41 protein-coding genes and 1 pseudogene (1 of these 42 running past the window's edge) are annotated in these 57,671 nt (G+C 42.3%); 23 read left to right on the forward strand and 19 right to left on the reverse strand.

The features are described from left to right. Positions 1–231: 231 nt before the first annotated feature. On the reverse strand, positions 232–1,308 hold the full coding sequence (locus tag RRG12_RS20350; RefSeq protein ID WP_069072181.1) for a PIN/TRAM domain-containing protein: 1,077 nt from the start codon (positions 1,306–1,308) through the stop codon (positions 232–234). A 405-nt stretch (positions 1,309–1,713) separates the two neighbouring features. Between RRG12_RS20350 and hemW the strand changes: the two genes are divergently transcribed. From hemW to RRG12_RS20370, 4 genes are all read left to right on the forward strand, one after another. Next, a complete protein-coding gene (gene hemW / locus RRG12_RS20355; protein ID WP_069072182.1) occupies positions 1,714–2,895 on the forward strand; it encodes a radical SAM family heme chaperone HemW in 1,182 nt (393 codons plus the stop codon). Between the two features lie 10 nt (positions 2,896–2,905). Beyond that, positions 2,906–3,793 (forward strand): sugar phosphate nucleotidyltransferase, encoded by an 888-nt coding sequence (locus tag RRG12_RS20360; protein WP_420760511.1) that lies wholly within the window; start codon positions 2,906–2,908, stop codon positions 3,791–3,793. 89 nt (positions 3,794–3,882) lie between these two features. Next, entirely contained in the window at positions 3,883–5,004 is a 1,122-nt protein-coding gene (locus RRG12_RS20365; RefSeq protein ID WP_069072184.1) for a THUMP domain-containing class I SAM-dependent RNA methyltransferase, read from the forward strand. 194 nt (positions 5,005–5,198) lie between these two features. Beyond that, positions 5,199–5,465, forward strand: a complete 267-nt coding sequence (locus tag RRG12_RS20370; protein ID WP_069072185.1) for a hypothetical protein — start codon at positions 5,199–5,201, stop codon at positions 5,463–5,465. A 140-nt stretch (positions 5,466–5,605) separates the two neighbouring features. On the opposite strand, the gene RRG12_RS20375 is transcribed toward RRG12_RS20370, so the two are convergent. Both RRG12_RS20375 and RRG12_RS20380 read right to left on the reverse strand, forming a co-directional pair. Beyond that, a complete protein-coding gene (locus RRG12_RS20375) occupies positions 5,606–6,949 on the reverse strand; it encodes a TMEM143 family protein (RefSeq protein WP_420760512.1) in 1,344 nt (447 codons plus the stop codon). Positions 6,950–7,477: 528 nt separating this feature from the next. Beyond that, positions 7,478–9,100, reverse strand: a complete 1,623-nt coding sequence (locus RRG12_RS20380) for an NAD(P)/FAD-dependent oxidoreductase (protein ID WP_420760513.1) — start codon at positions 9,098–9,100, stop codon at positions 7,478–7,480. Between the two features lie 287 nt (positions 9,101–9,387). Between RRG12_RS20380 and RRG12_RS20385 the strand changes: the two genes are divergently transcribed. Then, positions 9,388–10,611, forward strand: coding sequence for a hypothetical protein (locus RRG12_RS20385; RefSeq protein ID WP_420760514.1), 1,224 nt, complete (start codon positions 9,388–9,390; stop codon positions 10,609–10,611). 41 nt (positions 10,612–10,652) lie between these two features. Here RRG12_RS20385 and RRG12_RS20390 read toward each other — a convergent pair. The 6 genes and pseudogenes from RRG12_RS20390 to RRG12_RS20415 form a co-directional block, all read right to left on the reverse strand. After that, positions 10,653–10,787 (reverse strand): annotated as a pseudogene (locus RRG12_RS20390) (IS701 family transposase); the annotation flags it as partial. Between the two features lie 160 nt (positions 10,788–10,947). Continuing rightward, positions 10,948–11,973, reverse strand: a complete 1,026-nt coding sequence (locus tag RRG12_RS20395) for a S66 peptidase family protein (RefSeq protein WP_420760515.1) — start codon at positions 11,971–11,973, stop codon at positions 10,948–10,950. Positions 11,974–12,088: 115 nt separating this feature from the next. After that, positions 12,089–14,530: a dynamin family protein gene (locus tag RRG12_RS20400; protein WP_420760516.1), complete on the reverse strand. Its 2,442-nt coding sequence runs from the start codon at positions 14,528–14,530 to the stop codon at positions 12,089–12,091. Positions 14,531–15,261: 731 nt separating this feature from the next. Next, positions 15,262–16,245, reverse strand: a complete 984-nt coding sequence (locus RRG12_RS20405) for a polysaccharide deacetylase family protein (protein ID WP_069072192.1) — start codon at positions 16,243–16,245, stop codon at positions 15,262–15,264. Between the two features lie 494 nt (positions 16,246–16,739). Then, a complete protein-coding gene (locus RRG12_RS20410; RefSeq protein ID WP_420760517.1) occupies positions 16,740–17,624 on the reverse strand; it encodes an aspartoacylase in 885 nt (294 codons plus the stop codon). Positions 17,625–17,827: 203 nt separating this feature from the next. Then, on the reverse strand, positions 17,828–18,883 hold the full coding sequence (locus tag RRG12_RS20415; protein ID WP_420760518.1) for a glutathione S-transferase family protein: 1,056 nt from the start codon (positions 18,881–18,883) through the stop codon (positions 17,828–17,830). 527 nt (positions 18,884–19,410) lie between these two features. Here RRG12_RS20415 and RRG12_RS20420 point away from each other — a divergent pair. Beyond that, positions 19,411–21,513, forward strand: a complete 2,103-nt coding sequence (locus tag RRG12_RS20420) for a YfbK domain-containing protein (protein WP_420760519.1) — start codon at positions 19,411–19,413, stop codon at positions 21,511–21,513. 208 nt (positions 21,514–21,721) lie between these two features. Here RRG12_RS20420 and RRG12_RS20425 read toward each other — a convergent pair whose 3' ends face one another. Continuing rightward, positions 21,722–24,226: a VIT domain-containing protein gene (locus RRG12_RS20425; RefSeq protein WP_420760520.1), complete on the reverse strand. Its 2,505-nt coding sequence runs from the start codon at positions 24,224–24,226 to the stop codon at positions 21,722–21,724. 71 nt (positions 24,227–24,297) lie between these two features. Here RRG12_RS20425 and RRG12_RS20430 point away from each other — a divergent pair, with 71 nt between their 5' ends. The 5 genes from RRG12_RS20430 (at position 24,298) to RRG12_RS20450 (ending at position 27,315) form a co-directional block, all read left to right on the forward strand. Then, positions 24,298–24,435 (forward strand): hypothetical protein, encoded by a 138-nt coding sequence (locus RRG12_RS20430; RefSeq protein ID WP_420760521.1) that lies wholly within the window; start codon positions 24,298–24,300, stop codon positions 24,433–24,435. A gap of 310 nt (positions 24,436–24,745) precedes the next feature. Further along, entirely contained in the window at positions 24,746–24,988 is a 243-nt protein-coding gene (locus RRG12_RS20435) for a hypothetical protein (protein WP_420760522.1), read from the forward strand. After that, positions 24,985–25,377, forward strand: a complete 393-nt coding sequence (locus RRG12_RS20440; RefSeq protein WP_420760523.1) for a type II toxin-antitoxin system VapC family toxin — start codon at positions 24,985–24,987, stop codon at positions 25,375–25,377. The genes RRG12_RS20435 and RRG12_RS20440 overlap by 4 nt, the downstream gene beginning before the upstream one ends. An 83-nt stretch (positions 25,378–25,460) precedes the next feature. Further along, positions 25,461–25,805 carry a hypothetical protein gene (locus RRG12_RS20445; RefSeq protein WP_420760524.1) on the forward strand — a complete coding sequence of 115 codons (345 nt, stop codon included), beginning with the start codon at positions 25,461–25,463 and terminating at the stop codon, positions 25,803–25,805. Between the two features lie 4 nt (positions 25,806–25,809). Beyond that, complete coding sequence (locus tag RRG12_RS20450) at positions 25,810–27,315, forward strand: NB-ARC domain-containing protein (protein WP_420760525.1); 1,506 nt, start codon at positions 25,810–25,812, stop codon at positions 27,313–27,315. A gap of 124 nt (positions 27,316–27,439) precedes the next feature. On the opposite strand, the gene RRG12_RS20455 is transcribed toward RRG12_RS20450, so the two are convergent. After that, on the reverse strand, positions 27,440–29,674 hold the full coding sequence (locus tag RRG12_RS20455; protein ID WP_420760526.1) for a glycoside hydrolase: 2,235 nt from the start codon (positions 29,672–29,674) through the stop codon (positions 27,440–27,442). Between the two features lie 123 nt (positions 29,675–29,797). Next, entirely contained in the window at positions 29,798–30,028 is a 231-nt protein-coding gene (locus tag RRG12_RS20460) for a NifU family protein (protein ID WP_069069965.1), read from the reverse strand. 508 nt (positions 30,029–30,536) lie between these two features. On the opposite strand from RRG12_RS20460, the gene RRG12_RS20465 reads away from it, so the two are divergent. Beyond that, complete coding sequence (locus tag RRG12_RS20465; protein ID WP_420760527.1) at positions 30,537–30,965, forward strand: hypothetical protein; 429 nt, start codon at positions 30,537–30,539, stop codon at positions 30,963–30,965. 393 nt (positions 30,966–31,358) lie between these two features. Here the strand turns inward: RRG12_RS20465 and RRG12_RS20470 are convergent, their stop codons facing one another. Further along, entirely contained in the window at positions 31,359–33,125 is a 1,767-nt protein-coding gene (locus RRG12_RS20470; protein WP_420760528.1) for an ATP-binding protein, read from the reverse strand. A 172-nt stretch (positions 33,126–33,297) separates the two neighbouring features. Beyond that, positions 33,298–33,534 (reverse strand): hypothetical protein, encoded by a 237-nt coding sequence (locus tag RRG12_RS20475; protein WP_181928319.1) that lies wholly within the window; start codon positions 33,532–33,534, stop codon positions 33,298–33,300. Between the two features lie 634 nt (positions 33,535–34,168). Here RRG12_RS20475 and lepA point away from each other — a divergent pair. The 8 genes from lepA (at position 34,169) to RRG12_RS20515 (ending at position 48,592) form a co-directional block, all read left to right on the forward strand. Further along, complete coding sequence (gene lepA, locus RRG12_RS20480; RefSeq protein WP_069069962.1) at positions 34,169–35,980, forward strand: translation elongation factor 4; 1,812 nt, start codon at positions 34,169–34,171, stop codon at positions 35,978–35,980. 378 nt (positions 35,981–36,358) lie between these two features. Then, positions 36,359–39,025, forward strand: a complete 2,667-nt coding sequence (locus tag RRG12_RS20485) for a PAS domain S-box protein (protein WP_420760529.1) — start codon at positions 36,359–36,361, stop codon at positions 39,023–39,025. Between the two features lie 174 nt (positions 39,026–39,199). Further along, entirely contained in the window at positions 39,200–40,387 is a 1,188-nt protein-coding gene (locus RRG12_RS20490; RefSeq protein ID WP_420760530.1) for a glycosyltransferase family 4 protein, read from the forward strand. A 969-nt stretch (positions 40,388–41,356) separates the two neighbouring features. Further along, entirely contained in the window at positions 41,357–43,894 is a 2,538-nt protein-coding gene (locus tag RRG12_RS20495; RefSeq protein ID WP_420760531.1) for a family 16 glycoside hydrolase, read from the forward strand. A 41-nt stretch (positions 43,895–43,935) separates the two neighbouring features. After that, a complete protein-coding gene (locus RRG12_RS20500) occupies positions 43,936–44,220 on the forward strand; it encodes a hypothetical protein (protein WP_420760532.1) in 285 nt (94 codons plus the stop codon). A 56-nt stretch (positions 44,221–44,276) separates the two neighbouring features. Then, positions 44,277–46,229, forward strand: coding sequence for a LysM peptidoglycan-binding domain-containing protein (locus RRG12_RS20505; protein WP_420760533.1), 1,953 nt, complete (start codon positions 44,277–44,279; stop codon positions 46,227–46,229). Positions 46,230–46,496: 267 nt separating this feature from the next. Then, positions 46,497–46,958, forward strand: a complete 462-nt coding sequence (locus tag RRG12_RS20510) for a hypothetical protein (protein ID WP_420760534.1) — start codon at positions 46,497–46,499, stop codon at positions 46,956–46,958. Between the two features lie 578 nt (positions 46,959–47,536). Next, positions 47,537–48,592, forward strand: a complete 1,056-nt coding sequence (locus tag RRG12_RS20515) for a cyanophycinase (protein WP_176726980.1) — start codon at positions 47,537–47,539, stop codon at positions 48,590–48,592. 229 nt (positions 48,593–48,821) lie between these two features. On the opposite strand, the gene RRG12_RS20520 is transcribed toward RRG12_RS20515, so the two are convergent. After that, entirely contained in the window at positions 48,822–49,562 is a 741-nt protein-coding gene (locus tag RRG12_RS20520) for an SDR family oxidoreductase (RefSeq protein ID WP_069069953.1), read from the reverse strand. A 201-nt stretch (positions 49,563–49,763) separates the two neighbouring features. Between RRG12_RS20520 and RRG12_RS20525 the strand changes: the two genes are divergently transcribed. Further along, positions 49,764–50,720 (forward strand): aldo/keto reductase, encoded by a 957-nt coding sequence (locus RRG12_RS20525; RefSeq protein ID WP_069069952.1) that lies wholly within the window; start codon positions 49,764–49,766, stop codon positions 50,718–50,720. Between the two features lie 116 nt (positions 50,721–50,836). Here RRG12_RS20525 and RRG12_RS20530 read toward each other — a convergent pair whose 3' ends face one another. Next, a complete protein-coding gene (locus RRG12_RS20530) occupies positions 50,837–51,493 on the reverse strand; it encodes a class I SAM-dependent methyltransferase (protein WP_420760535.1) in 657 nt (218 codons plus the stop codon). A 710-nt stretch (positions 51,494–52,203) separates the two neighbouring features. Beyond that, on the reverse strand, positions 52,204–52,464 hold the full coding sequence (locus RRG12_RS20535) for a hypothetical protein (protein WP_069069950.1): 261 nt from the start codon (positions 52,462–52,464) through the stop codon (positions 52,204–52,206). Positions 52,465–52,722: 258 nt separating this feature from the next. Here RRG12_RS20535 and RRG12_RS20540 point away from each other — a divergent pair, with 258 nt between their 5' ends. Next, positions 52,723–53,130: a PEP-CTERM sorting domain-containing protein gene (locus RRG12_RS20540; RefSeq protein ID WP_420760536.1), complete on the forward strand. Its 408-nt coding sequence runs from the start codon at positions 52,723–52,725 to the stop codon at positions 53,128–53,130. A 270-nt stretch (positions 53,131–53,400) separates the two neighbouring features. Then, positions 53,401–55,452 (forward strand): tetratricopeptide repeat protein, encoded by a 2,052-nt coding sequence (locus RRG12_RS20545; RefSeq protein WP_420760537.1) that lies wholly within the window; start codon positions 53,401–53,403, stop codon positions 55,450–55,452. Positions 55,453–55,573: 121 nt separating this feature from the next. Here RRG12_RS20545 and RRG12_RS20550 read toward each other — a convergent pair whose 3' ends face one another. Beyond that, positions 55,574–56,335, reverse strand: coding sequence for a hypothetical protein (locus tag RRG12_RS20550; protein ID WP_069069947.1), 762 nt, complete (start codon positions 56,333–56,335; stop codon positions 55,574–55,576). Between the two features lie 128 nt (positions 56,336–56,463). Further along, positions 56,464–57,671 carry the 3' portion of a DUF1565 domain-containing protein gene (locus tag RRG12_RS20555; RefSeq protein WP_420760544.1) on the reverse strand. The gene runs 325 nt beyond the window's last position, so 1,208 of the gene's 1,533 nt are visible here — the last part of the coding sequence; the start codon falls outside the window, past its right edge — the gene reads right to left on this strand; it ends in the stop codon at positions 56,464–56,466.

A 57,671-nucleotide genomic window follows, 5' to 3' on the forward strand; every position in this document is an offset into this window, starting at 1 on the left:
GGCAGGGGGCAGGAGGAAGATTTTGATAAGTGTAGGTTGTTTATTTGGGCATGAGTGGGCACTCTCAAACAGAGTTCTAAACGTGGTTCAAATAACGAAATTTTGTTCTTGGGTGGGAAATCAGAAATGTGATGCCTCAATAGTGAGGTTTATGAGTCTAATCAATAAATAATCGGTGCAGTCAACCTGCACCGATTACCAAGTTTCATTTGAATTAAACCTCCCATTGTTTCACGCCAATGCTGAAGCTTGGGGTTTGGCAAAAATCATTCTTCCTGCTGTAGTTTGCAAAGCACTTGTGACTACTACTCGCAGTTCACCACCCACATAATTGCTGCCTTCTTCAACAACAACCATTGTGCCGTCGTCTAGATAGCCAATGCCTTGACTGGGTTCTTTGCCTTCCTTGAGAATTTTCAAATCCAGGTTGTCGCCAGGTAAATAACTTGGACGGACGGCGTTCACTAAATCATTTACATTCAAAACAGGTACTTTCTGAACGCTAGCGACTTTAGACAAGTTGTAGTCGTTGGTTAGTAGCGTACCGCTGATTTCTTGGGCGAAGCGCACTAACTTCGCGTCTACTGTGGGAATATCTTCGTAGTCAACTGCATTAATCAGGATGCGATCGGGATAATCTTCCTTAATGCGGTTGAGAATTTCTAGCCCCCGCCTTCCCCGCACTCGTTTTTGGTCTTTGCTAGCATCTGCTACTTGTTGGAGTTCTTGCAAGACAAACTGGGGTACAAGAATTTGCCCTTCTAAAAACCCTGTTTCTAGTAAGGCTTCAATACGACCATCAATAATACAGCTAGTGTCTAAAACTTTGGTATTTGCGGGTTTTAGTGTTCCTTCCACTACCATCGATTCGACGGTGTTGGGATTAATGAACCGCAATAAGCCTCGCCCGTGAGTATCTGCCAAATTCATGCCAGTGACGGAAAGTATAATACTGCCGACAACTGCCACCAGTGGCTTAATAAATCCAAAATCTGCCGGGATGGGTAGCAAAAATAGTGGGGCTAGCATGAGGTTAGCTAGCAATAGCCCAATCACTAAGCCGATCGCACGAGTTAAGATCACTTCTAGAGGCATTTCCTTGACTTGTGATTCTAGGCGACGATATGTCGTCTGGAAACTCAGCCCGATCGCACCACCAATAATGGCGGCAAAGACGGCAACAACTAAGCGTAAAGCTTCTAGATTCGTTACTTGATCTAGCGCCCCATTGGGTAGTAGTTCAATGCTGTAGAACCCTATTCCCGACGCTGCTAGGATAAATGAGAAAATGATAATTGCGTCAAGCATGATTGTCTTGTTTTCCTGAAAATGTGTTCACCGATAAAGTTAAGTATTTTTTATTTCATCGGTAAGATAAACTCATCAATATTGACTTACACTAAGGGTTTAGTAGGACAATATCTGCAATTATTATAACCAAAGGCTTTTATCTTAATATTTTTCATTGTTTCTTTGTAAAATGACAAAATTTTGTAAATAAACTACTCATTTTGTAAGAATTCAGAATCCAGAATCCAGAAGTCAGAATTAAGAAGACTTTGATACCCAAACTTAATGATTTTAATAAAATCAAGAAGTTATTGCACGCTTGATTTTACAATTATTCTGGCTCCTGACTCCTGACTCCTGAATTCTTACCTCATTTTTATTATCTCCAATTCGCAGTTGGGCTAACTTAAAACTTTTCTCAAAATGAGTCAAAAATTTGGTATTTCGGGAATTGCAAGTTCTGCTTATGTGCATATTCCCTTTTGTAGACGGCGGTGTTTTTATTGTGATTTCCCGGTGTCTGTTGTTGGCGATCGCTTGCGGGGCGAAACATCTGGTACTATCTCCCAATATGTTGAGGTGTTATGTCAAGAAATTGCTATGACACCAGCATTTGGTCAACCCTTAAAGACAATTTTCTTCGGTGGTGGTACTCCTTCGCTGCTATCAACTGAGCAGTTACAACGGATAGTAACAGAGTTAGAGAACCATTTTGGCATTGCGTCTGGGGTAGAAATTTCTATGGAAATTGACCCAGCCACCTTTGATTTAGCACATATAGCAGGATATCGCAGTGCAGGTGTGAACCGGGTAAGTTTGGGTGTACAAGCCTTTCAATCAGAATTATTGCAAAGGGCGGGGCGATCGCACTCAGTTGAAGATATTTTTGCAGCTGTGGAACTAATTCATCAAGTCGAGATTCCCGAATTTAGCTTAGACTTAATCTCCGGGTTGCCGCATCAGTCTTTAGATCAATGGCAAGATTCTCTCACCAAAGCGGTAGCGCTTCTACCTACTCACATATCTATTTATGATCTGACCATCGAACCAGGTACAGCCTTCGGTCGTTACTACAAACCTGGCGATACTCCTTTGCCCACGGATGAAGCCACAGTCAAAATGTACCAGATGGGGCAGCAGATTTTGACTGGTGCAGGTTATGAGCATTATGAAATTTCCAATTATGCCCAACCTGGTCATCAGTGCCGACATAATCGAGTGTATTGGGAAAATCGCCCTTACTACGGCTTTGGGATGGGTGCGGCGAGTTATGTTGAGGGTAAACGCTTCACTCGTCCGCGTAAAACTAAGGAGTATTACCAGTGGGTGGAAGCTGGCGGTGTAATTGATTGTGATTTGACTCCCCCAAAGGAAGTATTGTTAGAAACGTTAATGTTAGGGTTGCGTTTAGCGGAAGGTGTGAGTTTGGCGGCGTTGGCGGAAGCTTATGGGGAAGAGAAGGTGGAGGAAATTTGCAGATGTTTGCAAGAGTATTTTGAGAAAGGTTGGGTAGAAGTTGTAGAGGGAAGGTTGCGTTTGATTGATCCCCAAGGGTTTTTGTTTTCTAATGTCGTGTTGGCGGAGTTGTTTGAAAAGTTGGGGTGACGATCCATTTATGCAGAAAAATCAAGTTAGAAAAGCTGTGATTCCGGTAGCTGGTTTCGGCACTCGGTTGTTTCCAGCTACGAAAGTTGTGAAAAAAGAACTTTTTCCGATTATTGATCGAGATGGTAGGGCAAAACCTGTGATTCTCGCAATTATTGAAGAGGCAATTAGTGCTGGAATTGCAGAAGTGGGGATCGTGGTGCAGCCCGATGACAAAGAAGTATTTGAAGATTTATTGAAAAACCCACCTAAAAAAGAACTTTTAGATAAACTTTCACCACAAAATAAAGAATATAGCCAATATCTCGAAGATTTAGGTAGCAGAATTACCATCTTATTGCAAGAGGAGCAATTAGGCTATGGTCACGCGGTATTTTGTGCTAAAGATTGGGTGCAAAATGAGCCATTTTTGCTAATGTTGGGCGACCACATTTATGCATCTGACCTTGAAAAATCTTGTGCTAGTCAAGTTTTAGATGTTTACGAACAAGTGAATCAAAATGTTGTTGGTTTAACTACAATGCCAGCAGAAATTATTCATAAGGCTGGCTGTATAACGGGAGTTTGGCAAGAGTTAAATTCGATTTTGTCAGTTACCCAACTCTATGAAAAGCCGACTATCGAGTATGCACGAGAAAATCTGAGTGTAGAGGGAATGGCAGAAAATGTTTTTTTAGGTATATTTGGCTTATATTTACTTACGCCGAAGATTTTTGACTTTCTAGCGGAACATATAAATCAAAATTTCCGAGAACGAGGTGAATTTCAGTTAACATCCTGTCTGGAAAAATTACGTCAGGAAGAGGGAATGACAGGATATGTTGTTAAAGGCAAGTGTTTTGATACAGGTTTGCCAGATGCTTATCGTCAGACAATGATTGATTTTAGAAATTTCTAGATTAATCTGAGTTAAAAAAGTCGCTTCTCTGAAAAACCAATAAATTGAGTTACTAATAGCCATTAATTACGAATTACGAATTACGAATTATGAATTATTTTGCAACAGTTGCTCGCGGATTAGAAACCCTGGCGGCTCAGGAGTTAGAGCAACTGGGTGCCCATTCTGTGGAGCCAGGATTTTGCGGTGTCGCTTTTGAGGGCGATCGCACTTTGCTTTATCGCGTCAACCTCTGGGCTAGGCTGCCGTTCCGAATCTTGGTGAATATTGATGAGTTTCCATGCCAAAATGCCGATGATCTCTATCGCGGTATCCAGAGTATCGATTGGGTAAACTATTTAACGCCAGACATGACCCTGGCGGTGAATGTCACGGGCAAAAACCAGCACCTCAACCACAGCCACTTCACATCTCTCCAAGTCAAAAATGCGATCGTTGACCAGCAGAAAGAAAATCTGGGCGAACGTTCAAATGTAGAGCTTCATGAACCAGATGTGCGGGTTAATGTTCATATTGAACGCGATTTTTGTACCGTTAAACTCGACAGTTCTGGAAATAGTCTGCATCGCCGAGGCTACCGCCCTGCGGTGGGAGCCGCCCCTCTCAAGGAATCTCTCGCTGCTGCGCTCATTCAGCTTTCGGGTTGGGAGCCAAACCAGATGTTCTACGATCCTCTCTGTGGATCTGGCACTTTACCTTTGGAAGCTAGCTTAAAGGCACTGAATATCGCACCAGGACTGTTTCGTGAGTCCTTTGGATTTGAAACTTGGCTCGATTTTGATTTGTCCCTTTTAGAAAAGTTGCTCCAAGAAGCTAAGGACAGCCAACTAGATACCCTTCCCGCACCTATTTGGGGAAGCGATCGCGATGAAAATATAATTGAGCAAGCGATTAACAATGCTCAAAACTGCGGCGTTGATAACCATGTATGGTTTTCTCAAATGGAGTTAGCCGATGTTGTCGCCCCCGCAGACAGTGGGATTTTATTCTGCAATCCACCTTATGGCGAACGGCTGGGGCAAGATAGCGATTTAGGGGCATTTTACAAACTTTTGGGCGATGTCTTAAAACAACGCTTCAAAGGCTGGACTGCATTTGTACTCAGTGGGAACAAGGAACTGTCTCAATCAATTGGACTAAAATCATCGCGGCGGATTGCAGTGTATAACGGAGCGCTGCCTTGTCAGTTAATGAAATATGAGTTGTATTAAGACAAAGACGCGATTCATCGCGTCTTATCTATGATATTTTTAATACTCTTTAACAAATTTAAATTTAGTCAAAAAAGGCTTGAAACCACTTCTGAGTATATATTCTGGCAGTTATGATGACAACGGTTAAAAAAAGGTGGCAGTATAATCGGTGACTGACAACCTGCAATTTATTTATAGCTAAGGGGCTATTTATGTCAGACCAATTCACGTTTACCGTTACCAATGATACCGAACAAGCAATTACAGAGTTATGGGTATCTCTCGATGATGAAGATTGGGCTTCATTTACCTTGAGTGATTCAGGGATTCCATCGGGTGAAACAGTAACAATTGCTTGGGCTGAATATACGAATGATTCGCCCTGTGAATGGTACATATCTGCTGTATTTGAAGATGAATCAGAAAGTGAGTCAGCCCTATTTAACTTCTGTGAAGAACCAGCTTTAACGTTCGGCTAAATTCCCCAGTGCGATCGCCTACGGGGGCGTGTACGCTATCGCGCTTAGTGCATGATTGCATATCGACTCCAGCCATAAAAACCAAAGCCCTGCCTCGAAAGCATCTAGGTAGGGCTTGATATTAAAATTGATATGTTCGCCTACAAAATTATCCCGTTATATTGAAAGGCATTATCCCAAACATAATCAATCACTGCTTTAGCATCATCCAAGGGGAGAACTTGACACTCTCCCTGCTGATTATATGTTAGTAAAGCGATTTCTGATACATTGTCTGTTGTTTCGCTATTTGGAATTACTTGGCCACGAATATCTTCTAGATTGCTCAGAGGCCCTTGAATATCAAAATTAATCTTTGTGCCTAGTTTATTCTCCATCCAAGTTTCAATGCGAGAATCTAATTGTTCAGGGCTTAAGGGTGTAGGACTGGTAAGTAAGTGATAGTATGCCAGAATAATTTCCTTACATTCTTCTTCCTCTGCCAATTCAATAAACATTTGAAAGACACTGATATTATTAGCTAAATTCTGGAAAAATAATGTATCTGTAACTTTTTTTTGGAATTTAATTTTTTTATTTTTATAATTAGTGTATTGCTTAAAAGCAAATCCACCCAAAGAGAGCGCTAATGATAAAGTTGCCACCAAAACAGGCATAAAATTTCTAACTTGAGCCAACTCTACATTTAATGATTCAATTAGAAATGATACATTTAGTACTAGTAAAATCGCACCAACCAGCAATAATAAATTTGGCAAAGTCTTTAATACCAAAGGAATTGCCGCCCCAATAGCAGGGATTCCAAATAGTAAGCGATCTTTCCAGGTCATACTCGTTTCTACATTGGGAAAGAGTAAGTCAATATCTAGTTTAGGAATATTTTTGTAGCAGTAAACATACATTTTACCGGGAATGAATTTCAAATCTTGGATCTTGGCATTCTTTGCACGAAAGTAAGCAACTTCTTTGAACTTGACTAATAAAACAATCCGTTCCAAGATATCAATAGTCTTTTCTTTTTGCCAAAAGAAGAACTTTTTTACTAAGATTTTTTGGTAACTATCACCCCGGTAGTAACAAAGAAAGCGGTCAAAATCCTCAAAATCCACTTGAGTTTTCAAATCAATTAGAGATTTGGTTGTCACTGATCGTTTGACAATCGATTCAGGCAAAGGAATATAATTTGCTCTTTCGACAATATGCTCAAAGGCATCAATTACTTGGCGCTCCATTTCATCATATTGCTCGAATGTTGGTGGAGTTATTGGTTGAACATCTTCATTAGGGTTAAAGGGTACATAGTTATCTTTGATAATTTCTAAGGTTTTGTGGAAGCGAAAGTGATAGTATGCAGTGAGTATTTGGCAGAAATCTTGAAATTTTTTGGCATCATCCCAATTTAGCTGACCGTCTTGCAGGCAAAGTTTGATAATATCGCTGCGAGTATAAGGAATAAACGCTTCTCGATTTTCGTCAACAATCATGTTTAAAGATTAATCGGAATCTAACTAATGGGTTTGCCAAGCCCCACGAAAACGGCTAATATCAGACATTATGTTTTCATTGATAATTAAATTTTAGTATCTTGCGTGGTAAGTCTGAAAATTTTTCCTGAACAGAGAGGCTTTATTTGGTATACCAGGAGGCAGAAGGCAGGAGGCAGGAGGCAGGAGGCAAGAGGCAGGAGGCAGGAGGCAGGAGGCAGGAGGCAGAAGGTAAAACTATTACTATTCCTAGTATTCACGTTTTCAAAATGTCCTAACCTATGTGACTACGGCTATATCAATGTAGTTCAGGATAAATAGGTAAATAATAAGTCCGTAGTAAGGACTTTAGTCCTGGATTTTGAAGCACTAAAGTGCTTACTACAAACTCACCACATATTTGGGTCTGTTCGCGAAGCGTCTCGTAGAGAAGCCCCGTGCTTCACGCAATGCTTTAAAGTAATGAGTAGATGAAAAATGGGTATTTACTCATTACTTATTACTCATTACTCCTTCTTAAGAGCGCCTTTAGGTCGGTGAGGATGTCAAATTTCTCAAAATACTTAAAGCCACCGCCTCCGCTACCTTGATACCATCGATACCCGCCGAGAGAATTCCCCCTGCATATCCTGCGCCTTCCCCAGCCGGATAAAGACCGACTGTATTTAAACTCTGATAATCCTCTTTGCGTTTAATCCGAATCGGTGATGAGGTACGGGTTTCCACTCCAGTCAACACGGCATCATCCATCGCAAATCCTTTAATTTGTTTGTCAAAAGCGGGAAGGGCTTCGCGGATGGCTGCGATCGCATAATCTGGTAAACTATCGCTCAAATCGCCCAAGTGTACCCCAGGTGTATAAGACGGTTTAACAGTGCCCAATGCTGTCGAGGGGCGATGGTTGAGAAAGTCTCCCACCAACTGCCCTGGCGCTTCATAAGTCCCACCGCCTAATTCAAAAGCCCGTTCTTCTAAGCGCCGTTGAAAGTCAATTCCCGCCAAGGCATTGCCCGGATAATCTTCGGGTGTGATACCCACAACGATCGCACTGTTGGCATTGCGCTCATTGCGAGAGTATTGGCTCATCCCATTGGTGACAAGTCGCCCCGGTTCTGATGCGGCTGCAACTACCAAGCCCCCCGGACACATACAAAAACTATAGACGGAACGACCATTTTGGCAATGGTGAACCAGTTTGTAATCGGCAGCACCTAAAAGCTTATGACCAGCTTGAGCGCCAAAACGACATTTATCGATGAGAGTCTGGGGATGTTCGACCCGAAAGCCGATGGAAAAAGGTTTCGGCTCTATGTAAACTCCACGATCAAATAGCATTTGGAAGGTATCGCGGGCGCTGTGACCTACCGCCAGAACTACATAATCGCTGGCGATATATTCGCCACTGGCGAGGGTGACTCCCCGCACCTGTCCATTTTCGATGTTGATATCTTCCACCCGACTTTCAAAGCGAATTTCACCACCGAGGGATTCGATTTTAGCCCGCATACTTTGGACGATTCCGACTAGTTTAAAAGTGCCGATGTGCGGTTTGTTGATATAGAGAATTTCTGGTGAGGCTCCCGCATTGACGAGTTCGGTTAGTACCTTGCGCCCATAATGCTGAGGATCTTTGACTTGACTGTAGAGTTTGCCATCAGAAAATGTACCCGCACCACCTTCACCAAACTGGGCATTAGATTCTGGGTTGAAGTCTGATTTTTTCTTCCAAAAGCCAAAAGTATCAGCAGTGCGATCGCGAACTTTTTTCCCACGTTCTAAAATGATGGGACGGAACCCCATTTGCGCCAGCATCAAACCCGCAAACAAGCCACAAGGCCCAGTACCAATCACGATGGGGCGAATCGCTAAATTGCTCGGTGCTTGTGCTACTGGGCGATAACTCATGTCTGGCGTGGACATGATATGGGGATCTTTTTTCAGGCGCTTGAGTAGATGAGTTTCCTGAGTCGTTTCTACATCCAGAATATAGACAAGGGTGATATCTCCTTTCTTACGCGCATCGTAGCTACGCTTGAAGATGGAATAGCTGATCAAATCTTCGTCCGTGATTTGCAGCTTTTTGAGGATGGCAGACTTGATCTCATCTTCAGGATGATCAAGCGGGAGCTTTACTTCTGTTAGTCGTAACATGGCGAGGAGAAATGCATACTGTCTATCAAAATCTTAATCAAAATCACTCTGGCGCGTTAGAGGATGTTTGAAAAGTATTTTTGGTAACATCTAAGTCTCGGAAACCTAACCCCCCTAGCCCCATTCCCTTCCTTGTGGGGAAGGGGGGTTTTAAAGCCTCTTTCCGTTTCGGCGCTCTAATCATTAAGTTTATTTTTTAGTATCAGGAGATATTTACTCTTACTTTATAATACTACGTACTACTATGTAATGCGCTTTGTAAGAGTGGCTTTTGGATATTTGATAATATGGCTCTAAGTATCTCCAATGTGTTTGACCCCGGTTTCTATCGTGCTGCCAATCAAGACTTAGCTGGTTTTAATGATGCTCAAGCTTTGTCACACTTCCAAAGCTATGGTCTAAATGAAGGTCGTTCATTCTCACCACTGATCAATTTGAATTTCTACCGGGCTAGTAGTTCTGACTTGGCAAACTTCAACAACAGTGAACTATTAAATCATCTAGTGAATCACGGAGTAGCTGAGGGACGTAGTTTTTCGCCCAACGTTAGTCTTAACTACTATCGCGCTAATAATAGTGATCTCACAAGCTTTAACAATGAACAATTATTTAATCATCTCAAAGACTCTGGTGTTTCCGAAGGGCGTTCTTTTTCTTTATTTTTTAGCACAATCTCATACAACAAAAACTATAATTCTGACCTATCTTCCTTAAATAACTCTCAACTGCTGAATCATTTTGAAATCAATGGAATAAACGAAGGACGTCAGTTTTCACCATTTTTTGATTTCAACTATTATCGTGCTAACAACCAAGACTTGACTAATTTAACTAATAGCCAGTTGTTACAGCATTTTCAAATCAATGGAATAAATGAGGGACGTAAATCTTCGCCCTCTTTTGATGCTGGATACTATAAAGCCAACAATCCAGATTTAGCTTTTTTGCAAGGTGTTAACTTAGTAGAACACTTTAATTTTAGGGGGCTATTTGAAGGACGCAAAGCTGCTAATGACTATGCCGGAAATACATTCAGCACTTTTCGCCAACTTCCCATACGTTCAAATTATACTCGTGTACTTGAAAACGTCGGTTCATCCGATCCTTTTGACTACTATCGTTTCGATTTAAATAAAACTAGCACTCTTAGAATATTTAACTATAGCTATTCTAGAAGTGTACTTGAGCAAGTAATTGATAGTAGTGGAAATGTTTTAAGTTCTAGAAATACTGCTGTATTGAATTCTGATAATAATATTGGGCCGATACCGGTTAAAGACCTTCGATTGTCTCCAGGTACTTACTATGTACGCATCCAACCAACAGCAGGTAATACTAATTACTTTTTATCGCTTTCTGATGGCACGAATAACAGTAATAATTCTGGTAATGCGGCAATCTTAAACAAACTAGATATGGAGTTATTTCTACTTAACCTAGCAATAGAAACTCAACAAATTGGCTTGTCTAATCTTTTAGATATATCAAGAAATATGAGCAATTTAGTCTAGACAATGCCATCACCGCTAAGGTTTGTAAAAATATGTTCACGTTAGTTGTACGTGAACATATTCTGTTGTATTTCGTGCCAATTCCTAATTATTTTTTCAGACCGCATAAACTCCAATCTAACAAAAGCTTGAAGTGAACAAAATATGTGAGTCTTGATTGCATAGGTATCTTTAACCCTTGCGGGTTCGCCAGTCGCTACAATGGGGGGGGAGGAACCCCCGCAACGCGCTGGTTCACCATGAACCGACAAATTCCACATACTTGTTTTATGGCTCAATGAAAGGTTTCAAATCGCGTAAGTCCTATTTTAATAATCTTGACCCGTCGAACTTGCATTAAACCAGACTAACAGCCGCTTCTAACATTCGTATAGTGCCAAGTTCAGCATCTATTTCTACTTCTACACCAATTGGCAAGGTAAATTTATCTTTAATATGACCAATCATTGAACCATACCAAGCAGGAATCCCTAAAGGAAGTATGTGTTGTTGCAATACTTGCATTAATGTAAATGATGGTTCATCTCCAAGTTTACAATTAGTGCATTGCCCAAAGATAAAGCCAGTAATTTGATTCAGTATCCCAGCAGTTTTTAACTGCGTCAACATCCTATCTATCCGGTAAACATCCTCGCCAATTTCTTCTACAAATAGGATACTTTTTTTCCAAGAAGGTAGGTAAGGTGAACCTACCATCGCTGATAGAACTGATAAGTTTCCACCTACAAGTTTACCTCTCGCCTTTCCCGATGCTATTGTCTCCACCCGCACTTCGCTAGGGTTGAGATTTTGCATAGTCACAGCTTCAGCATTCAATAGGATGCGCTTGAAGTAATCCACTGTAAATTGATTCCAGGTAGACGTAGCAACTGGCCCGTGAAAAGTAATCATTTGACTACGGGCATTAATTGCCAACAACAGGGTAGTAATATCGCTGTACCCGATGAGAATTTTTGGATTGGAGCGGATCAGCGAGTAGTTGAGTAAAGGTAAAATCCGATTGCAGCCCCAACCACCACGCATCGGAATAATTGCTTTTATGGTGCGATCGCTAAACATCAAGTTTACATCATCAGCGCGATCGCTATCTTTACCCGCTAAATAGCCGTAACGATCTAAAATATGCTTACCCAGCTTGACTTTTAACCCTAACTGCGAAATTGACTTCTGCGCTGCTTCGATGTCTTTAGCGTCAACAATACCCGCAGGGGCGATTAATCCCACAGTATCGCCCACTTGCAGACGAGGCGGCTTGCGGATGGTGTTTGTGGGTAGTTTACCTTGGGCGGTAAGTGGTGATACTTGGGTGGCTAAGGTAGCGAGTCCACAGGTTGTAAGAAATTGTCGGCGCTTGATAAGCATAAGCATTAAGTTGGGGATTGGGATTATAAAAAGTTAGATCCCCGACTTCTTAAAGAAGTCGGGGATCTAAATACCGCTAGTTTTCACAAATCAAATCGGATTGTGATATGTAAAATTAAACCTCTTGTACCACATCTGAAATCACAAATCCATTATTAGCAAACTTCCCATCCGTGTCAAAGGAATCACCAATTACAGGCAAAAGATGATCATATAATTGCATCGCCTGCAAACAACTATTAATACTAGAAGCGGCTGAATTATATGTTGCAATATTTTCTTCAACAACATTCAATAATCGGCGATTATTCGCAATTTTTTCTTCAGCCTCTTGTTGCAATGTTTGCTCTAAATAAGCACGCGCCTGTGGATATTGCTGCAAAATTTCATCGGCTTGCTGATTTGCCATTGGGATCAATTGAGTTTTGAGAGTTTGGTTGATGGTTTGACGGAAAGATTTACGAATAGTTTGGGAAACTTTGGGTTCAAAATCTAACTTCAATAACTGCCTAATTGCTGGCTCTGCTTCTATGATACTTTCAGCGTCGTAACCTTGGGAAGTTTGTAATAAAGTTTGGCGAAATTGATATATAGAAAAAGTGCCTTCATCATAAAATCTTGGACTTTCTCGCACGAAGCGATCGCACTCTACACTAGCTGCACTAACTAATGCTTGAGTAACCTGCTTTTCTATATTTCTAATCTCTTGTTCAATGCCGCCATCATGATCTAATAAACGATACAACTGGCGATAATATTCGGACTTGCGAATCTTTTCAACCAACCGCTGAAAATAATTTGCAACTACTTGCTGAGAAGATTCAACCAAAATATCTTCTAATTGATTTGCTAAGTAATAAAATGCCTCGACTAAAATAGCAATCAAAGGTGCGGTAGCGTTGCGAGGATGGCTGATGGTTGCACGTCGATAAGCATAAGCTACAGAAAAAGTATCTAGCAATTCATCTAAACGGCGAATCATGCGTGATTGCAATTGCTTAAAATCTGCTTCAAAAGCATCACAAGAATTATTGATTACATGGTTAACTTCTTCTTTGATATGCTCACTAAATTCTCTCCCAACTTGCTGGAGTTGCTGATTTAATTGTTGCAATTCTTGCGCCTTCATCATCTCAATTTCTTGAGGCTGACTATCTAACTCGCGTTGTACACTTTGATAATGTTTTTTCAGCTTAATACAAATATCTTCCAAATCATCAGCAAGATTTTTAAATAATTGTGGACGCTTTTCTTCTGTAAGATAGCGAGTAATAGCTGTGCGAAATTCATTAGTGGCACTATCTTGAATTAGCTTTTCTATCAGTTCATTTCCCCAATCTCCCAGAATCCGTACATAATTTTGATTTGGGGTTTCAATAGCGTTAACAGAGACATTGAATTTAGTAGAAGACAGCTTTCCTGAATTTACACAGTAGTTGTTAAATGCATAGACAAATTGCGGTGTTTCTTCATTACCATCTAAACCTTTAATACTTTCTGCGAAAACAGAATCTAAACCAAATCTATCTTGTTGGCTTGTCTGTTTAATTTGACTGCCGTAAAATCCTAATAATCCACTGGTTTTATAAACCTTGTTTGAATTGCTAAATTGCCCACTAATTAAGTTATCTAATCTTTGCCGTAGTTCTGTATTATACCAAGTTTCATCAATTCGGTTAAAGACATAGAAAACGCGATCGCGTACTCCCCCATTCTTCCGCATTAATTCCAAAAGTTCTGTTTCTTCTTTTGTCATATCACCCGCCGAAGCAGGTTTTAGCACACACACCACCGCCGAAGTATCAGGATGTTGAATTTTGGCATAAGTTAGCTGTGCATCTTTTTCTACTGGTGCATCGATGCCAGGTGTGTCAATAATTACATTTCCATCTCGTAGCAAAGGATGATTACAGTAATATTCTATCCGCTTCAATACTGCACTATTGCTACCACGACGGGCATATCCAGCCGCTTCCTTGAGGTTGGAAAAGTTAAATTGCTCCATTGAGTATGTAGCATTATTAACAGTGTTGATGCGATCGCTATTTGCTATATATCCCTCTACCAATAACATTAACGCCTTCGCCTGTTTTGCACGTTCTGATTTACTCTCACCACCCTCTTGTCGAATAATTGCTTCAGAATATTGACGTAGCAAGCTAATTACATCAGCTTGGTTAATATTAGGTACTGTCTTAAATCCTAGCTGCTGGCACAAATAAACTGCTTGTTCTCGAATTTCTGCTTCACTTAAAAACGTTAAAACAACACGTTCTTTATCTACTTCTGCATACTCGACTTTGCATTCTGTACCTGTAGCGTGTCCCTCCGCACTGTAGAGTAACTCTCTCTCCAATAGTGCATTGATTAGCATTGATTTACCAGCACTAAACGCACCCGCAAACACAATCTCAAACTTGGGAGAAATCGCCTTACTTAAGGAAGTTTGTACAGGTGTAATATCTTGGGAACGTAGCGTTGGCTCTTGTTGCAAAAGTTGTAATATAGACTCAACTTGTTCTTTCAAATTTTTGCACTGAAGCGGTAAATCTGACATACTTAGCATCCTGACAATATTTATCTATATATTAGTAATATTTATTGTCTTGATGGTTCAGTAAAATTCCTGAGAAATTTTTATGTGGTTTAATTGCTGAATATTACTTAAACAAGTAATTAATGATTATTAACTAAGAGGATGTTTTAAAAGTGGTTGGCTGTAATTTTAGGCACTTGCTGATCCCCTTAAAAAAGGGGTCAAAGTCTCTAAAAGTCCCCCTTCTTAAGGGGGATTTAGGGGGATCTAAAACGTTTTGCTACCGACCAGAGGACTTTTCAAACAATCTTATCTACACAACTGCTGAAATAGTTATCGGTGCGACTGAAGAGTTTACTTTTAATAGAACTTTTGACCAACAAACAGGTTATTAAGAATTAGAAATTATCCCTGACTATTCCCTGACTATTTATAATCGGATTTCTATATAGGACTCGTATTTGATTTCTGAAAAAACTCAGTACAACTAAGAAGCCTTCTTGACTATTGCCTATTGCCTATTCGAAATCAAAGCGGATTTCTATATAACATTAATCGCATCTAAAAAAATAACCTCTAGGGAAGGGATATCACCAGAGGTTTTTAATAAAGACATTGGAATAGTGAACTATTATAAAAATAAATCTATCTTTTTGCCAACCCTATTACCTCCTTCTCAAGGACAGGTCAAAGTTAATTTTGCCTGTAATCAAGGATACAAATTGGACTGAGAAATCGCATAGATGATATTTTTACCTCTTTTGAGGCACTAATACAGGTAGTTGACGCGCACCGGCTACGAATCTGGCGTGTTGTCCAACAGTCAAAACATTAAACTGACTGGATATAAGTTCTAAACTTTTGTTAACTATTGCTAGCTTTTTGTAGGTAGGGACGCTCATTCCAGGGAAAAATGATAGTTCTGGCACATCCTCTTGACTTACAAAGTCTGTGGGGTGGAGTAGCAAAGAAGGTTGAACGCGTGTAAGTTTACACAACCAGAGGGCAATTCGCAGGTAGAGTAAAGCCACTTCCGAAGAAAATGTACTTAGATACATGATGTAACTGAAGTGAATTGGCACTTTGAAAATTGGCATAGTGGTAACGGGAATCTCAGTCAGTTTATCTTTACCCATGTGCCACTGGTAAGGTTTCAAAGGCTGCAAACCCTCTTTGAAACCACCAAACAAGGCTTCCCGTTTCTTGCGTTCTTCCTTGCTCAATTTACAGGTCATTAAATAATAAGCTCGTGCTATTGGCCCCAAAAATGTGGGGAAAGTCGAAGCATCATATTCATATCCCCGTCGTGCTAGGACTTTTAATACCGCAGGAGAAAAGCTGTATCCCGGCCCCCGGAACCCAATCGGATGTTGATGAGTGACGCGCTTGATATGTTCTTCGGCAAGTGCCACCTCTTCTTCAATCTCATCCTCTGAATACAGATGTAGCCAAGGATCGTGATAGAATGAATGATTGCCAATTTCGTGGCCGGCATTAGCGATCGCTTGTATTGCTTTAGAGTTCTTTTCCAGCGCTGCATCCTGCCCCACAATAAATACTGTGATTGTCAAATTCCATTGCTGGAGAATATCTAAAAAACGAGGTACTGCGATATCCAGGTAAGAGGGGAAAGTCTCCCAACCCGGAGCGCCCTGATTTTTTAAATAAGACCAAATATTATCCAAGTCTAAAGAAAGACTGGCTATTGGTCTGTTTCCTTGTTGCTTGGTTTTCATTAGAAATTCAAGTATTTGGACAATTTTAAGCGTAAATTATAGTGTTAGATTTGGGCTTTATCGGTCAAGCTTCGTACTTCGACTCAAGCCTAGTTTTAGGGTAAAATTCAAGCCAGAAGGTTTAAAACTCCTCATTTTGAAGATAAGGAGTGACTTTAATAGCAGAATTTCGTAGGCGTAGCCAGTTGTAGACATCGCCCAGATTAGTGTCCCATATTTGTAAACAAATTCTGCTTCTCTAAAAAATATTTTTGATGAATTAGATAATGGGCTTTTAGCATTTTTTGAATATCGACTTTATCAGCCCTGCGGACAAATTTTTACCCTGGTATTTAATTCCTGGTAATCAATATATCATAATCAAGAGACATTTACACTTACATACAAGTAGGTTTTAGCAATCTCGCTATATATAGAAGTTATTAATGATTTGGATGCTCAATTTCTATCATTAGTTCCAATAAAAAGCAATTATACAAAAAATTTTCCATATTCTAGATATTGATTTGCTGCCTTTGAGTCAAACACATTGCAATTCCCTTTTCGTAGTAAGCTGCCTCATTAATAAAAATCGGCCAAACGGTAGATGTACCCTCATAAAAAATTGTTTTATCATCAAAAGTTATAAAAATTGGATCTCCTGGGTTCAATGCTTGATAATCCTTATCTTGCAACTCTGGATGAATCATCCCAAAGATTGTTCCATCCGATTTTTTTGGATAGTCTACAACAGATAAGTGGTCGTAGATAATCAGTGTTTCATTAGTTGATGGAATTTTACCCTGGTTAAATTGTTCCAAATAGTCTAGAACTGCATGAACAAGTTCTTCTGTTTGTTGAAACAGCGTCGCTTTTAAAATACCTTGGGCAATCGGGCCAACCTCAATTGCAAAGCCTAATTCGCACAGAGAATTTACAAATGGGTTTTCTTCAATTGATTTAAAAGAGCAGCGATAAACCTTCACCAAAGGGCTGACATGGCTTAGATAAGCAGCCAATTTCAAGTTTAAGGGATGACTATTTACCAAAATAATTGTCAGACCCATATTAGCTGTACTGCTGTGCAAGTCTAAGATGAAGTCTGCTTGTTTATCCCCGTTTGATGCTAGGGTGTCCTGGATTGATTTCGCTTGTAATTCTTCGTAACTGTTCAGAGTGGGATTTTGTAAATCTTGCTTGAGAAAACAGCGATTTAAATCCTTCTCTACATATCGCCTCCCTGCTGCAAAAGCATGAGGATTTGCTAACAAGGTGACTGTCTCAAAACTTGGTCTAGTAATTAAATTGGGAAACTGGGCAAATTTTTGGCTCAGGTAGGCCCCTGTAAACTCATTGCCATGAGTTCCGCCGACAATTGCAACTCGATTAATCTGGTTCACGATTTCACCAACTCTAGAATGCAGTCATCGAGGTATCAAGGAGAAGAAGGCAGAAGACAGAAGGCAGGAGGCAGGAGGCTATATTTTCTCGTGCTGTGCATCTCGAAAAAATGTTTCTAACTTTTTGCCCACAATTCGGCTTGGTTTGTACCTTTCTTCCTCCAGCAAAAACAGCCTTTCTCCTTATCAATTCTCAATGTACCTTATGAAGCATTCACTTTGCCGATGCGATCGCGATCGTGTGGTTGATTAAGATATGACATATCAGGCCCATCGGGAATAATCCCGCCAGGATTGAGTGGAAATAGGTTTCCGTAGTAGTCGCGCTTCACAGTTTCTACGTCGCAGGTGTCAGCAACACCTGGAAGCTGATATAAATCACTTAGGTAAACTCCCAAGTTCTGATAGTCTTTAATTCGCCGCCGATTACATTTAAATAAACCGTAGTAGGCACTATCAAACCGAAATAACGTCGTGAATAAACGCACATCTGCGAGTGTGAGATTGTCTCCGCACAGATATCGATTAGTCTGCAATGCTATGTCAATCTCATCAAGAGTTGTGAACAATTCATTACAAGCTTGATTATATGCTTCTTGAGTCTGGGCAAAGCCGCAGCGATATACACCGTTATTTACGGCGTGATAAATCTTCTCATTCCACCAGTCAATTTTCTCTTTGAGCGCTTCTGGGTAAAGATCGAGTGTGGGATTGTTGGCGAACTCGTTAAACTGAGAGTTCAGCATCACGATAATCTCTGAACTCTCATTGTTGACAATGGTTTTGGTTTGGTTATCCCATAAAATTGGAACTGTAAAGCGTCCGCTGTAGCCTGGTTCTGCCCGCTGATAAAATTCCACTAGTGTGCGACAACCTTCTTCTTCTTCGTCGAATATCCAACCGCCTTCAATGGGAGAAGGAGAGACAATACATACTGATATTACCGCTTCGAGTTTTTTAAGCGATCGCACAACCAAAGTTCGGTGCGCCCAAGGACAGCCCAGCCCAACATAGAGTTTGTAGCGCCCAACTGTTGGTGGGTGTGGATTCCCTGACTCTGTACCAATGAACTTCCGAAACTGACTATTAGGACGAATATATGCTCCCGACTTATTGCTAGGAGCAAGCTGGGACATCATTATTTGCCACATAGTCGTCCAGACAAACTTTCCCAGCCAAATGATCAGCTTTGGAGGAAGTGTCCTGCCCTTCTTCTTGGGGAGATTTTTATCGTCATCCATTGGAGTTGAGTTAGTCATGGCGACACTCTTGCTTTAGGAGCGATCGACGTTACCACCGTATGTGATGTTCAATTTATGCTTGGTAGGTTTCCATGCCTACACGCACCTTGAGATTTCTTACTTTACTCTACTACGCTTTGCCTGAACTATTAGACCTCTTGCAAAAAGCACTTTTGCAAGAGGGGGAAAAGGTTAAAGGGGAAAGGGGAAAGAAAAAACCTTTAACCTTTACCCTTTAACCTTTTCCCCAAACCCAATTCCCAGTTCAAAATGCTTTACCCAAGCAGTATTGCCTCCTGCCCCTGCCTCCTTCAACAGATCCCACTTTGGAACGTAGTCATATCCCCTGATGGTAGACCGGAATGTTTAGTGTTGTATCCGCTACAGTTACCAAAACTGCAACGGTTATAAAATCCCAGGCTGCTCAAGACTATTCTAAGTAAGTGGAAACTTGAAATATCAGCAACCCTGTCCAAAAAGACAGGGCTTCCACACATCCCACAAGGTTTTGAACTGATACACAAATTTAGTGTGAGGATTTAGCTATGTCTTACCCGATTCCGTCCAAAATGTGGCAGCGAGTCAGTATTGTGACACTGTTATTATTGATACCGTCAGTAGGAATTGCAATCTTACGTCAGTCTGCTACGGTTGCGGTTCCAGCTAATCAGACTCCTCCCAGTTCTACCCCAACAAGCTCCATTCTACTCAATCACCCTGACTACCAAGCACTCCAGGCATTGGTACAAAAGTATAGTTGTGTAGTCCCCGTCCAAAACTTTGGTACTCTTCCCCTAACCCGGACTGAGTTTGCCACCGTCTTGAATGCCTGTGTGAATCGGAGCAATGAGCTAATAGCGACTGACCCCAAGATTGTTACCCAAGGGGATATGAAAACCCTACAACGCTTGCAGTCAGAATTCGCACCGGAGTTAGCAATCCTCAGAAATCAGATAGATGAATTGGAAGCTCGTAGTCCTATCACTCCAACTCAGGCTCCCAGAGAACGTACTCAAGCCGAGTCTACCCGAAAAACTCAACCAGTACCCACCGCCCCACCCCTTAGCATTCCCTCTGGCTCATCTGTGCAGGATCAAGTTTCTAACCGCCCTGTAAGCCCTACACGCCAAACTCGTAGCACTATTGGAAGGGTTGCCCCGGAACCACAAACAGGTAGCAGATTCAATACAGAAAACTACAATCGGATTGACGATAATCCCTTTCATCGCGTTGGTAATGAACCCCTTTCCACCTTTTCGATTGATGTAGATACAGCATCCTACAGCAACGTGCGACGGTTTATTACTCAAGGGGAATTACCGCCCAAGGATGCAGTGCGAATTGAGGAATTGATCAACTATTTTACCTACAATTATCCCCAACCAAAAGGCGATGCCGACGCTAGGCAGAGCCAACGCCCTTTTTCCGTCACCACTGAAGTGGCTGCTGCTCCCTGGAATCCTCAACACAAGCTGGTACAGGTGGGTTTGCAAGGTAAACGCCTAGAGAGTGAAACCTTACCACCCAGCAACCTAGTATTTCTGATTGATGTCTCCGGTTCTATGGATGACCCCAACAAATTACCCTTGGTGCAACAGTCTCTAAAATTGCTGGTGAATAAACTGCGTCCTGAAGATCGGGTAAGTTTGGTAGTTTACGCTGGGAATGCTGGATTGGTATTACCTGCTACTCCTGGTAGTCAGAAATCAAAGATTCTGGCGGCGATTGACCGCTTGGAGGCTGGAGGCTCCACTGCCGGCGGTCAGGGCATTGAACTTGCCTACAAAATAGCTAAACAAAGCTTCCTCAAGTCTGGTAATAATAGAGTAATTTTAGCTACCGATGGAGATTTTAACGTCGGGGTTTCCAGTGATGCCGACCTGACGCGATTAATTGAACAAAAGCGAGATCAGGGAATTTTCCTGACGGTGTTGGGATTTGGCACGGGCAATTATAAGGATGGGAAAATGGAGCAACTGGCTGATAAGGGTAATGGCAACTACGCTTACATCGATACCCTATTGGAAGCCAAAAAGGTTTTAGTTAACGATCTGAGGGGAACTCTGTTTACCATTGCCAAGGATGTGAAAATTCAGGTGGAATTTAATCCAGCGAAAGTTCAGGCATATCGCTTGATTGGCTACGAAAACCGTCTGCTGCAAAACCAGGATTTCAATGACGATAAGAAAGATGCAGGGGATATTGGGGCTGGTCATTCTGTGACAGCGCTTTATGAAATAATTCCCACCGGCACGAAAAGCGATGTGAAACTACCGGAGATAGACCCCTTGCGATATCAGCGTTCTGGTGAAACTGCCCCGGATACTGCCGGCAATGAGTTGATGCAGGTGAAATTGCGCTATAAATTGCCCCAGGACAGCACCAGTCAACTAATTACCCAAACCATCCAAGATGTTGATGTGAGAGCCGAGCAGATACCCTCCACAAACCTGAGATTTGCTGCTGCGGTGGCAACTTTTGGGATGCTGCTGCGTGACTCTGAGTATAAGGGGAATGCTAATTATGATTTGGTGATGAAATTGGCAACTCAAGGGAAGGGAGAAGATATGGAGGGCTATCGGGGTGAGTTTATTCGTTTGGTGGAGCAATCTAGGGGGTTGATGACGAGGACGGGGAGTAGGGAGTAGGGAGTAGGGAGAAAATTCTAGATCCAAAGACGCGATAAATCGCCGTCTCTACAAGGATCAATCTTTTGTAGAGACGGCGATTTATCGCGTCTCTTGCCTTAACCGAACCGTATTGGGAGTGGTGTTGTAATCTCTTGGAGATATTCACAACCTACACAAAAAGAGCGTTGGCGATGCCTACGGTGGGCATCGCCAACGCTCTCTACTGTTATGCTTGAATGCGAAGTGTTAACAGCACTATACTGTTGAAGGTTTGGGAAGGTAGCCAAGCTAAAAGCGATCGCCTAATTAATTCAATCACCGTCTGTTCCTTCAGCGATGAAGCCTGTTCATCCAGCACCAACTGTCTCACCCGTCCCTGACTAACATGGAATTCAAACACCAAATCACCACCGAAACCTCTAGGAAGTTGAATTGCTTGCAAGTATTGAGTCAGCAGAGAAATCATCTGCTGATCCAATCCCGTGACGCTCACAATCTGTAAATGAGGGACAGAAGATTCTTCTTTCAATAAGACCTTTAAATCTTCCAATTGATCATCCACACCCATCTCTTCAAACTGTGGCATCACTTGTTCAGAAAGTGATGACAAGCGGTCAAAATTACTAAACTCATCAACATCTGCAAATCCAAATTCCGGCTCTGATGCTGGAATATCAGCTTCCATCGCCAATGACTCCATATCTTCAAAGCGTGCCATCGATTTTGCTGGAGCAGGTGCAGACATTGGTGATGGTGGCAGTGGTGCAGATTGTTTTTTAGCTTCCCGGCGACTGCTTACCATTTGCTGACTTATCATTCCACCCCCAGGAGCCGCACCAGCCGCAATGTTACCAAAAATACCCTTATGGCTGATAGCTTCAGGTATTTCCACAGGTACTTGCACAGATACAGAATCCTCGTTGGGATTGACTCTGATATCATCACTGACGGCAACAAAAGCGGTATATTGCGATAACAGTTGATAAGCCAGAGCCGTATCTGTCACAGCTTCCACACCTCCCTTTGTGTCGCCGCTGACCATTTGATTCATTAAATCCTTGATGCGGGAACGTCCCCAAAGTTGAGCAATCGCAGGATTACCTGTTTGGGGAAAATTCAGGTGAAAACTGTGCTGATAACGCCTACCACCCGCAGCAATGCCAGTGATGTGCAACTTCCCAGAATGCGCGTCTGATTTGCGTCCAAATAGCACTAACGGTTGCTCTGCAAATAAATCTGGTGGTGTCGATGGATACATAATTGGGGATTCTCCATCACCTTCCCATTGCAATTGAATATTGGCGAGGACTGGATTATTGATTTGGCGGAAGAATTTTTCTACCACCTCATCTACAGGTTCATCGTGGCGAATAATCCGAGCAATACCCCGTCCTAATTCTGCAATCCGATTGAGTAAGAAACGATTCACCGAACTACCTGCACCAAAGCTATGCAGGCGGGTTCCTGGCTGGAGACGCTGTTTAACTTCTGCTAAAATTTGGTTTTCGTTGCCGATATAGCCATCAGTTAATAAAACAATATTTCGCAAGCGTCCCGGATTTGTGGCTTTTAAGTTTAAGACAGTGCGAATACCGCCTAACATCTCCGTTCCCCCGCCAGCGTTTAACCGATTGATATAGTTGATTGCTAATAAACGATTTTGGGAAGTATTAGGAAGAGGAACGGGTGAAAGTTGCTGTGTGGTATCGGAAAAATCAATAATATTAAAGGTGTCGTCAGGGTTGAGTCCATTGATAAAACGACGCATCAATTCCTGACATTGCATCAGTGGTTCGCCACTTTGAGAACCGGAGGAGTCGATGAGAAACACCATATCTTTGGCGACAATCTCTTCGGGACGGTACTCAAGGGCGGGAATCAGGTATAGTGCGAAGTGTCCACCCCGTTCATCAGCTTGGGTGAGCGTGGTTGTTTGAATGTTATTACTGCTAACTTGGTAGCGTAAAATTAGGTCTTTGTTGGGTATGGTGTCTCCACCTCCTAATTTGACATTCACTAACTGTCCTTCACGGATGATTTGGATTTGGTGAGAAGGTGAGTTAATCTCTTGAATTTCAACGCCAGCATTAATTTCTATAGTGACATTAATATCATGACTTGAGCGCATCCCCGACGGTAAAATAGGAGCATTCAAACGCGAAGCATCTGGAACTAAATCAGTATCTTGATTTGAAGTCATGGGTGCAATAGCTGAACCACCCCCAACTGCATTCTCTGCGATGGTGATTCCGGGAATGTAACGGGGGCCAACAACCATCGGGAAGACGAATTCATAATTTCCACCTTCAAATTTTAGGCTGTCGCTGTAGCGAATAATCACATCAATTTGTTCACCTGGCTTGATGTTCGCCAGGGATTGGGTGAAGATATTGTCTCGTTCTTGTTCGAGGAGTCCGGCTGTGTGTCCTTGTTTTCTGGCTTGTTCGTAGATGGCTACAGCTTCTTGGCGTTTTTTGATGCTGCCTTGAATTGTGCGATCGCCTATGCGAATCAGCATATCATCAACGGCGGCTTCATCGGGTAAGGGGAAGATATAAACAGCTTCTAGGGTTGTGGTAAAGGGATTTTCAAAGCTTTGGGTAACTTCCACTCGTGAGATGTTACCAGCGATTTTGGCTTTTACCTCGGTGTGTTTGAGGGGAAAGGCAATCTGTTGGTTGGAGTTTTGCAGATATAAACCACTGGGTTGTTGTTCTAGGGTTTGAGTCATAATTTTTACCTGACGCTTTTGTTTCCTGTCTCTAGCGTAGGCGTGTTTTTCAGGGAGATATGCTCAGTTTTATGCTCAGTTATTGGCTCAGTGAGCAAAGACAAAATTTAGATATCATTTTTGTATCACTAGCTAAAATAGTTAATTTGGCAAGGCGATCGCTTTTAGCAGCATTTCAATGGAGAGAATCAAATAATCATATAGTATGAAAATTGTTCAAGAAGTTTCTTTAATCAGTGTTGGGAGTTTTGAAGAATCAAGGGATTGGTCTATCAATTTTTAATTAAGTCGTTTACTCGCTGACGGGTTACGCTAAGTAATTTAGCAGTTTGAGCCACAGAGAGTAACTCAGGAGTGTTGTTAGAAGCCGAGTCTGTCATACTATGTATAGTCTAGAATAATGCCTTAATTCTGCCGAGCCGTTTTACCGATATTGCATCCTAAAGTGTAAATATTATGATATAAAAATCGTTAACTAAATTCCATTCCTATCCTAATTCTGAAGAAAAGAGTTTAACTATGAACGCTCACAAGATAGAAATAGTGTTAACTGAAGATGGAACCTTGACGCTACAAGGTTTACCTTTTCATGCAGGGGACGCTGTGGAAGTGATTATTTTGGAAACTAAAACTCCAGATAACCAAGTAGCACTAAAACCCCAATCAAATACAAATCTTTATCCTTTACATGATACACAGCCATACCATTATGAAGATCCAACAGAACCAGTCGCCCTAGAAGATTGGGAAGCTTTGCAATGATTGTACTTGATACTCATATCTGGGTTTGGTGGGTGCAGAACGATTCACGACTTACCCAACAACAGCAAGAATGGTTACGAGATTACGAATCTGATGGTTGTTTAGGAATCAGCATTCTTTCTTGCTGGGAAGTAGCAAAATTGGTAGAGAAAAAGCGACTAGTTTTACCTGTAGATATTGATAAATGGCTAGAAACTGCTTTAGCTTATCCGGGAGTACAACTATTAAATTTGTCTTTGCCTATAATAGTTGATTCAACTCAATTATATGGATTCCATAGCGACCCATTCGATCAAATGATTGTGGCTACAGCCAGATATTATAATTGTTTCTTGTTAACTGCTGATGCGAAAATCATTAATTATTCTGATGTGCAAACGCTCAAGTAGTGATTTATAAGATTGGCAAATTTACATAATTTATGCATTATCATAAAAGTGTGATTACTTAAAATAAAACCAATAAAATAAGCATGAATATACAAAACTTCAAAGAAAAATTATTCCCAGTTATAAAAGTAATATCTATAGTAGCGATCGCAACTGCAATAGGCTTAGAATTATGGAATATTCAAGCATTAACAACTAACAATCATCTACCTATTATCTTAAATCCAGTTTTGATAATTGCTCACTTGGCATTGTCGGCTCATTTCATTGAAGGAATAATTGCCGCTTGTTATGCACCTGGGAAAAATCATCAGCCAATTCAATATGGAATTTATACTTTTTTTGTGGGTACAATTGGTTTATTAGAATTGTTTGAAAATCATTCCCAGATCCCCGATTTATCTAAGAAGTCGGAATCTAAACCATAGATGTATGTCAAACTCGCTGAAAGCATCAACAGCAGGACTAGCAATTGTAGACAAATCCCGTCAACGTCTAGGTTGGACAAAAACTAGCACGGCGCGTTGGTGGCAAGATGCCCATACCTCTAGAGCTACTTTACGCCGATTTTGGCAAGGCGATCGCATTCAGCGAGAAATTTTCATCGCGATCTGTCAAGCTGTTGGTATTGTCAACTGGGAAGCGATCGCAGAATTATCCCACGCATACTTAGAACCTATTGCAGACATCCCCACACTTTACCGAGACTGGAATGAAGCACCTGATATCGAAAGTTTCTATGGACGAAATCAGGAATTGGCACAATTAGAAGAATGGATCACCAGTCAAAACTGTAAATTAATCACCATTAACGGTATCGCTGGTATTGGTAAAACCGCCCTAGCACTGGCTTTAGTAGACCGCATTCAGTCAAAATTTGATTGTTTAATTTGGAAATCTCTACAAACTTCCCCATCTCTCATTTCCCTGCTGAATAGCCTGCTAAACTCCTTTGAGCAAGGCGTTGTGCAAAATATTCAACAAGGTACAACACAACTTATACAGCAGTTACAAAAACATCACTGTTTGTTGGTATTGGATGGACTAGAGGCTATTTTCTCACAGGCAGAAAACCTCAGCTATGGTCAATTTATCCAACAATTAAGTCGGGAACGGCATCAAAGTTGTATTATCATTACTAGCCACGAACAACCAAAGAATATCGAAATTAATAGCAAAACATTTCGCTGTTTAAATCTCAAAGGGTTGCCAAAAAAAGCGGCTGTAGAATTATTACAATCAAGGGGATTTACAGGCAAAGAACTGGGGTTATCAGCATTAATTCAACTTTATCGCGGGAATCCTTTGGCGCTGAAACTGGTAACACCATTGATTCAGTCTGTATTTGGCGGGAATATTGCTGCTTTTTTAAGTCAGAATACTCTAATTGTGGGCGATCGCTTGCGTGTGATTCTCAAACAGCAATTTGAGCAACTTTCTGGCTTAGAGCAAGATATTCTCTACTGGTTGGCAATTTGGCAAGAACCCGTCTCATTCTCTCGATTGCAAACCCATTTACTGATATCCGTTGACCCAGGGATGGTTTTAGAGGGGATTGTGGGGTTAGAAAAGCGATCGCTTTTAGAAAAATGGATCAGCGATTATGAACCCTCATTTACATTGCAACCTCTAGTAATGAAAATAGTGACAGATGAATTGGTGGAACATACTGCCCAAGAGATTCATCAAGTCGTCCAGAGTCATGATATTCGTCATTTCCAGATATTGCGAACCCATTGGTTGCTACGACCGGGTACTGACGATATTGCAGGCGATCGCATTTTAACTCAACTTGAGAAAAAGCTCTGGCACTTGTATGGTGCAACTCTTCCACAAATCCTGAATCAGATTTTGTTGTTGTTAAAAGGTCAATCTCCTTTAGCAATGGGTTATATCGGGAGCAATCTAGCAATCCTCTCAGGAATAGACTTGGTATGACCCCCAATAGGGTTTGGTTAAAGGGGAAAGGGTAAAGGGGAAAGGTTTTGAATACATCCTTTACCCTTTCTCCAGACCACAAGGAAAGTGATATTGGTATAACACCAAGCAAGGGTATTGGGTTCTAAGGCACCTCAATGGAAATCAAAGCATTTTCTGGCAAATAGTTGGCAAAACGCCCTTCATCCGCAAGCACCAAAATCAGGCGCAGGGAATAATCTGGCGGAACTTGCAAATCTGCCCACGGTACTGCCAACTCTAAACAATTATTTAAAGCTACTTGAGCGCGACTGAAACGGGGTTGCCATTGATAATTGTCTCCAGCTTCCCGAAACTGAATTGATTGCGTCAGCAAGTTAACTTCCAAAAGATGGTGGAAAAGGTAATTCAGTGGGGCTGCATCTGGTACATCGGCTAAGGGAACTGGGCTATTAACCATTGTTTTTTCTGGATAGAACCACAGCAAATTCAACTCTGCTGGAAAACCCCGCCCTGGTGCAACGCCACCTTTAAAGTCCAACCGCAAATAGAAATTGAGGTGATCCACCCCATACCAAAGTCGCTGGATGACGCTGCTATTGTGCATCGTCCCTCGCGCCCCGCCGATTTCTATGCGTCCAGCTTTGTCCCAGTCTTGCTCATCACCCTTACCATCAATGACAGGATGAATAAATCCTTGTGGCGTGTGGCTTCCCTGTGCTTCGTGGATTTCCACTGGTTGCTTGAGATAGGGCGGTACAGGTTCATTTAATGCCTTGTAAATGCCAAGCAGGTGTTCTCGAAACAACTGGTCAAAGATGGCATCCTGATTTGATGAGTGTCCTGCACCAAACCACCAAAACCAGTCGGAACCTTCTGCGGCATACAATGCTTCCCATGCTTCTGGGTTATTTTCTTCCGTCGCTTCGGGATGACTTGCCAGCATAACTCTAGCTTCTGTCAAGTAATCCCAAGCACGATTTTTGGCAGGATCGCCGATCCAAGTTGTGAAGCTGCCATCCACCCAAGAACCACTATGTAGCTGCCCTCCGGGAATGGTGGCTGTGGCTGGAAATTCTTCGAGGAATTCGGAGACGGTAACGAGTTTCAGGTGGGGTTCATCACTCAAACTTTGATATAAAGCTTCTAGGAAAGGTTTGCCATCTTGGGGATAAAATTCCCAGCAATTCTCGCCATCCAAGGCGATGGTAACTAGCCAAGGTTGATCACTGTGACTATCTCTTTGCATTTTAGCGATCGCTTGCAAATGTCCCACTAAGTCCGCGGCTGCCTGTTTTGCTGGCATCGCACTATAAGTAAAGCCAATCAAATCTGATAATCTGTGGTCGCGAAACACAATTGACAAGTCACCCTCAGCGGTTTGCAGGCGATAGGGTCGATACAGCAATTCTGGTTGCTGCACATTCCCCGCCCCATCCCGATGAAAAAAGTGTTTCAGCGTCCACCCTAAGACGGCTTCATCTGAGCATATCCACTTAAACCCTTGATCAATAATATGTGGAAGTGTCGCCGGACTTACTGACTGTTCCGAAGGCCACAAACCACGAGGTATCTGTCCAAAGCGGTCTTTATAAAAGTCCCAAGCTTTCCGCAAGTGGCGGGGAATATCTTCTACCCACTCAAATCGCTGCTTAGGTAGTGTCATATTGGGCACAGCGACCCGACCAGAGTTAGTATCAGCGAGTAACGGTAAAATCGGGTGAGTGTAAGGCGTGGTAGTAACTTCTAGCTGTCCCGCCTCCTGCATTTTTCGATGCTGGGGGATAATGCGGCTGAGAATTTCTCGCTGTTTGGAATAAATGCGCTGGCGATCGCTTAAAGTAAAATTCCGACCCTGTTTTAACCAAGTAGCAATTTCCGGGTCATCCCAAAACAGCGGATCGATCCAAGCCAAATTGTGCCAAGCTAGCAAATCGCCATAATCTGGCAACTCCCAATTTGCTAAACACCAAGCTTGCCCTTTTTCCTGCCTTTGCTGGTACAGTTCGGCATAGCGGGGATGGGGGTCAATCAGCGTGTGGTGATTGGCATCGAAAAAGTGTTGAATAACGAATTCCCGCTGTTCCTGGGTGAGTTGTTCATCCGGTGTCAAGCTGGCTGTGAGATAAGGGTCAAAAGCAGTACCAGCAATATAATCTTCTAGTTGCAATATCAACGATGGTACTAAATTCACCGTTTGGTGTAACTTAGGATACCGCTCTAATAGCAATACCAAATCCAAATAATCTTTAGTCCCATGTAAACGTACCCAAGGCAGACGGTACTGCTGACTGGGAGATAGCGAAACGCCGCTGTCAGGAGATTTGTACAACGGCTGATGTTGATGCCAGATAAAAGCAATGTAAAGAGGATGGGACATAGCAAGTAATTAAGGGTTAGGGATTGGGGATTACAAATTAGGGATTAGGTATTAATGATAAATTATGAATGAAAAAATCCATTCTTCCCCAGTCCCCAGTCCCTAGTCCCCAGTCCCCAATCCCTACACTACTTGCTCAATTTCTGCAATTTCGGGAATCATTTCCTTAAGGCGGCGCTCAATTCCCATTCTCAGAGTCATTGCAGAACTGGGACAAGAACCACAAGCACCTTGCAGACGCAATTTTACAATAGGCCCATCAAGTTCTACCAGTTCCACATTGCCGCCATCAGACATAAGATAAGGGCGCATTTCATCTAAGACTGTTTCAACGTTGTCAATTGTAAGTTCCATAGTTTAGACCTGCTAAGTTAGGGATGGGCATGGGGCATGGGGCATGGGGCATGGGGCATTGAATAATAACGATCTCTGTAACCAATGCACCCTTACTCATTAACCATTATCCAAAGTTTTATTTTCCAGCTTTGTTAAATCGATCCTAAATCTAATTGCCGCTAGATTGTCAGGTGTCAGTTTTTTATGACTTTTGACTAAACCACTGCTGGTTTTAGCAACTTGATATTAGATTAGCTGAACAATTTTTCATGCAAGCCCTCCTACTCTACTTTAGCCTGTGAAGTAAGAAAGAGAACGCAAGGAAGTGAGAACAAGGAAGGTTTTTTCCCAATACCCTTCAAGAGTGCTGAGTAATGAGTAATCTGACTTTATCCCATTAAGTCTCTTTTGCAAGCTGCCAACCCTCACAGAGGTCGTATTGACATTTGACACTATGTTCGGGTCTTGGTAAAAACTGTACTATTTACTAATGTCGTAAAGAACGCATTCCATAACGAAAAGGCTTATGGTTAATAGCAAATATCCAGATGAAAGTAAGTGGATGTTCGTAAGACAGGACAATAACGCACCTGACGGTGAAAAGCAAGACTACTACTATGGCACCTTAGAAGATTGTTTATGGCGTATGCGTGTATGTATAGCTAATCAGCTTAATGACGAAGCCATACGAGAACTAGGTTATGCATTTGATGAAGTAAATAGAGCAGAAATATGGTTAGAGGAGCAAAAAGATTTTTGGGCGAATACAGAGGATACTTCAAAAACGAGGCAATATGTAGCTGCAATGACAGAAAAGGCTAAACGAATTTTAGACTCTCTTCAAGCTAGAGTAAACGAGAAACTACAAAGGATCAAAACCCAGTGTCTAACAGCAGGAATTGTTAGTAGTACAAATTGGTTTATTAAATATAACGGTAATGACAATGAGGGGTAAAAGTAGTGAGCATGACATGAGCCGCTACGTTACGTCTGAAAGTCTTGCTGTCGGTGGAAGGACAAGATTGCCGTTAAAACGTGCTTATGCTTCCAAATAAACAAGTGTGCTATTCCGGTATAGATCATGCTTATTCATAGCCGAGAGAGTTTTGAACATCACGTAGAGTCTTCTTAGCATATCAACTCAATACTAAGTAGTTATTGCTTCACAGAAGATGTATTATTTTATACTATTTCAAGAGGTTTGCCTCAGTAATAACCGATTATGACAGTCCTGGGTGCGGAAGGTGGGTTAAATAATAATTACTAAAAAACTTTAAAGTTTAAAACTCAAAACCCAGTATTACCAAGTATCCAAACTCAGCACTCATTACTCATTACTCATTACTCATTACTCAGCACTACTTATTGAGTCGCTATCAGTAGATGAAACCATAACTGGTTGTTGATACAGTGGCACGGTGAATGTGACTGTTGAGCCAAGTCCTTCGCCTAGACTATAAAAATGTACCTCGCCACCCATTGCCTCCACTAACTTCTGGGATATTGCCAGTCCTAAACCTGTGCCGCCATAATGGCGAGTGCGGGAGCCATCTACCTGAGAGAATAACTGAAACAGTTTATCTTGTTTATCCAAGGAAACACCGATACCCGTGTCTGCTACACGTACTCTTACCATGCCAGGAAATTCCTGACCTTGAAAGTTCGGCTTCGCTTTTTTTAGTACTAAATCAGCGCTGACGGTGACACCACCCTCATGGGTAAATTTGATGGCATTACCTACCAAATTGAGCATCACTTGTAGCAACCGTTGGTAATTGCTTTGGACAATGATTTCATCGGAAGTGGCAGGCATTTGCATCCCAAAGCTGAGGTTTCTCATTTCTGCTTGGGGACGCATGAAACTTTCTACATCACTGAATAGCTCATTGAGCTTGACTGGAGCGTAAGCTAGCTCCATTTTGCCAGCTTCAATTTTGGCAATGTCCAAAATGTCGTTAATGATATTCAGCAGATGTATCGATAACTGATGAGCTTCTGTCAAAAATTGGTTTTGTTCTTCTGGGTCGTCTGCCATCCCTTCCAAAATCAGCTTCAAGAAGCCAATCATGCCGTTGAGGGGGGTACGAATTTCGTGGGATACATTAGCCAGAAACTCGCTTTTGAGGCGAGAAGCTTCTTCGGCTTTTTGACGCGCTGCTTCTAATTCTTTATATAAAGTAGCATGAGCGATCGCAGTTCCCAATTGATCTGCTGCTTCTTTTGCTAGTTCTAATTCCGATTCTGTTAATGTGTAGCATTCATCCTGCCAATTCAAGGCAACCAATCCATTGGCTTGGTCTTGATAGCAAGTCGTAACCACCAAAGTTTTCTGCCGTCCAGACTCAGTGTATCCAGGCACTTCCATCACAACTGGTTCTAGGGTTGCCAAGGCTTGAGCAAAAGCTGGCTCAGAAACTACATCTATTTCTGAGCCAAGCATTGATTTGAGTTCTGGCTGGCGATACTCAGCCTTCACCTGTACTTTTGAGCTAGAGGGCTGATAAGGACAAATAATACAGCGCTCTAGCCGCAGTGCTTTCCCCAAGCTATCAACTGTTTGCTGCCAAATAATATCTAAATCCAATGTCCGGCGAATATTTCTGGTAATGCGATTTACCAGTTTTTGGTGTTGTTGTGAACGTAAAGCCAGCTCTATTTGTGTGGGCGTTTTTGATGCCACGCGCACTTGTTTTTTGTTGAGTGTCGCTTGCACTAAACGTCCCATCACTAAAACTGTAGTGGCAGTTGTTCCCAAGCTCGGCATAATCGGACTAATCACTAAGTCCAACTCAAATAATTCCTGGTGGTAGCTAAACCAGCACTGAAACCTTTCTGGTATCAAACCCGTCAAAATTCGGTGCAATCGTTCTAAATAAGTAACCTTATCCACCGGAGCAAAGGTTTGAGTCTGGTTCAGCTCGTCAACTATTTTTTCAGTATTTAACCCCAGGAGTTCGCTGTGCTGCCAATAAAAGGTCAGATAGCGCCCTGCCCCATCTTGCGTATACACCAACTCTGCACCTAGAGCTGGTAATGAACTATCAGTCTTACTGGTAATAGATTCCAGATTTTGGGAAAATACATTTGGCAATTGGGAATTGGCAGTAATAGTCATTAATTGAGTTGGATAGACAAAGGGTGTCCGACCGTAATTTTACTAAAGCCGTTAAAATTTATGCATAAACTTTTACAGCTTTTTTGTTTTTGATTGGGTATTTCTTGGTGTTCTGGAAACCAGATTGACAAACTTTACTTTTTTAATTTCTATTGACAGCTGACTAATAGCGTCAATCGTTCCATTCACCGCGAGGAGGAACGGGGGTACGCACAGGCGTGCGCGTCAATTCATCATCTCTGAGAATTTCACCCCGCAACCACTGGCGAATCGCCACCTCAATTACTTTACTTGGGTCATTGGTGAGATGCTGAATTTGCTCTAGTAACTCGGAGTCTAGGCGGACAGCAATTTCTACCTTATCGGTTCGTGTGTTTTCCGCTTCGGTAGTTTTCTCTTGCATATTCATAGGTTTGATATACTCTGAATTGGTTTTGTCTAAAGCTTTGTAAAGCAGTTATATTCATAAGTCTGGGCTAATTCGCTGAAAAATCTTCAAAGGGACAGTTATATAGTTCCCTGAAATAGCACCAAAGTAACAGGCTTTAAGTTTCAAATCACATTTTTCATATAACTGACTAGACAATAGCTCTAGAAGTTTTGCCGATAAATCAGTGATTCTGGGTAATTACGGGTCGTAATTGCCCATGATCCCTACATGATCCCTACATGTACTTATTTACATTTATTGTACGCTCCTAGCTGTTGAATACTAGCAGCGACAAATAGACTTTCATAATATTCTTAAAAGTCCACCTATTTAGATCGAAAGTTGAAGATGGAGTGAAGATGGGTACTGGGTATTGGGTATTGGGTATTAGGGATTAGGGATTAGGTTAGGAAAACTCTTTCCTAGTTCCTAGTCCCCATTCCCCAGTCCCTAGTCCCCACTCCCCACTCCCCACTCCCCAATCCTCAGTCCCCACTCCCCAATCCTCAGTCCCCACTCCCCATTAAAAGCAGCGTCTTGGCTAAGAAAGCATTAAAATACATTAAGTAAATTGCTCTTTTAACTTTGGTTGCTGCTAAGGCAAAGATAGTATATGACTGACGTTCCCGCAGTTCGCATTCGCAATTTTTGTATTATTGCTCACATCGACCACGGGAAATCAACCCTCGCCGATCGCTTACTACAAGCTACTGGCACTGTTGAAGACCGGCAGATGAAGGAACAGTTTCTCGATAACATGGATCTAGAACGGGAGCGCGGCATTACCATTAAGCTGCAAGCTGCCCGGATGAACTACACAGCGAAAGATGGTCAGCAGTATGTGCTGAACCTGATTGATACTCCGGGACACGTCGATTTCTCTTATGAAGTCTCCCGCTCTCTTGTTGCTTGTGAAGGAGCGCTATTGGTAGTAGATGCGTCCCAAGGTGTGGAGGCGCAAACTCTGGCAAATGTATATTTAGCCTTAGAGAATAACCTGGAAATTATCCCGGTTTTAAATAAAATTGATTTGCCTGGGGCAGAACCAGAACGGGTAATTGGCGAAATTGAAGAAATTATCGGTCTAGATTGCAGTGGTGCAATTCTGGCCTCTGCTAAAGAAGGAATTGGTATTGATGAGATTTTAGAAGCAGTTGTTGAGCGGATACCGCCACCGCCCAATACCATAAATGAACGCTTACGAGCGTTAATTTTTGATAGCTATTACGACAGTTACCGGGGAGTAATTGTGTATTTCCGGGTGATGGATGGAACCGTGAAAAAAGGCGATCGCATCCATTTAATGGCATCCGGTAAAGAATTTGAAATTGATGAGTTAGGTGTCCTTTCTCCGACTCAAAAGCAAGTTGATGAACTCCACGCTGGGGAAGTAGGCTATTTGGGAGCGGCAATTAAAGCTGTAGCTGATGCACGGGTAGGAGACACAATTACCCTCAGTAAAGCGAAAGCGGAGTCACCTTTACCAGGCTACGCAGAAGCGAACCCAATGGTTTTTTGCGGGATGTTCCCCATTGATGCTGATCAATTTGAAGATTTGCGGGAAGCCTTGGAAAAGCTGGAACTCAATGATGCCGCGCTGCACTACGAACCAGAAACTTCTAGCGCGATGGGGTTTGGCTTCCGTTGTGGGTTCTTGGGTTTGCTGCACATGGAAATTGTCCAGGAACGTCTAGAGCGAGAGTATAACCTAGATTTAATCATTACAGCCCCTTCGGTGGTTTATAAGGTGATTACCCTCAAAGGTGAGGAACTGTACATCGATAATCCTAGTCGCTTGCCTTCTCCCAACGATCGCGAAAGAATTGAAGAACCTTACGTCCAAGTCGAGATGATTACGCCGGAAACTTATGTCGGCGCTTTGATGGAGTTGTCACAAAATCGCCGTGGTATCTTCAAAGATATGAAATATCTCGCCCAAGGACGAACTACTCTTACTTATGAGCTACCCTTGGCGGAAGTAGTAACTGACTTTTTCGATCAAATGAAATCGCGATCGCGCGGTTACGCCAGTATGGAATATCACATCATCGGCTACCGTGAAAATCCTCTGGTGAAGCTGGATATTATGATCAACGGCGATCCCGTGGATTCTTTGGCGATGATTGTGCATCGAGATAAAGCTTACAATGTCGGGCGGGCAATGGCAGAAAAACTCAAGGAACTAATTCCCCGCCATCAATTCAAAGTACCAATTCAGGCATCTATTGGTAGTAAAGTTATTGCCAGCGAACACATCCCCGCCTTGCGGAAAGATGTACTAGCCAAGTGCTACGGTGGTGACATCAGTCGGAAGAAAAAACTTTTACAGAAGCAAGCAAAAGGTAAAAAGCGGATGAAATCTGTGGGTACTGTGGACGTACCGCAGGAAGCCTTTATGGCAGTACTGCGCTTGGATCAAAACTAATAGAATTCAGGAGTCAGGAGTCAGAATTCAGGAGTCAGAATTCAGGAGTCAGAATTCAGAATTCAGGAGTTAGGAGTTAGGAGTCAGAATTCAGAATGAATGGGAGTGCAAGTGGCGGATAGTGCAGTGATAGTAAGTACGCGATCGTCTGACTGTGATATCTTATTATTCCCCCACCATAATTTCCCTATTCTGAATTCTGAATTCTGTATTCTTCATCAACATCCGTTAATTTTAAATACACAGGCTGTCAACAGCAGCTTCAAGTGCTTTCAAAAAGCCAGACTGACTCAGTGTTGGCTCAACCATCCTTGAGTGTGCCTCTAGTGCGGGATTTCTAACAGCAAAATATACTTTATTGTAGAAATTCAAAACATCATGAGTCGTAAGCAGGCCCAAGAAAAACTCTCTGAGGCAGAACAAAAGTATCGCACTCTGGTAGAACAAATTCCGGGCGTTGTTTATATTTCACCGATTAATACTACTGCAAAAGTTGCTTATATTAGTCCGCAACTGCAACAATTATTGGGCATTTCTCCCGAAAACTGGAATCCTGATTTCTTGAATAGTTGGTTAGATTACACTCATCCAGACGATCGCGATCGCTATTGCCAAGCTGTAAACGCTACGATCGCTAACGGAGAGCCTTTGAGTATCGAGTATCGAATGATTAGGCGGGATGGCAGAATAATTTGGGTACGAAATCAAGCTAATCTCGTTCTTGATGCCGATGGACAAACTCAGTTACTTCAGGGTTTATTGTTTGATATTAGCGCTCGTAAACAAGTAGAAGCTGCACTGCAAGAGAGCGAAGCGCGTTCTCGTGCCATCCTCGAAGACCAAACGGAACTGATTGCTAGAGGCTTACCAGATGGCACTTTTACCTTTGTTAATGAAGCTTACTGTCGATTTTTTGGACTGGAGCGAGACAAAATTATTGGTCAGCACTACAAACCTGTTGTGTTTGAGGAAGACCAAGAACGTGTGTTTAGTCTGGTAAATTCCATCAGCTTAGAAAATCCCGTTATCACCATTGAAAATCGCGTCGTAGCTTGCCAAGGGGTGCGGTGGACGCAGTGGATTATTCGAGGGATATTTGATGACCAGGGTACGATTGTAGAACTTCAATCTGTTGGACGAGATATTACCGATCGTAAACAGGTAGAACAAGCTCTAAGTGAAAATGAGCAAAAATTCCGGGCGATTTTCAATCAAACCATTCAGTTTATCGGATTGCTTGAGCCGAATGGAATAGTATTAGAAGCGAACCAAACAGCACTGGACTTTGCTGGGATTAGTCGAGAAGAAGTGGTAGGTAAGCCATTTTGGGAAGCAAAATGGTGGACAATTTCTTCAGAGACACAAGAACAATTAAAAACTGCGATCGCATCTGCTGCTAATGGTGAATCGATTCGCTATGAAGTTGACGTTTTAGGTCGAGATTATCAAATTATTACGATTGATTTCTCACTGCGTCCTATACTTGATGAAGCAGGGCGTCTGACACTACTAATTTCTGAGGGACGAGATATTAGTGAATACCAAGCAGCGCTGCGCGAACGCCACAAAGCTGAAGAAGCATTGCGCTCAAGTCAAGACTTTCTACAAAAGGTTGCTAATACCGTACCGCATATTTTATATTTATTTGACCTCTTAAAAGGAACAAGCATTTATCTTAATGAGAAAAGTGTGACAGTTTTAGGCTACTCCCCAGAGGAAATTTGTCAAGCAGATCCGCAGTGGTTCATAAATTGCTTTCATCCAGACGACCGACATCTCTGCTATGACGTACCAAGTCGCTTCGTCAATCTGCAAGACAATGAAGTTCTTTCCACCGAATATCGATTTCGACACAAAAATGGGGATTGGCGTTGGCTGAATACACGAGAAGTTGTATTTGCCAGAGATGCTAACGGTAGTCCGACGCAGATTCTTGGCTCAGTAGAAGACATTAACACTCGCAAACAAGCCGAAGCAATGCTGCGACAACAAGCAGAGGGAGAACGGCTAATTACTGAAGTAACTCAACAGATTCGGCAATCACTGGATTTGGAAGAGGTTCTGAATACAACAGTCAACAGTATTCGCCAGTGTTTGGGTTCAGATTCCGTAGCTATCTACCAGTTAGAATCTGACGGAAGTGGCAATTTTGCGGCGGAGTCATTGGGTGATGACTACCCCCAGAGATTAGAACTGACAATGCATCCATTTTCGCTCAACCGAGATTTTAGCGACTATTACCAGGGATTACCTAAAGTCTTCCATGATATTCAGGAGTCTGATTTTTCAGCCGATCTTTTTAAGTTATTACAACTCTATCAAATTAAGGCTGCTATAATAGTGCCGATTTTGAATGGAGAGCATCTATGGGGTTTACTGATTGCTCACCAGTGTGCCGCACCTCGTTACTGGCAAGCCTTTGAAGTTAATTTGTTGCAACAGTTAGCAAGTCAGGTAGCGATCGCTATTCATCAATCTGTACTCTATCAGCAAGTACAAGCTGCCAATGAAGAACTACAAAGATTAGCTACCCTAGATGGCTTGACTCAAATAGCCAATCGCCGCCGATTTGATGAGTATCTTGAGGGTGAATGGCAGCGACTCAAACGTGAACAACTAGCATTATCTTTAATTTTGTTCGATGTCGATTTTTTTAAACTTTACAATGATACTTATGGTCATTTAGCAGGAGATGATTGTTTGCGGCAATTGGCAAGTGCCCTCAAAAACATTGTTAAGCGTCCAGCCGATTTAGTCGCCCGTTACGGTGGGGAAGAATTTGCTGTGATTCTGCCTAATACAGAGATTCAAGGAGCAATCTATCTAGCTGAAACTATTCGACAAGCAGTCCGCGACTTAGCTATTCCCCATGCTCAGTCTCGTGTGTGCGATCGCATTACCGTAAGTCTAGGCGTTGTCAGCATTGTGCCAAATTGCGAAATTTCGCCGCCAGACTTGATTAATGCAGCAGACAAAGCGCTCTATGTAGCCAAACAGCAAGGGCGCGATCAAGTTCATGCTGTCTGTGACGTCACCCCTTCTTAAAGCCTGAATTGCGAATGGGAGGCTCAATTGTTCAAATTACGAATTACGAATTACCAAAATTACTGTTAAAAAATCTCAAAATTTTAGTAAAAGTACTCACTGCATTCGCCAGACTTGTATTTTTAGGTAAATGTAGTTATTTAGATATTTATAAAGTGTTGGGGAGTGTAGTAAATGAAGATACTCGTACTGAGTTGGGAGTTTCCACCAAGGATTGTTGGGGGAATTGCGCGTCATGTAGCGGAGTTGTACCCGGAACTGGTAAAGCTAGGGCATGAAGTCCATCTAATTACAGCGGAGTTTGGTCAAGCGTCGATGTATGAGGTGGTTGAGGGAGTACACATACATCGCGTGCCAGTTGGACATAGTAACGATTTTTTCCACTGGGTAGTTAATCTCAACTTGAGTATGGGAGATCACGGTGGTAAGTTGATCTTGGAGGAAGGGCCCTTTGATTTAATTCATGCCCATGATTGGTTAGTTGGAGATGCTGCGATCGCTCTCAAGCATAATTTTAAAATACCACTAATTGCCACAATTCACGCTACAGAATACGGACGCTATAACGGTATTCACACAGACATCCAAGGCTATATAAATGGCAAAGAAACCTTGCTCGCTTACAATGCTTGGCGGATTATTGTTTGTAGCGACTATATGCGCCAAGAAGTAGAACGAGCGCTACACAGTCCTTGGGACAAAATCGATGTCATTTATAACGGTATCCGAGCCGAAAAGAAACAGCATCACATCGATTTTCATGCTCTGGATTTTCGCCGCCAATTTGCCACAGACAATGAGAAAATCGTTTACTACCTCGGTCGCATGACCTACGAAAAAGGTGTACCTATATTACTCAATGCTGCACCCAAAATCCTTTCGGAACTGGGAGGCAATGTTAAATTTGTCATCGTCGGTGGTGGCAATACTGACCATCTCAAGCGCCAAGCCTGGGATTTAGGAATTTGGCATCATTGCTATTTTACCGGTTTTCTCTCCGATGATTACTTAGATAAATTTCAAACTGTCGCTGACTGCGCCGTTTTTCCGAGTCTTTACGAACCCTTTGGAATTGTGGCTTTAGAAAGCTTTGCTTCTCGTGTTCCTGTAGTAGTTTCTGATACGGGTGGTTTTCCAGAAGTGGTGCAACATACCAAAACAGGCATTGTGACTTGGGTAAACAATCCCGATTCTTTAGCTTGGGGAATTTTGGAAGTGCTGAAAAATCCAGGATATCGCCAATGGTTGGTGGATAACGCTTATGAGGATTTAGAGCGGCGCTTTAGCTGGCCGAAATTAGCCAAGCAAACTGAAGAAGTGTATCAGCAAGTTGTGCAAGAGCGATCGCAAATCGCCTGGTAGTCCAGAGAATACACTGTTTTATATATAGGGTCTGCTGAATAATTATAAAACGTTGATTTCTCAATGTTTTGGGGCTATTTTTGTAGAAACAGGTGCAAGTAAATTGGGGTATCAGGCTGAAAAATTTTGCATTTCTAATGGATTAGGTCACAAAAAAACACCAAAAATCACGATGAAACTATTGCCTGTTGCCTATTCCCTATTGCCTACCCCAGCCATCAGACTTTTTCAGCAAGCCCTATATAGGACTCATATTTGATTTGGTGAAAAAACTCAGTACAACTAAGAAGCCTTCTTGACTGTAGCAAGATTGCCTATTGCCTGCCTACGCAAATTAGTTCAGAAATCAAAGCGGATTCCTATATAACATCAGGGACAGCTAAATTTAGCTGTCCTTAACTATTACTGAATCGAAGTACATAAACGTCATTTTTTTGAACTTGCATAAATCTTTAATTAAGGGGTGATAGTTTTTCAACGTGCATTGCGTCAGCAAAAAGTGAATAACTAATAACTGATTTAATTCCTTGAGCAGAGTAAATTTAGTGGGGTTACAGATGTGATTTTTTTCAATTACGTCATCATTAAGTAGCTAGGCGCTCCTGATAGGGTAAATAGGAAACAGCGCAATCACAGAAGGATCTGAGAAAGCAGATTACAGCTTATCTGCATAATTATCGTTCTGTCAATTTAAGTCCTCATACCAATTCTTTATGAAGCTGCATAGAATTCGATCCCCCCTAGCCCCCCTTATAAAGGGGGGAATTCAAAGTCCCCCTTTTTAAGGGGGATTTAGGGGGATCAAGATATGTGCAACTTCACATTAAATTGGTATAACTCTCTTGCGGCACTGATTAATAAACAGCCGCATAGTAAACAATCAATCGAAAACTTCAGCCGAATTTAAATGCACAGTAAAAATTGCATTCAAATTTTGTTGAAAACAAATCATGATTAAGGAAAATTGTCATGCCTTTAAATAGACTTTTTGATTCAGGACAGTCCTTGCCAATACCTGATGTGCAAAGAACGACTTTTGCATTAGATGCAGTTGCTCGTTTAGTTTGCAATACTTGGGAAGAAATCCTCGCAGCACAAGCAGGTGGCCAATTTGACGCTGTGGTGATTGGCTCAGGGATGTATGGTGCATACACAGCTACCAAGTTGTTTGAGTTTGGTAAGGACTTACCAAACCAACAACCACGCATTCTAGTTTTGGAATCTGGGCCATTCCTGATCAGCGAACATTTTCAAAATCTGACTCGCGTTGGTAACTTATTTAACTCAGTTTTGGAACCACTGGTTGAGCCAAATTCCCAGGGAAGAAATATCAGCGAACCCTCAAACTATGCCGGTGCTAATAGGCTAAATGACCATCACCGTTGTGTGGGTGGCAAATCGCTGTTTTGGGGCGGCTGGACACCGCGCCTGGTCGAAGAGGATCTCAAACAGTGGCCCGCCGAGGTTGTGGAATATCTGCGGCTCAAAGGGCAGCCCGACGGCTATGAATATGTAGAGCGTGAAATCGGCACTTGGCCCGTCGCCGACTTTATCAATGGTGATCTGTTCGATATTCTCAAAGACCGTGCCAAAAGCGTGTTGAGCAAGGTGCCGTCACTAACAACAGTGCAAGATCCACCGATCGCAGTGCTAGGTCAATCGCCGGGGTCTGGCTTGTTTAGTATGGACAAGTTTAGCAGCTTACCTCTGCTGCTCGATGCCATCCGCGAAGCCAGTGATAAAAATGATGCCAACCGACGGCTGTTTCTCGTGCCCAACGCCGAGGTAATCAAGTTAGAAACTAGTAACGGCGTTGTCACCCAAATTGTGGTGGCTTTAAAAAATCCGTTTGACCCCAATAACAAGAGCCAAGCTCGTGTCGTGCGTCTGGATGTCAAACCCAGCGCTGCGATCGTGCTGGCAGGGAATACCGTTAACTCAACACGTCTGGCTTTAAACTCATTCCCACGCCCCAAAGCTTTGCTGCCGAACTCCGAGTTGATCGGGCGGAACTTGATGGTTCACGTTCGTGGCAACTTCATTTGGAAGATCGCCCGCCCCGCCTTGGGTGTCCCGTCAGAACTGGAAAAAGAGTTGCAGACTGCTGCTCTCCACATCCCAGGCTCAACACAAACAACCAAAGGCCCGGGACAATTCCACTTTCAGTTTTATGCTGCCCCGAATGTATTCACCCCAGCCTTTCCTAATGCCCCCAATAATCCCGAAGAGTTCCTCTACCGGGTAGTGCCGAACATTGAGGAGTTTGAAAAGATTCTCAGCGCTCAAACTACCGGGACGATTGAGAACAAGGTTGTGATCGGCATTCGCACCTGTGGCGAAACATTTGGCGATCGCACAACCCCAATCGGTAATCCTAATAGTAGTTGGATCAGTGTCAATCCCTTCGGCGGTACTGGCGATGATCTGTACTTTGAGAACGGGCGGGAACTGCGCGTACCTAAAGCATTTGTAAACCTAGTAGAAACACCCGCAGACAAACAAGTTCGAGACGCTCAGTCTGAAGCAGCTTTTGCTTTCATTGAGGCGTTGGCTGGTCAACCAAAAGGCAGTGCCACCAAAAAAGACCCCAATGCACCGATTGAGTTCTTTAGCGGTGGGGAAGATGGAATCGGTACCACTTATCACGAATCAGGGACATTGTGGATTGGTAATGACTTCACCACATCGGTAACAGATGTAAATGGTCGTTTCCACCACGTATCTAATGCCTATTGCGTAGATCAGTCTATTTTCACTACCGTTGGTTCAGCAAATCCCGTACCCACAGGGCTAACCCTATCCCGTAAAATTGCTCGCTCAATTATTGAACGCTACTCCCAAGTTCAAACTATTGACGACGAACCAGGTTTTGAAACTCTTTATCAAGGTAACTTCAAGGCTGATGGTTGGGAAATTGCAGCATCAGGTAGCCAAAACTTCTTTGATGTCCCAAATCAGAGTGGTGCTGTGCTTGGTGCAGGTGTTGGTAATAAGAATGTCGCCCTGGGTGTTCTCTGGTTTACTCGGAAAAAATTCCAGAATTTCATCCTGAAGTTGGATTGGAAAGCCTTCGACATCGAAGCCAACTCTGGTATTTTCCTGCGAACACCAGAGCCCAAGGCTCTTGATAATAGCTTCTATAACTCCAGCACCGAAATCCAAATCGATGAGCGTGGTTACGACTTTCTCAATAACGTTTATGGTAGTCCCTTACACAAAACGGGTGCAGTGTATGAAGTTTTCCCCGCTCAAAAATGGGCTGCTAAAGTCTTAAGTCCGCGCAACTCTGGTAATCAAGAATACTGGAACAGCTATGAAATCAGAGTGCAAGGTAATGAGATTGAGGTCAAACTCAATGGTCAATTAGTTAGTAAAGGAGCCTTCTCGGAACTCTTGAGATTTGCCGATCCCAGCGATGGTAAGAAGAAGCGTTCAGAAGGTTTCATTGGCTTCCAGTGCCATACCGAAGTAGTTCAGTTCCGCAACATTCGGATTAAAGAACTGTAATCCCAAACCAAGAGAAAACCAAAATTAGGAGATCAATAACCATGAGTGACAACATTACAGTGCAGCATGACAAACTAATTGCAAAGTGTGTTGAGGTCGCCTCAACAGCTCTCAGTGAGAACGAAGTCATCTTGGAAATCCGTCGAGCGCAGCCAGATTTCGGCAGGAACTACACAGTTGTTTATAAAGTTTATTTGGCAACTTTAGACGCCAGTGGAATAAATCCAACTAACAAACGCTGCGTGGTAGTTGGCATACCCATTTCCGATATCGAATCAGGAAGTTTACAACCGGACAGAAGTTGTGATTTGGTACAAGACCTCTAAAACGCGATCGCTTAGTAAGCACGGAATCGGAATCTTAATTTTTGAAGGAGTAAACAATGCCACTAGACCTCAATTCCAACAAAGAACCTATTGACCAGAACGACCAACAGTATCAAGATGTTCTTGAAGACTTGCAAGGCAACATTCTCAAATCACATGGAAGAGACAACTCTGTACATATTTTCTTAACTTTTCCCAAACCCAAAGACAATCTGGACAGAATCAGATCGCTTAAGCAATGGATTGCTCAACTTGCAAACAAAGATATTATCTCTACCAAGAAGCAGTTAGATGATGCTGTTGCCTGGAGAAATGAAAAATGTGATGCAGGTGTATTTGTCCACTTCTCTTTATCTTCGTCAGGCTACGCAAAACTAGGTTTACCTAATTCTCAACAGCCGAAAAGTCCCAATCTTCAGAATCGAAAAACACCTGACGAAAAACAACTAAATGATGACTATAGTGATGTCTTCCAAGACGGCATGAAGACGCGACAGTATGCACTTCTAGATCCACCAGTTAGCGCTTGGGAAGGAGGATTTCAGAACGAGATTGATGCATTGGTCATCATAGCGGCCAATTGTTTAGAAGAGGTGAAGAAAAAACAATCAGAAATTACTAACCAGCTTCAAAACATTGCTACTATTGCTACTGTTGAGCCAGGACTCGTAATCCGTCGCAAGTTTGAGAATACTGACGACCTTCATGTTGTTGAGCCTTTTGGCTTCACAGATGGTGTCGGTAACCCGCTCTTTTTTCAGAAAGATGTAGTCGAAGAAGAAGGCAATATTGCCAAAAATCTGTTCAGCGCTCGACTCAATCTTGCCCTGGTTCAAGATCCCTTTGGCACTCAAAATGTTAGCTTTGGTAGTTTTCTTGTCTTTCGCAAACTTGAGCAAAATGTTCAAGGATTTAAAAAAGCCGAAGTTGCCTTGGGTAATGCATTGGGCATCTCTCCTCAGCAAGCTGGAGCGATGGCAGTAGGACGTTTTGAAGATGGTACACCACTTGTCCAATCAGAAAAAGACGGGCAAAAAAACCTAAATGACTTTGACTATAGTAATGATGCTGCTGGATTGAAATGTCCATTCCAAGCGCATCTTCGCACAACTAATCCCCGGCTAGAATCGGTGAGTAAAGACGGGCCTTTTGCTAAGAGCCAAGAACAGGAGCTTGGACATCGGATTACACGGCGCGGAGTCACCTATGGTACAGAGATCAGCGACTATAGCAATCTCGATCGACTACCTACAAGTGGTGTTGGGTTGCTATTCATGTGCTACCAATCTGATATTTGGGAACAATTTGAGTTTATTCAGCGGTTCTGGTCTAACAATCCCAGATTCCTTGAACCGGATATGTCCGGGTCGCGCGATGGTGTACCAAATAAAAATTACGACAGAACCGGATTGGATGCAGTTGGCGGTCAAAGCCAACCTGGTCAAAGCGATCCGGTGATTCAAGAAGTGCCACAGCCAGCGCAAAACTGGTTAAAAGAGCGGGATCAACCAACCACAAAATCTGATGTCAAGTTTGCAAACTTCGTAACTCTCAAGGGCGGTGAGTACTTTTTCTCGCCAAGTATCAGTTTTCTGAAGAACTTGCCCAACCTACCTGAAGATTTCACCGCGCCACCACTTCAAGAACCCATACCAAGCAAAACATACGTTGTGCGACAAGGTGACGATTTATCAAAGATAGCTCAGAGAGCTTACGGTGATGAAAGTCTCTTCACGTTAATCTATGAGGCTAATAAAAATGTAATTGGGCCGAACCCTAACTCCCTTTTACTTGGGCAGATACTTTACATTCCAATACTGCCAACAAACAGACCTGAACCTGGGAAAGAATATGTTGTGCTACCAAATGACTATCTCTTTTTGATAGCCCAAAGAGCTTACCGTGATGGCGATAGGTTCAGGGAAATTTACGAGGCTAATCGAGATATGATTGGGCCCGACCTTACCGTACTCCGGCCTGGGCTGCGAATTCGCATTCCGCAATTATAGGGAACAACACCTAAGAGGTTGTTTGAAAAGTGTTTTGCTGTGACTTTAGGCACTTTAGATCCCCCCTAACCCCTTAAAAAGGGGGGAACCGGAATCAAAGTCCCCCTTTTTAAGTAAGGGGGATTTAGGGGGATCTAAAATTTTTGATGCCGACAATAGGACTTTTCAAACATCCTCTAAAGGCTGCGCCAAAGAAGGCGTTGACTTTAGAGATGCGATGAAGATATTAGGTAAATTTCAACAACTTAAACATTGGACACAACAACAATGACAAATCTATCTACCTTACCTTCAACAGAAACCCAAACCAATCGCCACTTGAGACTGATCTCTGACAGCGTGGGTGATTTTTTTACTGCTTGTGCTGTGATGGAGCTTGATTGGCAATATACTTTCTTGGGCGGCAGAAGCGGATTTTATTCTGCATCGCCATTACGCATTTCTGTTACGCCAGCGCATCCCGATCTTGTGGATAATATAAAAGTGAAGCTGGTGGAACCTAATCGCCTTACCGGGGCGTTGCATAAGGAAGAGAATGTTACGCTCGATCGCGAAAATGACAAGTACGTTGGGCAAATCAACTGGGATTCAACAACCAACAATCCCTATCAAGAGTTAAGCGTATTATTTAAAAGCAGCGATCGCGATCGCCTCTCTCCTTCTTTGTTGAAAGACCCAATCAGCAAGCGTTTTAATTTCTTAATTTCGTTGCATAGGGAAGGCGTGTAATTCGGCCTAATGATTGGGAATTAGCCACTATTTTTTGGTTAAGGAAAATTATTTGTTGAGGCAAGCAGTTCTTGAGTAGGGGGAGTTTTTCTTTTTTCTCCTCCTACTTCTCCAGTTGATCCGAACTGTATTCAGAGTTACCTTTTTGGTTTTCAATTTTGGATTTCATCTGGTCGAAATTATAGCGGTTATCGCTACAAGCGATCGTAGGGCACAGCATTGCTGTGCCCTCACCGTGTATTGTGATGTATTGCTTCCATTGGAGAAGCGCTATAAAGGACACAAGCAATATGGAGATTTTCGCAGAGTAGTGCAGATAATTCATGATTACTCTGGGTTATGGCGTTAAAAAACAGTACAAGCCCTGTACGCTGGAAATTCTACCCTCTCTAGTGCCAGAGTTAAGCTAATGCGCGTCTAAATTGCATAATTTTCGTTAAGACTGTCATTTGTCATTGAGCATGGGTCATTGGATAACTGATAAATGACTAATGACAAAGGACAAATTTCACGAATAAATAAGCAACTAAAATGCGTCACAGCCTAGCAATAATTGCAGTTTGCTCTAGAAGTTTAGTATGACAAAGGCATTCCCAAGCATAGCAAGGCGCTTGAAAAGTACAGGAATCAAGTTGTTGAAAATGGGAACCTTCCTAATAACCCGTTTTATTGCAAGCTGGAAACGCTACTTCCTGGGTGACACTGTTGATGTCCGCCCCTCCCCCTCTCCCTCTCCTTCATCTGATGTCCGTCCCTCTTTAGGGGGGCCAGTCCTAAGCTTAGGTGGAGGGGGCCCCGATGTCGATGATGCTATCCAGTGGATGATTAACCAAGTTCGGGGAAGTAGCAATTCCAGTACTAAAGTTAATGTTGTAGTTCTCCGCACTAATGGTAATCACGATTACAATCGGCTAATTTCTGCTATGAAGGGTGTAAATTCTGTGGAAACTCTTCTGATTCGCAACAGACAAGAAGCAAACAAAGCCGAGATTTTTGAAAAAGTCAGAAACGCTGATGTGATTTTCTTTGCTGGCGGCGACCAATGTCAATACATCCGCAACTGGAAGGATACCAAGCTTGAGGCTGCTGTTAAGTCAGTTTACCTTAAGGGAGGTGGTGTTGGTGGCACCAGTGCGGGTGCGATGATCCAAAGTGATTGTGTTTATGATGCTTGCGCTTCTTCTGAAAAAGGCATTGAAACTAGAGATGCACTCGAAGATCCCTACCGAGACATTACTTTTACTTACAACTTTTTCAATTGGAGTAATTTGAAGGGAACTATCGTAGATACACACTTCGACAGGCGAGAAAGAATGGGTCGAATTATGGCTTTCATTGCCCGTCAAATTAAGGATGGTGTGTCTAGCAGTGTTTTAGGCATAGCAGTTAGTGAAAGTACATCGGTTCTTGTAGATAAAAACGGTTTGGTGAAAGTTATGGGTAGGGGTGCAGCGTATTTTGTACTTGGCAATCATCAACCGGAAGTCTGTGAACCCCGAACGCCTTTAACCTTTTCCAATTACAAAATTTGGAAAGTTCGTAGTGGCGACACCTTTAACTTGAGAAACAGACCAACCTCTGGGTATTATCTCAGGAGTGTTAAGAGGGGACGGATTGATTCAAATCCTTATTGAAGTTGGGAATTGGGCATGGGGCATGGGGCATGGGGCATGGGGCATGGGGCATTGGGCATGGGGCATTGGGCATGGGGCATGGGGCATGGGGCATTGGGCATGGGGCATAAAGAGTAAGATTTGAACTTTTATCTTCAGAGGCTCAACGTTTAAGTTTTAACTCTCCCTTTTCCTACCCAATGCCCAATTCCCAATGCCCAATGCCCAATTCCCAATTCCTCTCTACTTTCTACCAGGGAACCACGCCATTCTCATCAAAAAACCCTCCGCTAGAACCATCATCAGGTAAAGTAGCAAGTTTCACTGCTGCGATCGCTCCTTGCTCAACAGTGCGATACCCTTGGTATTGATTAATGTCTGTTGCTGTGAAACCAGGGTCAGCAGCATTAACTTTAATCGGGGTATCCTTAAGTTCAGCAGCCAACAAAACTGTGATCGCATTCACTGCTGTTTTTGATGAGTTATATGCAATCAGCTTAAAATGAACGAACTCATAATTAGGATCAGAGTTTTGAGTCAGAGAACCTAAACCACTTGATAAATTCACTATTCGCCCTGCTGTTGACTTTTTTAAAAGTGGCAGCAGGGCTTTTGTAACTGCAAACACTCCAAATACATTGGTTTCATAAGTTTGTCGCAGTGTTTCAATATCAACTTGACTAGGTGGAAGGCGATCGCTATCAAGCAATATCCCAGCATTGTTTACCAGGATGTCAAGTTTTCCGAATTCGCTCTCGATTTGTTTACTCACAGAATCGATTGTTTTTTGGTCGATGACATCAAGTTGAACTGATCGAGCATCGATCTGGTTTAAACGAAGTTTATTCGCCGCTTCTTCACCACGTCCTATATCTCTTGAACCAACAAGAACAGTAGCACCTCTAGAACCTAATTGGCGTGCAATCTCATGCCCGATACCTTTGTTTGCACCTGTGATCAGCGCAACTTTGCCTTTTAAATCTTCTGACATATTTTGATAAACACTGACAAACGTTACTATCTTTAAGCAACTCTAGTGTATAAATAGTATGTATCAACACAAGATTTAAGATTGCTATAGTACTTGAATTTCGTGTCTGCACCAGTAGTAATTCATACTTAAGATAGCTGCTGAGAAAATATTTCCAGCTTAAACTAGCAATTGATTCAAAGATTCTTGAAGAAAGTAGATATGCAAACTACACAGCTTGGTAATTCAGAGCTTCACATTACCCCAATCGGCTTTGGTGCTTGGGCGATCGGTGGAGGTGGATGGGCTTTTGGTTGGGGAGCGCAGGATGATCAGGAATCTATTGAAGCGATCAATCGCGCTCTCGACCTTGGCGTTAATTGGATTGACACCGCAGCTATCTATGGTCTGGGACATTCTGAGCAGGTTGTTGCTAAGGCACTCAAAGGTCGAGCTAGTCGCCCTTACATTTTCACTAAATGCTCACTGATCTGGGATGAAAAAGGTGAAATGGGTCGCAGCCTGAAGGCGGATTCTGTGCGGCGAGAAGTTGAAGATAGTCTTCGCCGACTCGACATTGAAACCATTGACCTCTACCAAATCCACTGGCCCAACCCTGACTCAGACATCGAAGAAGGTTGGACAACTCTCGCCAAGCTCAAGGATGAAGGTAAGGTTCGCTATATCGGGGTTTCAAACTTTAATGTAGAACAGTTGAAACGTGTCCAGGAAATTGCACCAGTTACCTCATTGCAACCACCTTATTCACTGGTGAAGCGCGATGTCGAGAAGGAAATTCTGCCTTTTTGTAAGGAAAACAACATCGGTGTGATTGTGTATTCACCTATGCAATCTGGCTTGCTTACAGGAAAGATGACACCTGAACGGATTGCCAATTTACCAGATGATGATTGGCGGAAGAAGGGCGATCAGTTTCAGGAGCCACGTCTATCTCGTAATCTGAAGCTAGTCGAGGTGTTGCAGCATATTGGTCAACAACACGATCGCTCCGCCGGTGAAGTGGCGATCGCTTGGACTTTAAACAATCCGGCGGTGACAGCTGCGATCGTGGGCGGACGCAATGCAAAGCAGGTGGAAGGAATCATCGGTGCTGGAGAATTTCGCCTCAATCAACAGGAACTAGATCAGATTGGCACTTTCCTGCGCGAAAATCCATAAGCCAGGAGTCAGGAGTCAGAATTCAGTATTCAGAATACTCCATGCCTTCATGGATGGAGTATTAACAAGGAAAAATATTTTAATTCAATTTAACTCAGTAACCCCAAAAAGTTCTTTTACTTCGTTGCTATGCCGATAATATGAGGACTAACAATCGGCAATTTTGCGTCAAATCGCTCATAATTCACACTAGTAAAACCAGCCTTTTCTAAGGCTATCCAAGTTTCTCTATCTGGATGACAACCATCACCTATCACTTTCCAAATCGGACGAATTGTGCTTTGTAGTTGTCGCAATAAACTTCCTTGAGGTGCGGCGACGTGTTCAATAAATAAGAAGCGTCCACCTGGTTTTAATACTCTTAAAATTGCCTGTAATGTATAATCTATATTCGGCACTGAACACAAAACTAAGGTACTAACAACAGTATCTATAGTGTTATCTTCAGCATCTAGCCATTCAGCATTACCAATGCGAAGGTCGATGTTTAAACCCAGCTTTTCTGCTTGTTTTTGCAGATAAGAATGCATGTGTGGATTTGGCTCAATTCCTATCCAGTGGATGTCTTTAGGATAGTAGGGAAGGTTAGGGCCTGTTCCTGGGCCTATTTCTAAAACTTTACCTTGAAGATTGGCAAAAAGAGAACGTTTGCGCTCACTTACAATTTTATCATAGGTGCTGCTACTTTGAGCCATCATCCAGGCAAAAAAGCGCTTACCAAAGTTGGCATAAATCTTTTTTTGTGAATCTCCAATAATTTGGTTTACAGTCATTATCTACTTCCTGATTTTTGAGACTATAAATTGGTCTGCCAAGCAACCATTTATAGCCTCAAGATACGATGTTTTTTGTTTCTTATACCTCACCCATTAGAATCACCTGATCGGGTGATTTTGATAACCTTACACATATAACGACTTATCGCAAGCTACTACAGAAAGAGCAAAAGCACAGAGCTAGAAGTAAAATTTGCCTATATACTTTTTTCAAAGTTGAGTTTTTTCAGATTGATGATTTTAAAAGGTATTTATCATTAATACAATGATAATAAAGAGCATTCCGCAATTGGGAATGCTCTATTTTGGTAAATTCTATTCAGTTGAAGAAGAATTCAGAAGTCAGAATTCAGGAGTCAGAATAAAGACGCGACTCGAAAATACTCGCTACCGCTCCGCTATCGCGGACTCGCTAACGCTTCTCTACGAGATGCTAAAAGCGTAGCTTGCAACTCTTACAGAGTACGCTATCAGTCGGGGATTCAGACCGGCGTAGGAATTGTTGCACCACCAAATTTTTAATTTGGTGGGGGTACAAAAACGCCGATTATTCAGACGCTCGATTACTCGCTCTAAGCGAAGCATCCCGAAGGGTATACGCTGCGCTATCCGCCAGTCATACAGAAAACATTCTGAATTCTGACTCCTGACTCCTGAATTCTATTCAGATAATCTGAATTTAAATTGAAAATTGCTATTTGCTAAAATCAGGCATGGAGATTTGCTTGTTCTTGCAACCAAGGATCTACAGGTTGTCCATCTTTACGACGTAATTCAATCTCCACTACCATGACTTCTTTTGAACCAGGGGGCGCAGGTTTTTGATGAAAAATAATCTCATAATCTAGCGGATTGTGTTTGCGTTCTTTTAACCAATCCTGCACCTTGGTTGTGGCAAATAAGGATTGTCCCTGCTCAAACATTCTGGTAATCTGCATTTGCAGTGTATAGGGATTTATGCGACTCATTTCCTACCGCCTTTGTTAAATAAATTTTAGGTAAAGTAATCTGCTTTTCCTACATAATCTGATGTTAGTTGAAGGATGGCAAGATGCCTACCTTAGTATGAAAAGTGCTGAATTCCTGAGTAAGGTAAAAATCATCTGCACTCAACCAGTACTTACAAGTAGTCGGACACAATTAAATTCATTGGTGGAAATAGGGAACAGGTTACAGGTTAAAGGTTACAGAAAAAAACTTGTGTAATTAATTCTGTCTGATTACTTATGTCAAGGAACTTTGGGGGTTTGAGTCCCCAGCAAGATAGGGTGATTTTGAAGGGATTTTTGGGAGATCAGGTTGTTAACGCCATTTTTAATCCAGTTTTAAGTCAAAAAAATACTATCCAGCAAGTCGATGCTTACACTCTTGATGGTATAGGATTTGATTCAGATGCTACTAACGGAGATTTCGGTACTGTGTTAGTGAAGTTTGCTAGTGCCATTGATCGTTTTGAGTTGGTCTTTACCGATGGCGATGATATCGGTACTAGAAATCCAGATAGCCACGGTATCGGTATTGGCGATATCAAATACACCGCATCTAGCCAAAGTGTTCCAGAACCCGCTTCTATATTAGGTTTATTGGCATTTGGTACTTTTGGGGTTAGTTCAGTCCTGAAGCGCAAACGATAAAATCCTCAATCATGATTGTGTTGTAAATGAATTTATTTGTAGGGTAGGCAATATGCCTACCCTTTATAGTTATTAGGCAATACGGTTTGCTTCAAGGGGAAGGGGGGAATAAAAAACCTTGAACCCAAACCCAGTAACCTTTTCCCAAAGGTAATTCTGAGTTCAAAATGCTTATCCGAACCGTATTGAGTTATTAACTACTGAATTTTGTTATAGATTGGAGAGAGGCACGCCGCTTCAAAAACTGACCAAGAGACTGAGATGGTTGTTATGAAGAGCAAAAATCAAGCTATTTTCGCTTTAATTGTAAAAAGCACTATTGTTTTTTTCCCTTTAGTGCTAAATGCTACTATTGCCAGTGGACAATCTGCACCATCACCTTCCCCAGCACTAACTCCTACTCCAGTCTTATCGAATCAGGAACGGGAAGAATTGACGCGACTACGAGCCGAAAAGCAAGTTCAATCTGATTTAAAGAGGGCTTTTAGCCGTACCACTATTCTAATTAATATCTGGCTAGTTATATTAAGTCTATTTCCAGTCGCAATCATTGCTTTATTTTGGCTTCTGCGAAGGGCGGTAATCCGTGAAATTGTTGATAGAGCAATGCAACAAATGCAGGGAATGGAAAATTTGCAAAATCAGCTAATTACTGTTAAGCAAGAGGCTGAAAATGTTATTCAAGAAGCTAAAAAAATAAATTATGAATTAGAACAGGAAACGGTCGCTTTACAACAAAAAATTAAAAATGAACAAGAAGAAAATGTATCTATCCTTACTTCTGAGCTAGCTTTAGCTAAAGCACAGGTATTAAGTAGATTAGAAACTGAACTCAAAAAATCTCAAGAAAATATAGAAATTTTAGAGTCAAAATTTGCTTCGACGCTATCTAAGTTAGAGTTTGATGCTCAACAACAAAGAGATACTGCACTGGAGAATTTAGGAAAATTAGCATCTGTGATGGCAGAGGAATTGTCTAATTTAAAGTTAGGCGTGCAACAGAAGCAAGAATTAGCGGTTGCTGATTTAGAAGTATCAAGGTCTGAATTCACATCTCAACTTTCTGGATGGCAGTCTGATGCTCAAAAGCAAAAGGATATAGCTATTGAAAGTTTAACAAAATTGCAATCTGAATTTGCAGAACAACTATCAGAATTACAGATAGAGGCTCAAAAACAAAAAGATATCACATTTGAAAGGTTAGATAGAGAATTGAAGTTTCAATTATCTGAATTACAGGTAGATGCTCAGGAGCAAAAAAATAAAGTTGTTGAGAGTTTAGCAGCATTGCAGTCAGAGTTTGCTGAACAGCTATCGGAATTACAAGTAGATGCTCAAAAGCGGAAAGAGCTAATTATTGAGAATTTAGAGAAATCTGGTTCTGAGTTTAGTTCGCAATTCTCAGAATTACAATGGAATGCTCAACAACAAAAGATTCTCATTTTGGAGAAGTTAGAAAGATTAGAAACTGAGTTTGTCTCTCAACTCTCTGAGTTACAATTGGATGCTCAAGAAAGAAAGGATCTCATCCTTCAAGAATTAACTGAAATTACACCTGAATCTACCACAGAAGTAGTTAATTCTGAAGTTGAGGAAGAGATACAGGAACAGCCACAACAAACCGAATTAACTGCTGATGAGTATGTAAAAGAGGGAGATGCGCTGTTTTCTAAAAGGCGCTATGAAGATGCGATCGCAGCTTACAACCAAGCGGTTAAAATCCAAGCTGATGAACCTGTGGCTTGGTTAAAACGAGGTCTAACTCTGGGAAGGTTGAAACGCTACAAAGATGCGATCGCATCTTATGATAGAGCGATTCAGATTCAGCCAGATTATCATCAAGCTTGGTGCGATCGCGGCGTTGCTTTTGGGAACTTACAACAGCATCAGCAAGCCTTTGCTTCATTTGACAAAGCTACACAAATCAAGCCTGATGATGCAGTCGCTTGGTTAAATCGCGGCCTTTCCCTAGTAGCATTAGAACAATATGAAGAGGCAATAGCATCTTTGGATAAAGCTTTAGAATTCCAACCCAATTCTCCCAAAATCTGGGATAAACGCGGTTATACTTTGGTGAGATTGGGACGCGATGATGAAGCGATCGCTAGTTTTAACAAAGCCTTAGAAATTAATTCAGATTACGCCAGTGCCCATTACAACAAAGCAGCCTGTTACGCACTGCAAAGACAAGTTGAACTATCTCTGCTATCTCTCCAACAAGCAATTGAACTTAATCCCAGGTATAAAGAAGACGCAACAACTGACCTAGATTTTGATGATATTGCCGATGATGAGCGCTTTAAGGAGTTAATTACAGCCTAAAAACCTAAAAGGCATTGGGCATTGGGCATTGGGCATTGGGCATTGGGCATTGGGCATTAGTTATCCTACTCTTGCTTCCCTACTTCCCCTACTTCCCCTGCTCCCCCTGCTCATCTTCCTCCTACTCCCCACTCCTCACACTTCCATTCTGTTCGGCAGACATCGCTTTGAGTTTAGATGTAAAAGAGTCAGAGCGATCGCTTTTTTCTGGAGTAAATTGCCCGATAGGAGCATGAATAGCAGCAGGTGGCAGCAGTTTTGGCTGTCGTTGATGATGGCTTGGTGATGGGGAAGGCGGTGGACTTTCTTGTGAAGTTTGCCTTTGGCTGACAGCAGATAATCGCTCAAGGGTTGCCGAAGAGGCAAATTTCCCAGAAAGCGGAGACTTCAAGACAGTTTTATGATCTCTATCTTCCTGCTTCTGTTCTTCCTCACTCAAAGATGTCTTTGGTTCAGAACTTTTGAGTTGTAGGGTTGCAGTATTGCTGTATTGATAGCCATTGCCAATCTTCGCTGGTGGTAATTGAGGACTCGTCATTCTCTCGACAGTGGGGTTTTTCTTGGCTAGCGGTAAGGCTGGTACAGGTGACGAGGTTAAGCTTTGGGGAAACTTGCTACAAATCATCCGTTCAAATTCCATGTTGAAATGATATGTAGCCTGATCCCGACGCTGCCAAAATACTAAGATTTGCTGCACGGAAACCGCTTTATAACGACCTTGATAGAGTGCCTCAATCACTGCCAGGTGTAGCCAATTCAGCGGGTATTGCGTTTGCCAACGCTCAACTAGCTCATTGGCAGTATACCCACTGAGATCGAAACTATAGTTAATTAATAAGGCGATCGCCAAGTTGGCAGAGGTGTCTGGAAGTGTTGTTAACATGGGGCTATTAGCTTTAGGCAATAGGTCTAAGATTGGTCACCCATCGCATATTAGCCTAACGTGCTTTTAACTACATGGTTTTTTTCCAATAGTTACAAGCCGATAAGCAGTGTTTCCTATTCTACTTGTCAACTTCTAGAATGCAACCCCACATAGACTGATTTAATCGCAGGCGCTCGTCCAATGGCTACTAATGCCTGATAAACCATTGCTGCGACTTCGGCACGTGTTGTCGGACGTGAAGGTGCAAGTAGCTGGGGATCTGGGTAATTAACGATGATTTTTTGTTGTGTAGCAGTCGCAACAGCTTTGCGGGCGTATTCGGAAATGGTATGACGATCGCTATATAGTTCTAAAACATCGCTATCAACAGCTGGTAGTCCTAGTCCGTTTACCAGGGAGACAATCACTTGTAGCCGCTGCACATTTTGATTGGGGCGGAAAGTGCGATCGCTAAATCCGCCAACAAAGCCACCGCTAGCTGCGATTTGGATCGCGCTATAAGCCCAAAAATCCTTGGGTACGTCGGTAAAATCAGGGGCCGGGATTTTGGGAAATGGGTTAAAAGCGATCGCCACCAGAACTGCATACTGGGCGCGAGTCATGGGTTTATCTGGCTGGTAGCTACCATCAGCAAAAGCATGAGTTAAATCCATCCTCACTAATGCCTGAATAAATGGTTCTGCCCAATGTCCATCTAGTTGGGGAAAGGCGGGGAGTTTTTCAGATGGGGATTCTGTTGGGGCGTTAGAGGAACTAGTGCTAACCGCTACTTTATTGCTTGGGAGCAATTCGACTAAGCCCTTGACTAGAGTAGGATTTAATTGATTACCTACGGAAATAAGCTTTTGTGTAGTAGCATTTTTTAAATCAAATTCACTATTATCACGAAAAATATTATCAGCGGGATCTTGGGTATTACCTAAATCGGGGACTGCATTGCCATTGATTAATAGACCACCTTGGGTATTTTTAGCAATGAGATTTTCACGCAGCACAGGTTGGGCGTTGCGAGAGAGTGCGATCGCCGTGCGATTTTCTGATAACTTATTATTTGCGATCGCCGGAGCGGCAAAGTCACTAATTGCTATGCCTAAACGGTTTCTTTGAAATACATTCCCCAGTACTTCTCCCTGGCTATGACCTGCCATCACTAACCCACTAGCAGTATTTTGCACAAATATGTTATCTAAAATTGCGGGTTTGGCAGTGCCAGTGGTAAACACACCTTCCCGCCCACAGTTGCTCAAAGTATTGTTAGCTAAAGTAGGTGCAGCCGATTCAATCCAGATACCAGTACCTTTGAGTGAGGGATTGGTAACAGTAACACCTAAAA

It is taken from the genome of Nostoc sp. CALU 546, from assembly GCF_048836525.1.

Bases quoted from the DNA above. Each gene is read 5' to 3' on its own strand.
- RRG12_RS20375 (WP_420760512.1), bottom strand. From the start codon at position 6,949: ATGATTGTTGACGAAAATCGAGAAGCGTTTATTCCTTATACTCGCAGC.
- RRG12_RS20370 (WP_069072185.1), top strand. From the start codon at position 5,199: ATGTCAGACCAATTCACGTTTACCGTTACCAATGATACCGAACAAGCA.
- RRG12_RS20455 (WP_420760526.1), bottom strand. From the start codon at position 29,674: ATGTCCCATCCTCTTTACATTGCTTTTATCTGGCATCAACATCAGCCG.
- RRG12_RS20405 (WP_069072192.1), bottom strand. From the start codon at position 16,245: ATGAAAACCAAGCAACAAGGAAACAGACCAATAGCCAGTCTTTCTTTA.
- RRG12_RS20475 (WP_181928319.1), bottom strand. From the start codon at position 33,534: ATGAATATGCAAGAGAAAACTACCGAAGCGGAAAACACACGAACCGAT.
- RRG12_RS20385 (WP_420760514.1), top strand. From the start codon at position 9,388: ATGGCTCTAAGTATCTCCAATGTGTTTGACCCCGGTTTCTATCGTGCT.
- RRG12_RS20420 (WP_420760519.1), top strand. From the start codon at position 19,411: ATGTCTTACCCGATTCCGTCCAAAATGTGGCAGCGAGTCAGTATTGTG.
- RRG12_RS20525 (WP_069069952.1), top strand. From the start codon at position 49,764: ATGCAAACTACACAGCTTGGTAATTCAGAGCTTCACATTACCCCAATC.
- RRG12_RS20365 (WP_069072184.1), top strand. From the start codon at position 3,883: ATGAATTATTTTGCAACAGTTGCTCGCGGATTAGAAACCCTGGCGGCT.
- RRG12_RS20470 (WP_420760528.1), bottom strand. From the start codon at position 33,125: ATGACTATTACTGCCAATTCCCAATTGCCAAATGTATTTTCCCAAAAT.
- RRG12_RS20510 (WP_420760534.1), top strand. From the start codon at position 46,497: ATGACAAATCTATCTACCTTACCTTCAACAGAAACCCAAACCAATCGC.
- RRG12_RS20440 (WP_420760523.1), top strand. From the start codon at position 24,985: ATGATTGTACTTGATACTCATATCTGGGTTTGGTGGGTGCAGAACGAT.
- hemW (WP_069072182.1), top strand. From the start codon at position 1,714: ATGAGTCAAAAATTTGGTATTTCGGGAATTGCAAGTTCTGCTTATGTG.
- RRG12_RS20460 (WP_069069965.1), bottom strand. From the start codon at position 30,028: ATGGAACTTACAATTGACAACGTTGAAACAGTCTTAGATGAAATGCGC.
- RRG12_RS20490 (WP_420760530.1), top strand. From the start codon at position 39,200: ATGAAGATACTCGTACTGAGTTGGGAGTTTCCACCAAGGATTGTTGGG.
- RRG12_RS20450 (WP_420760525.1), top strand. From the start codon at position 25,810: ATGTCAAACTCGCTGAAAGCATCAACAGCAGGACTAGCAATTGTAGAC.
- RRG12_RS20435 (WP_420760522.1), top strand. From the start codon at position 24,746: ATGAACGCTCACAAGATAGAAATAGTGTTAACTGAAGATGGAACCTTG.
- RRG12_RS20550 (WP_069069947.1), bottom strand. From the start codon at position 56,335: ATGTTAACAACACTTCCAGACACCTCTGCCAACTTGGCGATCGCCTTA.
- RRG12_RS20445 (WP_420760524.1), top strand. From the start codon at position 25,461: ATGAATATACAAAACTTCAAAGAAAAATTATTCCCAGTTATAAAAGTA.
- RRG12_RS20500 (WP_420760532.1), top strand. From the start codon at position 43,936: ATGAGTGACAACATTACAGTGCAGCATGACAAACTAATTGCAAAGTGT.
- RRG12_RS20360 (WP_420760511.1), top strand. From the start codon at position 2,906: ATGCAGAAAAATCAAGTTAGAAAAGCTGTGATTCCGGTAGCTGGTTTC.
- RRG12_RS20425 (WP_420760520.1), bottom strand. From the start codon at position 24,226: ATGACTCAAACCCTAGAACAACAACCCAGTGGTTTATATCTGCAAAAC.
- RRG12_RS20520 (WP_069069953.1), bottom strand. From the start codon at position 49,562: ATGTCAGAAGATTTAAAAGGCAAAGTTGCGCTGATCACAGGTGCAAAC.
- RRG12_RS20495 (WP_420760531.1), top strand. From the start codon at position 41,357: ATGCCTTTAAATAGACTTTTTGATTCAGGACAGTCCTTGCCAATACCT.
- RRG12_RS20505 (WP_420760533.1), top strand. From the start codon at position 44,277: ATGCCACTAGACCTCAATTCCAACAAAGAACCTATTGACCAGAACGAC.
- RRG12_RS20350 (WP_069072181.1), bottom strand. From the start codon at position 1,308: ATGCTTGACGCAATTATCATTTTCTCATTTATCCTAGCAGCGTCGGGA.
- RRG12_RS20540 (WP_420760536.1), top strand. From the start codon at position 52,723: ATGTCAAGGAACTTTGGGGGTTTGAGTCCCCAGCAAGATAGGGTGATT.
- RRG12_RS20395 (WP_420760515.1), bottom strand. From the start codon at position 11,973: ATGCTTATCAAGCGCCGACAATTTCTTACAACCTGTGGACTCGCTACC.
- RRG12_RS20465 (WP_420760527.1), top strand. From the start codon at position 30,537: ATGGTTAATAGCAAATATCCAGATGAAAGTAAGTGGATGTTCGTAAGA.
- RRG12_RS20515 (WP_176726980.1), top strand. From the start codon at position 47,537: ATGACAAAGGCATTCCCAAGCATAGCAAGGCGCTTGAAAAGTACAGGA.
- RRG12_RS20545 (WP_420760537.1), top strand. From the start codon at position 53,401: ATGAAGAGCAAAAATCAAGCTATTTTCGCTTTAATTGTAAAAAGCACT.
- RRG12_RS20400 (WP_420760516.1), bottom strand. From the start codon at position 14,530: ATGTCAGATTTACCGCTTCAGTGCAAAAATTTGAAAGAACAAGTTGAG.
- RRG12_RS20485 (WP_420760529.1), top strand. From the start codon at position 36,359: ATGAGTCGTAAGCAGGCCCAAGAAAAACTCTCTGAGGCAGAACAAAAG.
- RRG12_RS20415 (WP_420760518.1), bottom strand. From the start codon at position 18,883: ATGACTAACTCAACTCCAATGGATGACGATAAAAATCTCCCCAAGAAG.
- RRG12_RS20530 (WP_420760535.1), bottom strand. From the start codon at position 51,493: ATGACTGTAAACCAAATTATTGGAGATTCACAAAAAAAGATTTATGCC.
- RRG12_RS20430 (WP_420760521.1), top strand. From the start codon at position 24,298: ATGCTCAGTTATTGGCTCAGTGAGCAAAGACAAAATTTAGATATCATT.
- RRG12_RS20380 (WP_420760513.1), bottom strand. From the start codon at position 9,100: ATGTTACGACTAACAGAAGTAAAGCTCCCGCTTGATCATCCTGAAGAT.
- RRG12_RS20535 (WP_069069950.1), bottom strand. From the start codon at position 52,464: ATGAGTCGCATAAATCCCTATACACTGCAAATGCAGATTACCAGAATG.
- lepA (WP_069069962.1), top strand. From the start codon at position 34,169: ATGACTGACGTTCCCGCAGTTCGCATTCGCAATTTTTGTATTATTGCT.